Genomic DNA, 56,969 nt, shown 5'->3' with positions numbered 1-56,969 from the left:
GCTGTGGCGGCGGGCGTGGCCGGTGGACAGCAGCACTTCGTCGTACGGTTCCCGTACCTCGGGCTCGGCGTGGACCTGCCAGCCCTCGGCAGCGCGGCACAGCCGGCGCACCCGCGCAGGCACGACGGTGACGGTCATCGACTCGGGCAGCTCGGCGATGACGGTCTCGAATGCCCACGCGAGGTAGGCGCCGATGGCTGCGCGCGGCGGGAACGGGTCGAGGCGATGCTCGGGGGCATGAACCTCAGCCCATGCGGAGAAGGACTTGCGGGCCTTGCTGGCGGCGGCGCGGGAAGCCGGCCAGGCGCTGACGATCGCTGAGGTGACGTTGAGGACGAAGCAGCTGGGCTGGTCGGTGCGCCAGATGCGCCCGGCGCCTGGGGTGTCCTGTTCGTAGATGTCGACATGGAGGTGCCGCTGGCCGGCAGCCGGGTGGTCGCGCACAGCTGCCGACAGGCTTTCCAGGGCGTAGAGGCCCCTGGGGCCTCCCCCGACGATCGCGACTCTCAGTGCTGTGGAGTTCACGGGTCTCTCGCAATCTGCGTGGCGTCGCCGCGGCCGGCGCCGACCGGGCGCTCAAGTGTCAGCTGGTGAACGAGCTGCTGCACTCCTCAGGCTACAGGCGTCGGCTGACAAAGACATGAGCGTGAGACGAACGGGCGGCGACGAGGGCGATGCTCCACAGCGGAAGTATGCGGGGCCCGTCGCACCTGCACAACGGCATGGTCGTCGCGATAGCGCAGCGGCGCCTTTGCCACTGCTTCGCGCCTTTTGCCGAGGCGCAGGAAGAAGGTGCGGACACCCGCAGTGTGATCGAATATCCGGGGCTCGGTGCAGCCATGGGGGTCCTCTCCACAAGGTTCGGGTTTTCGTATGTCGATCAACGGGTTTCCGCATGCCGATCAATTCCTTCTGCTATTCGAAAAATCGACCAGCCGATAGACTCATCTCACAATCTGTTTCACAGGCACGCTGAGCCCCGCCCCGCCGTGCAGCTCACCGGGACCTCGGCCCACTTCTCCCCAGGAGGGACCTCGCACCATGTCGCGCAACGCAGACGAAACATCACCCAGCCGCCCCGCCAGGGGCGGCGTCCAGTCCGTCGAGCGCGCCTTTGACCTGCTGAACCTCATCGCAGACGCCGGTGGCCACACCACGCTCAGCGGACTGGGCGCGGCCGTCGACCTGCCCATGCCCACGATCCATCGCCTACTCAAGACCCTCGTGGGTCTCGGTGCCGTCCGCCAGCTCCCGGACCGGGGCTACGCCCTGGGCCCTGGCCTCATCCGCCTCGGGAACCTGGCCGGCGAGCAGCTGGGCGCTATCGCCCGCCCCTACCTGCGCACCCTCGTCCAGAACCTGAGAGAAAGCGCGAATGTCGCGGTGCTCGATGGCGACATGGTCGTCTATGCAGACCAGGTGCCCTCGCAGCAGCAGATGCGGATGTTCACCGAAGTCGGGCGCCGGACGCACACCCACGACACCGGAGTGGGCAAGGCGATCCTCGCCGGACTTCCCGCCGAGCAGGTCCGCCGCATCGTCGCGACCGCCGGCATGCCGACGCCGACGTCGCACAGCATCGGCACGGTCGAGGCGCTCGAAGCCGAGCTGGAGCGGATTCGCCAGCAGGGTTATGCCGTCGATGAGCAGGAGCAGGAGCTCGGGGTGCGCTGCTTCGCGGTCGCCGTACCCGAGGCGCCGACGCCGATGGCGATCTCGGTCTCCGGGCCGACGAGCAGGGTGGATCAGAAGTTCGCTGACAGGGCGGTTCCGCTACTGCAGGCCGCTGCCGCCAAGATCGCTGAGGAACTTCGCGCCGGTTGACCCCTTGACTCGCCTCCGGTGACTGGTAACCACGAAGAGGAATCTTATTTTCACTGACCTCATCCGGTTCTGTGCGTCAGGACTCGAGCACTGCAGCGGTGCTGGCAGCCGGTGAGAGGTCGAGACGGCGCAGCAGCTGCGCGTTGAGCGCCACCACGACTGTGGAGGCGGACATGAGAATCGCGCCGATGCTCATCGGCAGCACGAAGCCGACCGGGGCCAGTGCGCCGGCGGCAAGCGGAACCGCGATGAGGTTGTAGCCAGCAGCCCACCACAGGTTCTGCTTCATCTTCCGGTACGTCGCACGGGACAGCTCGAATACCGAGAGCACCGAACGCGGATCAGACGAGGCGAGGATGACACCAGCGGAGCCGATCGCCACATCGGTGCCCGCACCGATCGCGACGCCGACGTCTGCCTGGGCGAGCGCGGGAGCATCGTTGACGCCGTCCCCGACCATCGCCACCCGCCTGCCCTCACGCTGGAGCTCCTTCACTGTGGCGGCTTTGTCCTCGGGCCGGACGCCGGCGAACACCCGGTCTATGCCGAGCTCTGCTGCGACGGAGTCGGCAACCGCCTGTGCGTCACCGGTGATCATCACGACCTGCACCCCGGCTGCATGCAGAGCAGCGACGGCATCGTGGGATTCCGCGCGGATCTCATCGGCCAGCCGCAGCGCACCGATGACGGCGCCGTCGGCCAGCACGTGGAGGATGATGGCGCCTTCGCCACGCCACTGCTGGGCGACCGGAAGTTCCTGCTGGCCGCTCTGCTCCAGCAGATAAGGGCCGCCGACTTCGATGACTGCCTCGCCGACGCGTGCACGTACGCCGACTGCCGGGGAGGACGTGAACTCCCGGGCGGCGGGAACGTCCAGGCCGCGAGCAGCGGCGGCTGCCGTGATGGCCCGCGCCAAGGGGTGCTCGCTGTCGGCCTCGGCGGCGGCAGCCAGCGCGAGCACCTCGTCGCCGGTGCGGTTGCCGACGGGCGCGCTGCCGGTGACGGTGGGTTCGCCCCTGGTCAAGGTCCCGGTCTTGTCGAACAGCACGGCGTCGACGCTGCGCATGGACTCCAGGGCGAGCCGATCCTTGATGAGGACACCGCCGCGGGCGGCGCGCTCAGTGGCAATGGACACGACAAGCGGGATCGCCAGGCCCAAGGCGTGCGGGCAGGCGATGACGAGGACGGTGATGGCGCGCACCACAGCTGCGCTGGGCATCCCGAACAGCGACCACACCACCGCAGTGATGACAGCGGCGCCGAGGGCGAACCAGAACAGCCAGGCGGCAGCGACATCGGCGATCCGCTGCGCGCGTGAGGACGAGGACTGCGCGTCGGTCACGAGTTTCCGGATCCCGGCCAGCGCGGTGTCATCTCCGGTTGCGGTCACTTCGACCCGGAGTCCGGAATCTGTGGCGACCGTGCCGGCGACAACGGGGTCTCCTGTCTGCCTGCGGACGGTGGCTGACTCACCGGTGACCATTGACTCGTCCATGGAGGCTGAGCCGTCGATGATCGTGCCGTCAGCAGGCACGGCAGATCCCGGGCGCACAATCGTCACATCTCCGACGACCAGGTCAGCCGGTGCAACAGCGACGACCTCGTCACCGACGAGCTTCTCCGCCTCATCGGGCAGCAGCGCTGCCAGCGAATCCAGCGCCGAGGTGGTCTGGGCCAGTGAGCGCATCTCGATCCAGTGGCCGAGCAGCATGATGACGACCAGCAGCGCCAGCTCCCACCAGAAGTTCAGCTCATGATCGAGCAGGCGCAGGCTGGCACCCCAGGACGAGAGGAAGGCAACGGTGATGGCCAGCGCAATCAGCAGCATCATGCCGGGGGCGCGCGACCGGATCTCGGAGACAGCCCCGGTGAGGAAGGGCCAGCCGCCCCAGACGTACATGACGGTACCCAGCACCGGCGACACCCACGGCACCCAGGCGGCGTCAGGCAGCTGGTAGCCGAGCAGATGAGCGAACATTGCGTTGAAGCCGACGACCGGGACGGCGAGGACGAGCATGGTCCAGAACAGCCGCCGGAACTGCCGCACATGGTCTCCGTGACCTGCGTGCTCGCCATGCCCACTGTGACCGCCGTGACCATGCCCACCGTGACCGCCGTGCTCGCCGTGCCCACTGTGACCGCCGTGGTTGTGCCCGCCGTGCTGGGAGTGGCTCTCGGCGTCGGCGTGCTTACGGCCGGCGACGTGGTCGGCTTGGCTGCCGTCTGTGCGGTCGCCTGAATGGGCGAGGTGTTCGTTCATTCTTCCCTCCGGTGGGTCGGGACCGTCGCGAACGTGGCGGTGAGGCTGCTGCGTCGTCATTGCGAACGACTCGAACACCGTGATCATATACCCTATAGGGGTATTATGGGAAGGCACTCCCACCCCACCGCATCATGTGCTTCGTCGAGTTGCGCTGACCGCCGCACATGCACCCGAAGCCTGGCCGACAGCCACTGCTGTGGGACATGATTTGACGATCGTCACCCGCAACATCAGGGACTTTCAGCTCCCGGGGGCGAATCTGGCCGACACCCCGGCGCTGTGAACCCAGCCCCGGGCCCGCCATCAGCCCGACGCGCTGGCCTCACAGATTGCGGCCGCCGGAGATCTCCAGCACGGTGCCGGTCATGTAGCTCGACATGTCCGAGGCGAGGAACAGCGCGACCTGCGCGACCTCGGCCGGTTCGCCGAAGCGGCCGAGCGGGATCTCGGTCAATCGCTGGGCCAGCACATCGTCCCGCATCGCCTCGATCATCGGGGTGCGGATGAGGCCGGGCTGGATCGCGTTGACGCGCACGCCGGCGAAGCCGACCTCCTTGCATGCGGCCTTCGTCATCCCGACGACCCCGGCTTTGGCCGCCGAGTAGTTCGTCTGCCCCGGATTGCCGACCTTGCCGGAGATCGAGGAGACGTTGACGATCGAGCCGCCTGACTCCTGCCCGCGCATGAGACCTGCGGCGGTTCTGAGCCCGTTCCACGTCCCGCGCAGGTGCACGGAGATGACCTGGTCGAACTGCTCCTCAGTCATCTTGCGCATCGTCGCATCGCGGGTGATGCCGGCATTGTTGACCATGACATCGAGCGCACCGAAGGCATCGACGGCCTTCTGGCACAGGGCTTCGACATCGGCCAGGGCGACGACATCGCAGCCGAGACCGATAGCACGCTCACCGATGTCCAGACGCTCCGCCGCCGCGGCGACGGCCGACCCGTTGAGGTCTCCCAGCACGAGGTTCGCACCTGCGGCGGCATACGCATCGGCGATGGCGAACCCGAGCCCCTGGGCGGCACCGGTGATGACGGCGGTGCGCCCAGCGAGCAGCCCGGAGCTCACTGTTCGACCATGAGCGACACACTTTCGGCGATGCAGGCCGGGCGCTCAGCGCCGTCGATCTCGATGACGTGGGTCATGATGACCATGACGCCGGCGTCCTTGCGCTCGACGCTGTCAAGGGTGATGGTGTCGCGGATGCGGGCGCCGGAGGGCACCGGCTGCGGGAAGCGGACCTTGTTGAGTCCGTAGTTGATCTTCATCTTCATGCCGGTGACGTCGACGGTGCGCTGCGAGAGCATCGGCAGCAGCGACAGGGTGAGGAAGCCGTGGGCGATCGTACCGCCGAACGGGCCGGCCTTGGCCTTCTCCTCATCGAGGTGGATCCACTGGTGGTCGTCGGTCGCATCGGCGAACAGCTGAATCCGATCCTGGTCGATCGTCACCCAGTCGCTTGACCCGACCTCGTGTCCCACGAGCTTCTCCAGCTCGGCGATCCCGTTGATCTCACGCACCATTGCTACTCCTTCATCGCCGCAGGCGGCACTTGCGCAGCCCGCTCGATTGGCACCGTGGCAGGCCGCAGTCGTCTTGCATCAGGCCGCGGCCGGCACCTGTGGCCCGCCGCGTCCCTGGTCAGTCTAATGGGTTAGGGTGACAGACGACACATCTGGTGACCGCTGACTGGAGGCATGATGGTCCGCAATCTCGGCCCGGAGGGAACCGACCGCTCCGACGTCGTCGACATCACCGATGCGACCGTCATGCCCGCCGACCCGCACGCCGTGCCCGTCCGCCCGGCCGTCAGTGTGCTGCTCATCCGCGACGGTGATGAGGGCCTGGAGGTCTTCGTCCAGCACCGGGTGGCGACGATGGACTTCGCCGCAGGCGTCGTCGTCTACCCCGGTGGCCGGGTCGATCCGGTCGATGAGACGACCGGGGCGAGCCTGGCGACCGCGCCCGAGGTGGTGGACACCCATGAGCAGGCGTGGCACTTGAGTGCGTGTGCCGAACTGCCCGGAGGCGCCCGGACGCTCATGGCGTGTGCGATGCGCGAGGTCGCCGAGGAGGCCGGCGTTGTGCTGGCGGCTGAGGATCTCAAGCCGTGGGCGAACTGGGTGACCCCGCCGGGGCGGTCCCGCCGCTTCGACACCTACTTCTTCGTGACGGCCCCGGAAGATGCCGATGCTGCGGTGCATCAGACGACCGAGGCCGAGAACTCCGAGTGGATGAATGTCCGGCACATCATCGCCGAGGAGGAGGCGCAGCGGCTCAAGCTCATGCGCCCGACGCTGGCGCTGCTCGGGGAGATCGAAGCGCTCGGTTCGGTCGAGGCGGTCATGGGCAGTGATCACGAGATCGTGCCGGTCAAGCCGCGCGAACCCGGCAAGCACAGCTGAGGATCTGCTCGCCGAGAGTCTGACCGCCGGACGACCGCAACGGCGAGCACGAGACCGGAGACGCTCGCAGTGATGCGCAGCGCCAGCGGAGCGCGGGGCTTCCGGCCGCTGGGAGCGGGGCCGCCCTGAGCGCGGTGACCTGGGGCGATGTCGGGGGATGTCGGGGAGCTGTTCATCTCGTCAGCCCAGTCCCGCCATCTCCACCGCGACCTTCACGAGCCCCACCTGCGGCAGGTCAGCCAGCTCATCGAGTGGGATCCAGGCCGCCCGGTCGCTCGAGCCGCCGACCTCGTGGCGCAGCTGCCCGCCGGTGACTCTGGCGGTGTAGATGATGCGCAGTGCGTGCAAAGTCTTCCCGGGTTTGAGCCGGCGCTCACCGGGCACCACGAGCGAATCGATGCCGAGCAGCTCACCCAAGGCGACCTCATAGCCGGTCTCCTCATACACCTCGCGCACGGCGGCATCGGCCGGATCCTCACCCTCCTCGAGTCCGCCGCCGGGCATCGACCACAGCGGCACGGGTCCTTCGATCCAGCGGGACATGAGCCGGCGACGCTCGTCATCGACGATGACGCAGTAGGCTCCCACACGCAGACGCATGATGCCAGATTACGGCACCCCGGTTCGCTGTGAGCGAGAACACCCATGCGGCTATAGGCATCTGGCGGCCACCGGAGTAGTGTGGTGCTCTCGTCGGTCGGCCGCCGGCATTGTGCATCGGCCCGCAGACTCACGACTGCCCCGTCGCTGCGTCCACCTGCCAGCACCCCCGCCGCAGGCGTGCCACGATCTGCCTTCCGTCACTGCCGACAGGAGGTCCGCTCGCCGCCTACGGCCACCGCCTCGGCGGCGTCAACCACGCGCATCAGGGGAGACATGCTGCTCACGCTGCTCAAACGGTACCTGCGCCCCTACACCGGAGCGCTCGCCATCGTGCTCATCTTCGAATTCGTCCAGTCCCTGGCCGCGCTCTACCTGCCGACCCTCAACGCCCACATCGTCGACCGTGGTGTCGCGCAGGCCGATGTGCCGCTCATCTGGCGCCTCGGCGGCCTCATGCTGCTGGTGAGCTTCGTGCAGCTGGTCGCGATGATCATCGCGGTGTACTTCGGTGCGCGCACCGCGATGCGCGCTGGCCGCGACCTGCGCCGCGACGTCTTCCATACCGGCCAGTCCTTCTCCCAGCACGAGGTCGCTCGCTTCGGCGCGGCCACCCTCATCACCCGCAACACCAACGACGTCCAGCAGGTGCAGATGCTCATCCTCATGAGCTGCACGATGCTTGTCATGGCCCCGATGATGGCCCTGGGCGGGATCATCATGGCGCTGAGTCAGGACCTGCGGCTGTCATGGCTCATCCTCGTGGCCGTGCCGCTGCTGCTCGTGGCGCTCGGCATCCTCATCGCCCGGATGATCCCGCAGTTCAAGGTCATGCAGACCCGCATCGACACGATCAACGCCGTCGCCCGCGAACAGCTCACCGGCATCCGCGTCATCCGCGCCTTCGCCCGCGAGGCCACCGAACGCGGCCGCTTCGACATCGCCAACCGTCAGCTGACGGAGACGAACTTCCGGGTGGGCATGCTGTTCGCGCTCATGTTCCCGCTCGTCATGGGCATCCTCAACGTCTCCTCCGTCGCCGTCGTCTGGTTCGGCGGCCTGCAGGTCGAGGCCGGCATCACCGAGGTCGGCACGATGATGGCGTTCATGCAGTACCTCATGCAGATCCTCATGGGTGTGATGATGGCGACGTTCATGACGATGATGATCCCGCGCGCGGCTGTCTCGGCCAAGCGGATCGGCGAAGTGCTGGCCACCGCCCCGACGGTCACCCCGCCTGCTGATCCCGTGCCCGAGGTGGAGGTCCCGGGTGCCGTTGCGCTCACCTCGGCGACGTTCGGGTTCCCCGGGGCCGAGGCGCCGGTGCTGCGCGGAGTCACTGCCGCCTTCCAGCCGGGGACGACAACGGCGATCATCGGTTCGACCGGGGCCGGGAAGTCGACCCTGCTCGGGCTCATCCCCCGGCTGTTCGACGTGCAGTCCGGAACGGTCGAAGTCGGCGGCGTCGACGTCCGCCGGCTCGACCCTGCGGTGCTGCACGCCCAGATCGGGCTCGTGCCGCAGAAGGCATTCCTGTTCTCCGGCACGGTGGCGAGCAATCTGCGCTACGGCAACCCGGAGGCCACCGATGATGAGCTGTGGCAGGCCCTCGAGGTCGCGCAGGCGGCCGGGTTCGTAGCCGAGATGCCCGGCGGACTGGAGGCGCGCATCGCCCAGGGCGGGCAGAACGTCTCCGGCGGGCAGCGCCAGCGGCTGGCGATCGCCCGCGCGCTCGTGGCGAACCCGCCGGTGCTGCTGTTCGACGACTCGTTCTCCGCCCTCGACACGGAGACCGATGCCCGGCTGCGTGCGGCTCTCGACGAGCACTACGGGCATGCCACCCGGATCATCGTCGCCCAGCGCATCGCCTCGATCACCGATGCCGACCAGATCATCGTCCTCGACGACGGTGCCATCGTGGGCACCGGCACCCATGACGAGCTCGCTAGCGGCAATGAGGTCTACCGCGAGATCGTCGAATCCCAGCGCAGCGTCGGGAGTGCACTGTGAGCCCCGTGAATCCAGAGAAGCCCACTGCGACGGAACCGACCGACCCGACCACTGATCCGGCCGCTGACCCGGCCGCGGCGGGCACCACCTCGGGCATGGCACCCACCGCCACGGGCGCGGTCGACGAGGCAGACGACAACCAGCCCCCGCCCTCAGCCGGCGACTGGGGGACAGCGCCGATGGGCAAGGCGAAGGCGTTCTGGCCGAACTTCAACCGGCTGGCCGGCTGGTTCCGCCCGCACGCGCTGCTGCTCATGCTCGCGCTGCTCTCCGGCGTGGCTGCGGTCGTGCTCACGGCGCTGGGGCCGAAGATCCTCGGCGAGGCGACGAACATCGTCTTCGAAGGCGCGATCGCCTCGCGCCTGCCGACCGGTGTCAGCCAGGACCAGCTCGTCGGCCAGCTGCGCGCCGAAGGCCGCACCACCGAGGCCGACATGCTCGCCGCCATGCACATCACCCCAGGCCAGAGCATGGATGTCCACGCGCTGGGTCAGACGCTGCTGCTGGCGCTCGGGGTGTTCCTTACCGGGTCGGTGATGCTGTGGGCGATGTCGGCGCTCGTCAACGTCGTCATTCAGCGGGTGATGCGGCTCATGCGCACCCGGATCGAGGACAAGATCCACCAGGTGCCGCTGTCGTACTACGACCGGATGCAGCGCGGAGATCTGCTCTCGCGACTGACGAACGACCTCGACAACCTCAGCCAGGTGCTCAACCAGTCGGTCGGGCAGATCGTCAACAGTGTGCTGACGATCATCGCGGTGCTCGTCATGATGCTGACGATCTCGCTCAAGCTCACGCTCGTCGCTCTCGTCGCGATCCCGCTCATCGCGGTGGTCGTCGGGATCATCGCGACGCGCTCGCAGAAGCAGTTCGTCGCCCAGTGGGCCGAGACCGGCAAGCTCAACGCCCGGGTCGAGGAATCCGTCACAGGGCATGCGCTCGTGCGCGTGTTCGGCCGCAGCGGCGACGTCCAGCGGGCCTTCGATGCCGAGAACGAGCAGGTCTACCAGGCCAGTTTCAAGGCGCAGTTCCTCTCGGGTGTGCTGATGCCGATGATGATGTTCCTCGGCAACCTCGTCTACGTCGCCATCGCCGTCGTCGGTGGGGTCATGGTGGCGACCGGGTCGCTGCGGCTGGGTGATGTGCAGGCGTTCATCCAGTACTCACGCCAGTTCATGCAGCCCCTCGGGCAGCTCGGCGGGATGGCCGCTCAGCTGCAGTCGGCCGTGGCGAGCGCCGAGCGGGTCTTCGAGTTCCTCGACGTCGAGGAGGAGGTGCTCAACCCGGATCCGGTTGAAGGTGCGCGCCCGGTGCGCGGGGCGATCGACTTCGAGCACGTGCGCTTCTCCTACTCGCCGGACAGCGAGCTCATCCGCGACATGAACCTGCATGTCGAACCGGGTCAGACGGTTGCGATCGTCGGGCCGACCGGGGCGGGGAAGACGACGCTGGTGAACCTGCTTATGCGCTTCTACGAGCTCGACGGCGGGCAGATCCTCTTCGACGGTGTCGACACCGCGCAGATGTCACGGGCCGCAGTGCGTCGCAGGATGGGCATGGTGCTGCAGGATACCTGGCTGTTCGGCGGCTCGATCGAGGAGAACATTGCCTACGGCAACCCGGATGCCGGGCCCGATGAGGTGCAGCGTGCCGCCGAGGCGACCTATGTCGACCGGTTCGTCCGCAGCCTTCCCGCCGGCTATGACACGGTGCTCGATGAGGACGGCACGAGCCTGTCGGCCGGTGAGAAGCAGCTCATCACGATCGCGCGCGCCTTCGTCGCCGACCCTCCGGTGCTCATCCTCGATGAGGCGACCTCCTCGGTCGACACCCGCACCGAGGTGCTCGTCCAAGAGGCGATGCATGCGCTGCGGGCCGGCCGGACGAGCTTCGTCATCGCCCACCGGCTCTCGACGATCCGCGATGCTGACGTCATCGTCGTCATGGAGCACGGCGACATCGTCGAGCAGGGCTCGCATGAGGAGCTCATCGCCGCCGGCGGCGCCTATGCCGGGCTGTACCGTGCGCAGTTCGCGCAGGCGGTGGCCAGCGGCGAAGAGGAGTAGCAGGCTGGCAGCGGCCGGCGGTGCGCACAGGGCTGCGCTGGGCCTCCCCGGAGGACGGCGGCAGCGCTCAGCGCTTGCGGGCTGCGAGCTCGGCCATCCGCTTCTCGACTGCCTGCTGCTGTTCGGGTCCGCCGATGAGCGAGCGGATCGCGTCCTGTTCGGCGGCGAATCCCGCTGTGAGATCGGCGGTGGCGGCCAGGTCGACGAGCTGCTTGGCTGCCTGCAGGGCCGGGCGGGACTTCTCGGCCAGCTCGCGGCCGAGGGCGAGCGCTGCGGCGTTGGCGTCATCGGCGAGTTCGTCGACCATGCCCCACGCGAGTGCGGTGTCGGCGTCGATGACGCGGCCGGTGAAGATCGCCAGCTTGGCCCGGCCGGGCCCGATGAGCCGGGTGAGCAGCTGGGTGCCGCACATATCGGGGATGATCCCCCAGTTGACCTCCATCATTGAGGCCTTGAGCTCGCGGCTGGCGATGCGCACGTCGGCGCCGAGGGCGATCTGCAGCCCGCCGCCGTAGGCGACCGACTGCACAGCGGCGATGACCGGGGCGGGCACCAGCGACCATACGTGCACGCACTGCTGGGCCAGGGCGCGGGCGGCGCCGAGGGGCTCCTCGGACTCCGGTGATCCCCCGCCACCGGAGACCATCCGGCCGAATTCGCTGACATCGAGGCCAGCGCAGAACGCCCGGCCGCGCCCGGAGAGCACGACGGCGCTGACATCATCGCGGTCGATGAGGCCTGTGCCGATCTCGACGAGGTCGGCCATCACCTCGCCGGTGAGCGAGTTGAGGGTCTCGGCCCGGTCGATTTCGACGTGGGCGAGGCCATCGGTGACGGTGAGGACGACGGTGCCGTGGGAGGCGCGGGTCTCGGTCATGGTGCTCCTTTGCAGGCCAGGGGCGGGCGGGACAGGTGCCGTCAGCCTATCGCGAGAACCGCCTCGGGAACCGATTCCGCCTTTGGGGCGGTCGCGGATCCGGAGAGTCGCCGGTGCTGGGCGCGGCGCCACCCTTTCGCTGATCGTCTCGTCGATGGTTCTGGCCAGCAGCTGCGTCGTCTCGAGGCGGTGCAGTGTCAGCCAGGTCTCATTTCAGTTCGCAATCATTCTTCTCGCAGACGCTTTCAGGCAATCGGACGGGCCGGTGCAAGTCAGAACACGCCCGACATGTGAGCGGTCCCACTTTCGTTCGTATCGATGACGACGCAGGTCAGAGGGCACGAGTCAGTCAAGGGCACTTGCATTCATGCACAGGGAGGAGGACAGTGGAAACCGGAGTGGACGCCATGCCCGCCGGAAAGGTCAGCGATGTGCAGGCTTGTCGGTCTCAGCGCTGGGCGGCAGCGCGTGGAAGCGACAGTCTGGCTGAACGCCGTCCCTGCCGCCGACGACGAGTCCTGCGCTCTGCGCTATCCCGGCACCCACGAACTCCATCTGCTCAGCCGCGAGATTCCGGCCCTCCCGCGCACCAGCCCGCCACCCGCATCACACGGCCTCCGCCTCGGCGACGGGACGCAGCCGCGCCCACAGCCACCCGCACCTGACCACACGGACGCACACGAGTAAGGAGCCCATGCCATGACGACGATCGCCGAGCACATCATCCGCACCCTCGCCGACCACGGGGTCGAGCAATCCTGGGGTGTCGTGGGCGATGCGCTCAATCCGCTGACCGACGCGATCCGCCGCGACGGGCGGATCCAGTGGATCGGGGTGCGGCACGAGGAGGCGGCCGCGTTCGCCGCTGGCGCCCAGGCTCAGCTGAGCAATCGCATCGGGCTGTGCATGGGCACCGTTGGGCCGGGTTCGGTCCACCTGCTCAACGGCCTGTACGACGCGAAGAAGTCCCACACCCCGGTGCTGGCGATCTGCGGGCAGGTGCCGAGCGCTGAGTCCGGCAGCGACTACTTCCAGGAGGTCAACAACGACCTGCTGTTCGCCGATGTCGCGGTGTACAACCAGACGATCACCTCAGCTGAGCAGGCGCCGCAGATGCTCGAGCAGGCGATCAACACCGCCTACGCCGAATCCGGGGTCGCGGTGCTCACGCTCCCCGGCGATCTCGGCACCCTCGAACTCGACGATCCGGTCGAGCCGGCCCTCGCCGGTCCGCTGCCGGCCGGAGCGCCGGCGGCAGCCCAGCTCGATGCCGCAGCTGCCGCGCTCAACGATGCCACGGCTGTCACGGTGCTCGCCGGCATCGGGGCGCGGGAATCCCGGGCTGAGGTGCTCGCGCTGTGCGAGACGCTCAACGCGCCGATGGTCGTGACCATCAAGGGCAAGGACGCCTTCGACGACGACAATCCCTTCAACGTCGGACAGTCCGGGCTCATCGGCAATCCGGCCGCAGCCGAGGCCTTCGACGGCTGCGATGTGCTGCTCATGCTCGGCACCGACTTCCCATACCGGGAGTGGTTCCCCGAAGGCAAGACCGTCATCCAGGTCGACGTGCGCCCAGCCCACATCGGCCGGCGCACGCAGGTGAACCTGCCACTGGTCGGCGATGTCGGTGAGACCCTGCGGGCCCTGCAGCCCCGGCTGCAGCCGAAGAAGGACGACAAGCTGCTGACCAAGGTCCAGAAGCGCTACGCCGACTGGCGCAGGCACCAGGGCATCCTGTCTGACCCCGAGGGCGGCACCGCCTCGTTGCTCGAGCGGATCCGCGGGCTGTTCGACAACCCTGATGACCGGGTCCGCCCGGAGATGGTCGGCGCACTGCTCGATGAGCTCGCCCCGGCCAACACGGTCTTCACCTCCGATACGGGCATGTCGACGGTGTGGATGTCGCGGTTCATCAGCATGCGCGATGAGCGCCGCCTGCTCGGTTCGTTCAATCTCGGGTCGATGGCCAATGCTCTCCCGCAGGCCCTCGGTGCGCAGGCGCTCGACCGGTCTCGGCCGGTGGTGGCGATGTGCGGTGACGGCGGGCTCATGATGCTGCTCGGCGATGTGCGCACCGCGGTCACCTATGATCTGCCGGTCGTTGCGGTCGTCTTCAACAACTCCCGGCTCGGCATGGTCAAGCTCGAACAAGAGCAGGGCGGGCTGCCGGAGTTCGGCATTGAGCTCGACAACCCGGACTTCGCCGCCGTCGCCACGGCCATGGGATGGACCGCCCGCCGGGTGGAAGAGCCGGAGGACCTGGAGGAGTCGCTGCGCTGGGCGTTTGCACAGAGGTCCCCGGTGCTCATCGATGTGCTGACGAACCCCGAAGAGATCTCCGTGCCGCCGAAGCCGACGGTCGAACAGGGCTGGGGCTTCGCGATCGCGAAGGTCAAGGAGACCCTCGAAAGCCGCCGCTGAGTTTTACGGTCACCGGCCTGATCCCCCGGACCGGTGCCCTGGCCTCGTCGAGGTCGGGGCCCCGCTGTGGGCGATGGCGGACGAATCGACGTTGACTGCGATCTCGAGAGCGCTCGAGTTTGGTACGGGTGCCCGCGACCGATGCGACGATCATCAAGCAGGTCCTCGATCTGGGAGCGCAGAACATCCTCGTGCCAACGGTCTCGACGCCGGGCATCGACGGGGTGTGCGTCGGACCCTCCGACCTCGCCGCCGCGATGGGGCACCTCGGCAAGCAGACCCACCCCGAGGTGGTTGCTGCGGTGCCCAGTTCATCCTCGTCGGCGCTGATGCCGCGATCGTCGCCCGCGGGGCGGAGAAACTCGACGCGGACTTCATCGGGAACTGAAGATGCACAGGCATTGCCCTGATGCTCACCGCCGCCCTACGATGAGGATTCTACCGCCGGGATCCGGGCAGGCCGCGCCTGCCGGGCTGAAAGGAGAGACGATGCAGATCACCGGAGCCGTCCTCGAACAGATCGGGGCCGACCGCCCCTACGCCGACACCCGGCCGCTGACGATCAGCCACCTCGACCTCGACGAACCCGGTCCTGAAGATGTGCTCGTGCGCATCCGCGCAGCTGGGCTGTGCCACTCGGATCTCTCCGTCGTCGACGGCAACCGGCCCCGCCCCACCCCGATGCTGCTCGGCCACGAGGCCTCCGGCATCGTCGAACAGGTCGGTGAGCAGGTCACCGACATCGAGCCCGGCCAGCAGGTGAGCACCGTGTTCCTACCCCGCTGCGGGCAGTGCGCCAACTGCGCGACCGAGGGCAAACTGCCGTGCACTCCCGGCACTGCGGTCAACAACGCCGGCACACTCGTCGGCGACCGGATCCTGCTGAGACGCGACGGGGCTGAGGTGCGCCACCACCTCGGCGTCTCCGGTTTCGCCACCCATGCGGTGCTGCACCGCTCCTCGGTGGTGCCGGTCGGAGCGGATGTGCCTGCCGACATTGCCGCGGTCCTCGGCTGCGCGGTGCTCACCGGCGGCGGCGCGGTCATCAACGCCGGCCGCCCAGCTGACGGCGATGACGTCATGGTCGTCGGGCTCGGCGGGGTGGGGATGGCTGCGCTCATCACCGCACTGTCGCTGAAGAAGCGCGCCCGGGCCGGCAGTGACGATGGTGGCGGCGACGATGGTGGCGGCGATGTCGGCAAGGTGATCGGCGTCGATGCGAATCCGGCGAAGCTGTCTCGGGCGATCGAGCTCGGCGCCGATGCCGGTTACACCCCAGCCGAGGTGGCCGAGAAGGGTGTACGCGCCGCTGTCGTCATCGAGGCCGCCGGACACCCGAAGGCCTTTGAGACCGCCGTTGCTGCGACCGGGATCGGCGGGACGACCGTGACCGTCGGCCTGCCCGCACCGGATGCGCGCTCGGAGATCACCCCGCTCGTGCTCACCGCTGAGGCGCGCACGATCATCGGCTCCTACCTCGGCTCGGCTGTGCCGGCACGCGACATCCCGGTCTATGAGCGACTCTGGCGTGAGGGTGCGCTGCCGGTCGGCGAACTCATCTCCGGGCACATCCGGCTGGAGGAGATCAACGACGCCCTCGACACCCTCGCCGACGGTCAGGCCGTCCGCCAGGTCGTCATGTTCGACGAGCCGGCGGAGGGCTGAGGGCCTCATGCAGAGCCCGCACTTCTCAGCGGCTCTGCGCCTGTGACACGGCTGAGCCATGAGTGATCCGAAGAAGAAACTCAGTCCTGCAGAGATCGCCGGGGCGAAACTGACCGGTTGGGAGCAGCGCGACGAGACGATCGTGGCGACGTTCCGCACCGGCGATTTCGCCGCGGGCCTGGAGTTCACCAACCGGATCGGCGCTGCCGCTGAGGACGCCGACCATCATCCCGACATACTGCTGTCCTACCCGCAGGTGCAGGTGACGCTGTGGAGCCATGATGTCGGAGGGCTGACGAGCCGTGACGTCCGCATGGCCCGGAAGATCAGCCAGCTGGCAGCCGAAGCGGGCATCGAAACCGTCTGAACCCGGCTGTGAGCGATGGTGTGCACGTCGTGTGGAATGGAGACTTCTCGGTTCCACACGAAACGCACGCTGATCCGGCGATGGTGCGCACGTCGTGCGGAATCGGCGTGCGTCGAGTCCACATGAACTGCACGCGGCCAGCCGGGCCAGCCCGGTTTCGGGACCTCAACAACGTTCACTGCAACATCAACGCTCGTCGATGTGGTAGTCAACGACTATGAATCCGGGTTCTGATGGTCGTTGAGTACCACATCCAGGCTCGTCGATGTGGTGGTCAACCAGGCTCGTCGATGTGGTAGTCAACGGCGATCGCGGCTCTGACGGGCTCAGCCCCGCCCTGTCAGCCGGTGCGTTCCGAGCATTTCATGCCGGGTCGGCCCGTGCCTGCGGTGAGAAGCGACAAGACTGATCTCCTCGACCCGCCACCGCAATACGGGGAAGGCGTCGAGGATCTGCAGCCATTTCGTCGCGTTGATCGCCTGCCTGCAGGTGCGGGCGATCGTCAGGTGCGGCACCGGGTCGGTCGAGTCGACACGGGTGCCGGCATTGTTGGCGACATTGCGCGCCCGATGCTGCAGGCGGATGACCTCATCCCGCCCAGCCCCGATCCCGAGGTAGAGCACCTTCGCCTCGGCCGCGTTCGGAAACGCTCCTCCCCCAGCCAACTCGATGTCGAAGGGCGCGATCGTCTGGGCGGTCTCGGCGAGCATCTCGTCGATCCGGTCCTCGCAGTCGGTAGTGACATCGGGCATGAACGCCAGCGTCACATGCCACAGCCGTTCAGCTGTGAAGCGCAGGTTCTCGTCGATCCCGCGCCGGGGCTCGACGAGCTCACCCAGCGTCTGCACGATCTCAGACGGCGGGTGGATGGCGGTGAACATCCGCTGTCCCATCAGTCCTCCCCAATCCCGAACCCTGACCGGCCCCTCAGCCCTCGCCGCGGTCCCGCTCGGCCTTCCGGACCATGTCCGGGTTGAGGTCCGCGAGAGTTGCGGCACCCATGAGTTGCATGGTCACCCGCATCTGCGCTTCGAGCAGTTCGAGGACCTTGCGCACGCCGGCCTCACCAGCGGCCATCAGGCCGTAGAGGTACGCCCGGCCGATGAGCGTGAAGTCGGCACCGTAGGCGAGCGCAGCGAGGATGTCGGCACCGTGCATGATTCCGGAGTCGAGGATGATCTCGACATCGTCTCCGGCGGCGGCACGCACCACCGGCAGGGCATCGAAGCTCGTCGGCGCGCGGTCGAGCTGGCGACCGCCGTGGTTCGATACGACGAGGCCGTCGGCGCCGTTGTCGAGTGAGCGCTGCGTGTCCTCGGCGGTGAGCACACCTTTGACGAAAAGCTTCCCGGGCCACTGCTCGCGGATCCAGGCGAGGTCCTCCATCGACAGGGTCGGGTCGAACATGCCGTTGACGAGCGCCGCCAGCGAGGACGTGTCATCCGACAGCGACGCAAAGGTCAGCGGGTCAGTGGTGAGGAAGTTGAACCACCATTCGGGTCGGTAGGACGCGTCGAGCACGGTGCCCAAAGTCAGCTTCGGGGGCACGGTCAGGCCGTTGCGCACGTCGCGCAGCCGCCGCCCGGCGATCGCGGTGTCGACGGTGACGAGCAGGTTGCGGTAGCCGGCAGCCCAGGCCCGCTGGATGAGGTCAAGAGACGCTTCCCGGTCGCGCCACAGGTACAGCTGGAACCACTTCGTCGCATTCGGTGCGGCTGCGGCGACGTCCTCGATCGACTGGGTGCCCATCGTCGACAGCGAAAACGGCACGCCGGCGCGTTCAGCCGCTCGCACCCCGGCGACCTCGCCCTCGGCCTGCATCATGCGGGTGAAACCGGTCGGCGCGATGCCCACCGGCAGCTCGAAGGTCTCGCCGGCGACCGTGGCGCGCAGATCGATGTCGTCATTGGCGGCCAGGATCGCGGGGATGAATGTCAGTTCGCCGAAGGCATCCCGGTTGCCATAGTGCGTGCTTTCGGATTCGGCTGCCCCATCGACGTAGTCGAACGGTCCGGTCGGGGTTCGCCGTTTGGCGATCCGCCGCAGATCCTCGACGCTGCTCACCCGGCTCAGCCGGGCCTGGCGGCGATTGCGCTGAAGGTCGAACTGCAGCAGCGGGCCCAGATCGGCCCAGCGGGGTATGCGTCGTCGTAGTGCCATGGCCACAGGCTACCGTCTTGCCCGCCGTCGCCGAGGCGGTGGTCGCCAGAGGAGATCCGGACCCAGACGGTCTGGGCACCACCGGGTGCGTGTGCCAGGATGAGGCCATGGCTGATCTTGTGCTCTTCCATTCCGCGCTCGGGCTGACCGAGGGCATGTCCCAGTTGGCAGCGCAGTTCTCCGACGCCGGCCACGCTGTTCACACCCCCGACTACTACGAGGGCAACGTCTTCGACACCGTCGACGCCGGCATCGCCTACCGCGATGAGGTCGGCTTCCCGGAGCTGGCGAAGAAGGCCGCCAGTCTCATCGAGGACCTCGAGGGCCCGCTCGTCTTCGCCGGCTGGTCACTCGGTGCCGCGATGGCGCAGTCGATGGGCAAGCGCGATCCCCGCGCGGCCGGCGCGCTGCTCTTCCACGCCGGAGGTGTGCCGAAGAAGACCTCGTGGCAGGCCGGAGTGCCGCTGCAGATCCACTATGCGATCGGCGATGAGTGGATCGATGCCGGTGCACCGGAGCTGCTCGTCGCCTCCGTCGCCGAGGCGGGGGCGAGCGCCGCGCAGTTCGTCTATTCCGGCAGCGCGCACCTGTTCACCGACCCGTCTGCCCCGGAGTACGACGCGGACCTGGCCCGGCTGCTCATGGCCCGGGTGCAGGCGTTCCTGGCAGTGGAGATCGACCGCAGCTGAGAGGCGCGGCGCCGCCCGGCGATGAATTCCTCCAGCGCTGCACCGGTCAGCAGTGTGCTGTCGTTGCGGCGGTCGTCGCACCCAGCCGATCGCCCACCGAACCGGAGGAACTGCCCACCGACGGCTCAGTCCATCACGAGGCCGTTGTCGACGATGAGGTTCTGGCCGGTCACCGCACGCGAGGCGGGTGAGGCGAAGAACGTCACCGCCGAGGCGAACTCCTCCGGCGTCGTGACATGCCCCAGCGGCGTGGTGGATGCGATTGCGTCGAACACCTCGTCCGGGGTGGCCGAGGACGCGTCGGTGGTGCGCAGCAGCCCGCCGGAGACCATGTTGACGCGCACGCCCAGCGGGCCGAGGTCCTTGGCGTAGGTGCGGGTGAGCGAGAGCAGCGCGGCTTTCGCGGCGGTGTAGTCGTGGTACGGCACGACGGGGTTCTGGAACAGGTTGGTGCCGATGTTGACGGCCCGGCCCGAACCGATCTCGCGGAATCCGTTCATCGCCGCCTGGATGACGTGCATCGCTCCGCCGACGGTGCCGCGGAACTGCTGCTCGAAGGCGGCGAAGGCGATCTCATCGGCGTCCGGGCGCTCATCGCCGTTGAAGGAGAAGTCGACAAGCGCGTTGTTGATGACGGTGGAGACCGGCTGGCCGAACTCCTCGCGGGCGGTCTCGAACATCGCCACCACCTGGCGGAAGTCGGTGACGTCGGCTTCGACGGCCAGCGCGCGACCGCCTCGGGCCCGGATCTGCTCGGCGAGCTCCTGGGCCTGGTCAGCCGAATAGCGGTAGTTGATGACGAGCGCCGCGCCCTCGCGGTAGAAGGCCTTGACGAGCGCGGCGCCGAGCCCGCGGCCGCCTCCGGTGACAAGGACGAGCTGTTCGTTCAGCGGCAGCGCCGCCGTCGTGTGAGCCTGCGCGTTCGACATCGAAACTCCCTAAGGCTGGGGCCGCACGCGGCCCGTGGACGTGAGGTGTCACCAGCCTATCCGGTTCTCACGTGTCTGAGCAGACGGCCCTCAGGCGGGCTCAGCCCCGTCCGGCGCGTTCGGCTGCGCGGCGCTGCCTGCGGGAGAGGAACTCTGCGTCGCCAGCGGCCTGATCCGCTCCCGAGGCGGTGGCGGCCGATTTCGAGCCGGTGGTGACCGGTTCAGAGGCGGTGGCGGCCGGTTTCGAGCCGGTGGTGACCGGTTTCGAGCCGGTGGTGACCGGTTTCGAGCCGGTGGCGGCCGGTTCCGAGGCAGAGGATCCCGCCTCGGCGACGTCACGCGCTGGGCCGGAAGCCTCACCCGGGCGGGTCGCAGCAGCGCCGTCGGCGGGACGGTCGCCGTCCTCACCACCGGGCAGTTCCGAACGGTCGAAGCCGAGCTTCCTGCCCTGGGCGGTGAGAGGGTAGAGGATGAGGAACCACAGAGCGATGAGGACGCCTGCGATGATGAGGATGTTGCCCCAGGCCGGGATCGCGCGGTCGAAGGTGAGAAGCGCCTCCTGCCGCGCTCCGGCGGTCGCGGTGGGGATGACCTCCGGGGCGCCGACGAGGCCGTTGGTGGCCATGAAGCGAGCAGAACGCACACCGCCGGGCCTCGGCGCAGCGGGGAACGGAGGGTGTTGGAACAGCCGTCTCCCTGCCTGGCCCCGGCGATCGCGGCGCGCCTCACGGCGCGCTGCGCGCCCACACCCCGGTGACCACAAGCCTCCTTGCCCTCAACGATCAGCCGCACACCGCCTCGGCCCCGGTGCCGTCACTCCTCGCCTCCAGATCCCTGCTCGGGGCCGAGACCGCCGCCTGACCGCACAAGGACGCCGTACGCCGGGCACCTGCCCGTTGCAGTGATTTGCCAGCTTGGGTATTAGGATGAGTCGGAGACTCTGCACCGTCAACCTCGCGAAACGGACCCTTCTTTGAACGGCAATTCGACTTTCCGGCATTCCAACGTCGCACTCCTCGGCCTGGCCGAGGTGACGGCACCCGTGGAGGTCACTTCGGCCTCCTTCGACGAGCGGCTCGGCGGAACCCTCGAACGCCTCAACCTGCCTCACGGTCTGCTCGAGCGCGTCGCCGGTGTGCGTGCCCGCCGCAACTGGGAGCACCCCTCGGACTTCTCCACCGGTGCCGCCGAGGCCGGGCGCACGGTGCTGCGCGAGACCGGCATCGACGCCGAACAGGTCGGGCTCATGATCAACGCCTCCGTCACCCGCGAGAAGCTCGAGCCCTCAGTCGCGGTGTCGGTCCACCACGGCATCGGCCTGCAGCCGCACGCCATGAACTTCGATCTCACCAATGCGTGCCTGGGGTTCGTCAACGGGATGACCCTGGCAGCGACGATGATCGACTCCGGCCAGCTCGACTACGCGCTCATCGTTGCCGGTGAGGACGCCTCCCGGGTGCAGGAGTCGACGATCCAGCGGCTCTCCCGCTCGGATATCACGCGCGCGGAGTACCTCAACGAGTTCGCCTCCCTGACCCTGGGCTCCGGGGCGTCGGCGGCCCTGCTCGGCCCAGCCGACAAGCACCCGGAGGGCCACCGGATCCTCGGTGGGGTGACCCGGGCGGCGACGTGGAACCACCAGCTGTGCGTCGGCGACCACGACGGTATGTTCACCGATGCCAAGGGCCTGCTGGAGAACGGCATGGAGCTCGTCACCACCGCCTGGCACACCGCCCACGGCGACGGCTGGGACTGGCGGAACATGGACGCCTACGTCATGCACCAGGTCTCTGACATCCACACGAACTCGATCGTCAAGGCCGTCGATCTCGACACGACCCGGATCCCGAAGACCTACCCGCAGCTCGGCAACGTCGGTCCGGCTTCCCTGCCGATCACGCTCACCCGCAAGGCCGCAGAGCTCACTGCCGGTGACCGCGTACTGTGCATGGGCGTGGGCTCGGGCCTGAACACGGCGATGACGGAGATCGAATGGTGAGACTGCCCGGTCTCAGCCCCCGCCTGCCGGCCCGCCCCGCCCAGACGCCCGGTGAACTGCCGGGCTGGGATGAGCAGTGGTCGCGGCTGGTGACCGTCGGCACGGTCGACGGCGAGCGCACCTTCCACGTCCTCGACACCCTCCCGGCGCTGCAGGCCGAAGGGCTCGCACCAGCCGGCACGATCCTCGCTCTGCACGGCAACCCCACCTGGTCCTACCTGTGGCGCCACCTGGCTGCCGCCTCCCTTGACCGTGCCCGAGGCGGGGGTCCCGTCTGGCGGGTCATCGCCCCAGACCAGCTGGAGATGGGTTTCTCCGAACGCCTCGCACACACCGGCCTGCCGACCACCCACGGTCCTGGCTTCCGGCGCATCGCCGAACGCGTCGCGGACTTCGACGCCGTTGCCACCGAGCTCCTCGCAGAGTCCCCGACCGAGCGCACCGTCACCCTCGGCCACGACTGGGGTGGGGTGCTGTCGCTGACGTGGGCGGCGCGCAATCAGGACCGCATCGACGCGGTCGTCTCCCTCAACACCGCCGTCGCCCAGCCGGAGGGAACACCGATCCCGGCACCCCTGCAGGCAGCTCTGGCCGGTCCGATGCTGCCGCTGTCGACGGTGCGCACCGACTGGTTCCTGCGCACTACCCTCGCCCTGGCCCAGGGCTCGCTGAGCGATGAGGAGAAGGACGCCTTCCGCGCCCCGTACCGCACGGCTGAGCTGCGCGGCGGGATCGGCGCCTTCGTCGCCGACGTCCCGGCGGTCGAAACCCACCCGTCGTATGCCGAGCTGCAGCGGCTCGGCGACGACATCGCCGGCATCGACCTGCCGGCCCTGCTCATCTGGGGGCCGAAGGACCCGGTGTTCTTGGAGCGGTTCCTGCGCGATCTGCGCCACCGCCTGCCCCAGGCGGATATCCACCGCTGTGAGAAGGCCTCCCACCTCGTCAGCGAAGACGCCGATGTCGCCGGCATCGTCCTCGACTGGCTCACCGCCCAGTTCGGCGCACCCAGCCAGGCGGCCGGTGCGGTTGACGCGACCGACGCCGTGGGAACAGCTGACGCGACCGGCGCCGCGGGGCCGGCTGACAACCAGCGGCCGGCGACCAGTCAGCAGACGGCGGCCGCTGCGCCGATGATCTTTGATGCGCTGGCCGAACGCGCAGACGATGAGGCGATCGCCTCGGTCGACATGTCCCAGCGGCCCCCGCAGTCGGTGAGCTGGCGGCAGCTCTCCAGCGTCGTCGACGGGATCGCAGCCGGGCTGCAGGCCCGCGGTCTGGCACCCGGTGACCGCGTGTCGCTGCTCGTGACCCCGGGCAACAACCTCACCGCCGCCGCATACGGCGTGCTCAAGGCAGGCGGCACCGTCGTCGTCGCCGACGCCGGCCTCGGGGTGGCCGGGATGACCCGGGCGATCCGGTCTGCCGACCCGCAGTGGATCATCGGCGAACTGCCCGGCCTCACCCTGGCCCGCACCGCCGGCTGGCCGGGCCGGCGGGTCTCCATCAGCCCCCTGCCGGGCCCCGAGCGGCTGACGCTGAACGTCGAGACCTCGCTGACCGAGCTCATCCGGGAAGGCCACGCCCACCTCGCCGCCGGCGAGCCGCTGCGAACCCCAGCACCTGCGGACCTCGCTGCGGTGCTCTTCACCTCCGGATCGACCGGCCCGGCCAAGGGCGTGCGCTACACCCACGCCCAGCTCTCTGCACTCATGGACGTGCTCACCCGGACCTTCGGCATGCGCCCGGGTGCCGGGCTCGTCGCCGGGTTCGCCCCCTTCGCACTCTTCGGCCCCGGCCTCGGGGCCACGAGCGTGACCCCGGACATGTCGGTGACCAAACCGCGCACGCTCACTGCCGCGGCCCTAGCCGATGCGATCGCCGCGGCGGACTGCACGATGGTCTTCGCCTCACCGGCGGCCTACACCAATGTCTGCGCGACTGCCGCTGCGCTCACCGAGGCGCAGCGGGCCGCCTGTGCTGGGGTCGAGCTTGCGCTCTCGGCCGGGGCGCCGGTGCCGCTGTCGCTCATGGACCAGGTGGCCGAGATCTTCCCGCACGCACAGATCCACTCCCCCTACGGGATGACCGAGGGCCTGCTGCTGGCCGATATCGACCGGCACGACGTGGCCGCGGCCGAGGCGGAGGGCACCGCTCGCACGGGTGCCACGAGCACCGACGGCTTTGCACGCACAGACGGCACCGCTGACGCAGGCCCGGGTGCACAGGCGGCGCGCGGCGTGTGCGTCGGCACCCCGATCGACGGGGTGCGCTTCGCCCTGGCCCCCATCGACGCCGACGGCCGGTCTGCCGATGAGCTGCTGACCGGCACGGACGCCCAGCAGGTGCTCGGAGAATTCGTCGTCTCCGCCGCCCACATCAGAGACGGCTACGACCGGCTGTGGTCGACCGACCAGCAGGCCGGCCGCGACACCCTCGACGGGCAGCGCTGGCACCGCACCAACGACATCGGCCACATCGACGCTGCCGGCCGCATCTGGCTCGAAGGCCGCCTCCAGCACATCATCACCACCCCGGCCGGCCCGCTCGGCCCCGGCGGGATCGAAGCACTGACCGACCGCGACCCGGCAGTCTTGCGCTCTGCGGCTGTCGGCGTCGGACCGACCGGCACACAGGCACTCGTCCTGGTGCTCGAACCCGCAGCCGGCAGCGACCCGGAATCCGGCGAACCCCTGGCCCCCGGCCTGGCACCGCTGCCGGTGGCCCAGCGGCTGCGCGCTCACGTGGCCGCCGCGACCGGCGCGGACGTCGCCGCCGTGCTCATCGCCCCGTCCTTCCCGACCGACATCCGCCACAACTCGAAGATCGACCGCTCCCGGCTGGCCGACTGGGCCGCTGCCGTGCTGGGCGGCGAGCCGATCCGCACACCCTGACCGCCGCCTCCGGCCCGCCAGCACGCGCGCCGCACCGGCCAGCATTCCAGGAGGAACAGTGAAGATTCTCGTCACCGGCGCATCCGGTCTGCTCGGCTCCTCAGTCGCTGCCGCGCTGGCCTCCGCCGGTCACACGATCACGACCCTGCAGCGCCGCCCTTCCGGGGTCGGTGGGGCCCGAGACATCGCCGCCTCGATCACTGATGCCGCCGCCGTCGCCGAGGCGGTGGCCGGCCAGCAGGCGGTCGTCCACCTGGCCGCGAAGGTCTCGATGACCGGGGATCCGGCCGACTTCGAGGCGATCAACATCGCAGGCACCCGCACACTGCTCTCAGCGGCCCAGGATGCAGGCGTGAGCCGGTTCGTGCACATCTCCTCCCCCTCGGTCGCCCACGCCGGTGACTCCCTCGTCGGTGAGGGCGCGGGCCCAGCTGATCCCGAACATGCCCGCGGCGAGTACGCCCGCACCAAAGCCCACGGGGAACTGCTCGCCCTGGCTGCTGACAGTGCAGACTTCCGGGTGCTTGTGCTGCGCCCGCACCTCATGTGGGGTCCCGGTGACACGCAGCTGACCGAGCGGGTCATCGACCGCGCCCGCGCCGGTCGGATGCCGGTGCTCGGCACCGGGGCCGCGCTCATCGACACGCTCTACATCGCCAATGCCGTCGACGCGATCGTCGCAGCTCTCACGGCAGTCGAGCACCACCACGGTGAGGCGCTCGTCGTCACCAATGGACAGCCGCGCCCGGTCGGTGAGCTCATGACCCAGATGGCACTGGCCGGAGGGGCTCGCCGCCCGAAGCTCAGCGTGCCCGTGCCCGCCGCCCTGGCCGCCGGCGCCGTCGTCGAGAAGGTCTGGGATCTCGTCGCCGAGGTTGAGGACACGCTGACCGACCGGCTGCCCGAATCGGCTGCCGCCCGCCTGCGCGAGACGCTGTCCGATGAGCCGCCGCTCACCCGGTTCCTCGCCGAGCAGCTCTCGACCGCTCACTGGTTCGACCAGCGCCGCACCCGCGAAGTCCTCGACTGGCAGCCAAGGGTGAGCATCGACGAGGGCCTGGCCGAACTCGCCGCCCACTACGGCGGCACCGCCCCCGAACCTGGGACCGCGCTGACGGCAGACCGCTGATGCTCACGACCGAGAGCCTCGTCGCCGGCTACCCGGCCGGCTTCGCTCTGCCGCCGCTCAACCTGCAGCTGACGCCAGGGTCGATCGTCCGGCTGGCCGGTGCGAACGGGGCCGGCAAGTCGACGCTGCTGCAGACGATCGCCGGCCGCCAGACCCCGCTGTCCGGCCGCGTCATGCTCGGCGGCGAACCGGCCGATCACACCGGGCCCGTGTGGAAGCGGCAGGTCGCAGCCCTCCTCGGCGACGACGCCTGGCTCACCGGGCTCACCGCCGGTGAGCACCTGACGCTGCTCGCCCGCGCCCACGACGTCACCGCTCTCGAGGCGGCCATCACCGAGATCTGTGCCGCCCTCAACCTGCCGGTCCGGTTCCTCGACGCATACCCGGAGGCGCTCTCCAGAGGGCAGCGGCGCAAGGTGCTGCTGGCCAGCGCCCTCATCCGGCCAGCCGGCATCCTGCTGCTCGACGAACCCGAGCAGAACCTCGACGCCGCCTCGGTCCAGGCGCTGCGCCGCCTGCTGATTGCCCGCGCGGAGAGCGGCACGGCGATTCTGCTCGCCACCCACGACGACGCCCTCATCGACCCCGAACGCACCACCACCGTGCAGATCTGCGAACACCCCGACGGGACGCTGGGCTATGACGCCGCCTGAACGGGCCCTGCCGCACCCCCTCACCCCTGCCGGCCTCGCCCGGCTCACCCGCAGCCGCCGCCCGCACACGCTGAGCGCCGGGGCGGTCTACACCTACGCGCTTGCCGCAGCCGTCTTCATCGCCGTCCTCGCCTCGGCCGCGCAGTCCCTGGCTGCGCCGCTGCTGGCAGCGCTCACCGCCCTGCCGGCCGGTACCGTCGCCGAGGCGGTGGTCGCCTCCCCGTTCCCCGTCCTGCAGTCGGTCCTCATCGCCGCTTGCGGGATGTCTGTGCTCACCTGGCTGCTCACCCGCCTCGGCCCGCTCGGGCTGCCCGAACCGGTACGCGTGTGGCTGTTCCAGCACCCGGGCTTCAGCCCAGCCTGGCTGCGCCGCCGTCTGAGTGCCGTCATCCTCGGCGGGGTGGCCGGCGGGATCATCATCGGGCTGCTGGCGGTCGTGCCGCACCTGTCCTGGCAGGCCGCCGGTGGCGCGGTGGTCTTCGACCTCGGCATCACCGCAGCTGCCGCGATCGCGCTTGTGGCCGTGCTGGCGGCCACCGGGGCGGCTGGTGCCCTCATCCTCATCGGCCTGCAAGCGGGCCTGTTCGGCATGACAGTCGACACCGAGCATTTCGGCGACAGGCTGCTGTGGGCAGCCGTCGCCGCACTGGCGCTGCTGGCCCTCACCGCACCGCTGGCCGACCTCGCCGGCACAGTCATGCATGCTGCAGCGAGCGGTCTGAGCGCACCGGTCGCGCTCGGGTTCGCCGCGGTCCTGGTATTGCTCATCATTGCCGCTGCCGCTTGGATGGTGCGGCGGCCTCCGGTGGTGTCGTGGCCGCAGCTCGAAGCCGGGTCGCGGTCCTCGCAGCTCATGCGCTTCGGGCTGGTGACCGCCGATGCCAATGCGATGGCCACCACCCTCTTCGCCCGCCTGCGGGCCCGCCGCGGAGGGCGGTCCGGCCAACTGGCGGCACGCCTGAAGCGACTGCCGTCTCTACTGGCCCTGCCGACCGGACTGCTCATCGGGCTGACCCGCACGGCAGGCGCACCGGCACTCCTCGCCATGGCGGTGCTGCTGCCGTGGGCAGCCAGCGCCCTGCCGCTCGGTCAGCTGCCGGTCGCCGGAGTCCTCATCGCCTGCCTGAGCCTGGGGATCGCCGGCTGGCTGGCCGTCATGAGCGTTCGCACCTCTGCTGCGAACCCGTCCTTCACCGAGGCGTTCCCGTTCAGCCTTGCCACCTGCCGGCTCCTCATCGCACTCGCCCCCGCGGCGGTGCTGCTGCCCGCCGGTCTGCTCGTCTTCCTGCCGGTGACCGTGCAGCTCGGCCAGCCGCTGCTGCTCGCCCTTGCCTACCTCTTCGCCCTCCTCTGCGCTGCGGCCGCGACACACGCTGCACTGCGCCCGCCGCCGAACTGGCTGGCACCTGCGGTCATGACCGAAGCCGGGGCGCTGCCCGTCGGCGTGATCGCGCAACTGACCGCCCCGATCCTCATGACGGCGCTCGGGGCACTGGGAATGCTGCTGGCCGCCACCACCGCAACACCGCCCTCAGCAGCAGCGGTGCTCCTCACCGGTGTGGCCGGCTGGGCGGTCTGCCGGCTGCGCTGCAGCGCACACCCGTGACCGGCTGACGAGAAGTCTCAGTCGGTGCCGTCGGGCCGCCGGGCGCCCGGTTCACCCGGCTCGGCCTGCTCGCCGCGGCGGCGGGCATTGCGGGCGGCTTCACGCTGGGCGCGGCGCAGCTCGCGCTGCTCGTCCTTGGCGGCCTCTTCGACGGCGATGCGCTTGTCGCGGTCGGCGTTCTCCTCACTCGGGCTGATGATCTCCCAGACGATGAGGGTGGCCACCAGCGTGACACCGGCGACGGTGCCGAGGCCGAGCGCGCCCCACGGGCGGGGCAGCGTGCCGAGCCCGATCGCCCAGTGGACGCCGAGCACCGCGAGCGCGGCCAAGGCCAGGGCAACGACGTAGCGCATGTTCTTCCAGCTCCTTCACCGGTGCTCCTGCGCACCGGCACGTGTCTGCAGACCCGACCACCGCCTCGGCGACGGCACCCATCCCTGCCTGAGGGTGAGCCGTGACGTTCGGGGACCCGCTGTTCAACTCTAGTGTGTCGTAGGCAACAATAGAGTATGAGCGATCACACCGACAGCGCCGCCTCGACGGCGCAGCAGCCGACAGACACTCCCTACGACCGCGCCTTCGCCCGGGCCGCCGCGGACCCTGAGGGCTTCTGGCTCGATGCCGCTGAGCTCATCGACTGGGTGAAGAAGCCGACCCGCGCCCTCGACACCTCGCGCGCCCCGATCTACCGCTGGTTCCCCGACGGTGAGCTCAACGTCTGCTACAACGCCCTCGACCGGCACGTCGACAGCGGCCGCGCCTCCGACACCGCGGTCATCTACGACTCCCCGGTCACCGACCAGGTCAAGCACTACAGCTACGCCGATCTGCTCGATGAGACCGCCCGGTTCGCCCAGGCGCTGGCCGAGCGCGGCATCAGCAAGGGGGACACCGTCGTCATCTACATGCCGATGATCCCCGAGGCGGTCATCGCGATGCTCGCCTGCGCCCGGCTCGGCGCAATCCACTCGGTCGTGTTCGGCGGGTTCTCCGCCAACGAGCTGGCCGTGCGGATGAACGATCTGCGCCCGAAGGCGATCATCTCGACGTCCTGCGGCATCGAACGCAACCGGACGATTGAGTACAAGCCGCTGCTCGACGCCGCGATCGAGAAGGCCGAGGAGGACCCGGAGTTCACCGTCATCGTCCAGCGTCCGCAGCATGAGTGCGAGCTGACCGACGGCCGCGACCTCGACTATGCCCAGCTGCTCGCCGCGACCACCGAGCACGCCCCGTGCACACCGGTCGCTTCCACCGATGAGCTCTATGTGCTCTACACCTCCGGCACCACCGGCAAGCCCAAGGGCATCGTGCGCGACGGCAGCTACGCGACCGCACTCGCCTGGTCGCTGCCGAACATCTTCGGCTTACATCCCGGCGACACGATGTTCACCGCCTCAGACGTCGGCTGGGTGGTCGGCCACTCCTACATCGTCTACGCTCCTCTCATCGGCGGGGTCACGACCGTGCTGTTCGAAGGCAAGCCGATCGGCACCCCGGATGCCTCGACGTTCTTCCGGATCGTCTCCGAACACGACGTCGACGTCTTCTTCGCCGCCCCGACTGCCATGCGCGTCATCCGCAAGGAGGACCCCGACGGCGAGATGATGAAGCGCTACGACATGGCCTCGCTCAGGGCCTGGTACATGGCCGGTGAGCGCCTCGACCCGGACACCTATGAATGGACGACCGAGAAGCTCGCCGAGGCCACCGGCCGGTCCATCCCGGTCATCGACAACTGGTGGCAGACCGAGACCGGTTGGCCGATCGCCGCCAACCCGATCGGCCTGCACACCTACCCGCTCAAGGCCGGCTCGCCGACCAAGCCGGTGCCCGGTTACCAGGTCGAGGTCCTCGACGCCGCCGGCAATCCGGCGCCGGCCGGCCAGGACGGACTCGTCGTCATCCGGCTGCCGATGCCGCCGGGCACGATGGCCACCGTGTGGGATGATGACGAACGCTACGTCTCCTCCTATCTCTCAGCCTTCGACGGCTATTACCTCACCGGCGACGGCGGGCTCATCGACGACGACGGCTACGTCTACGTCATGGGCCGCACCGACGACGTCATCAACGTCGCCGGTCACCGCCTGTCGACCGGCATCATGGAGGCCGCGATCGCCGCCCACCCGGCTGTGGCCGAATGTGCGGTCATCGGCGTCTACGACGCGACGAAAGGCCAGATCCCGCGGGCGTTCGTTGTGCTCAAGGACGGCCCGGAGACCGACGAGGAGGAGGTCAAGGCCGATCTCGTCTCGCTGGTCCGCTCGGATATCGGCCCGGTGGCGGCGATGAAGCGCGTCGACATCGTCTCCGCGCTGCCGAAGACCCGTTCGGGCAAGATCCTGCGCAAGACGATGCGCGAGATCGCCGACGGCCGCGAGGATGTCGTCGTGCCCTCGACGATCGAGGATCCCGACGTGCTGGAGAACATGCGCAGCGCACTGCGGGAGGCCTGAGCCGCATTGCGCTCACTGCGGGTTCTGGCTCGATAGCGGCCAGGGCCCGCAGTGCTGTCACCGCACGATGGTCGGAGACGCTCGGGACAGGGCGCGACACGTCTACGACGAAGGTGCATAGAGCCCCCGCGAAGGTCGTAAGCGATGAGGCCACCTCGGCTTCAACGTCGCTGAAGATCTCTCACAGTACGGACGCGTGGAGGTTTCTTTCATCTGCCCTGGTTGAAGCGCCCAGTCCAACGGTTGAGAGCTCAATGACCGCGCCGGTCCGCATGTGCATGCCGGATGCGGCAGGTGAGTGTTTGAGCTGCAAGCCGGAATTCCCACGCACAGTGCAGCCGATGATCAGGGTGCAGTCAGGTTCGAGGCCTTGAGAGATCACAAAACGGTTGCGATTGTTAAACACGTCGCCGAGACCGGGACGGGAGACGATCCCCAGACTTCCTGTCAGCCTCACCCGGGCAACTGGGCTCAGCAGACACAGCACAGAGTCAATCAACCCCTGAAAGAGCACCATCATGAAACTCTCCAAGACACTGCTGACCACCGCTGTCGCTGCCGGCATCCTCGGCGGCGGGATCATGGGGTCACCGGCGATGGCCGCCCCGAGCTTCGACCCGGCCGCGGCTCCGGTCGAACAGCGACAGGAGGCATTCACCACGGTGGCCGACCTCGACCAGACACAGATCGACAACGCCCGCACCATCATCGGTGTCGGACGCGGCGGCGCACTGCCCGACCAGGGCATCGTCATCGCCCTCATGACCGCAATGCAGGAATCCTCGATGTACAACCTCGACTACGGCGACCGTGATTCGCTCGGTCTGTTCCAACAGCGCCCGTCGATGGGTTGGGGCGCTCCGGAGCAGGTGACCGACCCGGTCTACGCCTCGAAGTCCTTCTACGGCATCAATCCCGAGGGCTCGAACCCCGGTCTCATCCAGATCGACGGCTGGGAGAGCATGGCCCCGACCCAGGCCGCGCAGGCAGTGCAGCGCTCGGCCTACCCTGATGCCTACGCCAAGTGGGAGCCGCTTGCCCGCGAACTGCTCGCCGCCCACGGCGACGCACCGGCGATCCCCTGACCCCGCCGGTCGTCCGCTGACCCCGCCTGTCATCCCCTCTGACCCGATGGCTTCCTGAGGGCAGCCCAGAACCCTCAGGAAGCCCGCTCCTCCCCTCGCCCGGACGCATTCCGGCACCGACCATCCCCACACCCTGTGACGAACGGAGCAAACCATGTCGATCACACTTCTGTCCGCCACCGCCCGCCGCATCGGCACCACCGCCGCTGCCCTGACCCTCGCCGCAACCGGCATCGCCGTCGCCCCGGCGACCGCCGCCTCGGGACCGGAAACCGCAGCCGCCCAGGAGCAGACCGCCGAACACGACCGGCGGACCGAGATCATCAACCGCGCCCAGTTCTGGGTCGACCAGGGCGTGCCGTACAGCATGTCCGCCTACTACCCGGACATCAACGGCAAGAACTACCGCACCGACTGCTCAGGATTCGTCTCCATGGCCTGGGGACTCGACGACAGCCTCAGCACTGTGACGCTCGTCGACGTCGCCCATCCGATCGCCAAGGAGGACCTGCAGCCAGGTGACGTACTCATGCGCGGTGGCCCAGGCACCGGCGGCGCCGCAGGCCATGTCGCCATCTTCAACGGCTGGGCCAACGACGAGCAGACCGCCTATCACGGCCTCGAACAGGCCGGCGACGCCGGAGCTGTGGCCCGGGAGATCGGCTACCCGTACAACGGACTGGAGGGCTTCGAGGCCTACCGCCTCAACGGCCTCTGATTCCAGAGCCATCCCACCGGCACCGACATGAGAGCGGGTCTCAGCGCAGCTGGGGCCCGCTCTCGGCGCGACTCTGCAACCGGGGCCCGCGACTGTGACGAAGCTTGCACCGCACAGCCAACCGAACCTGCTGTCGAAGTCCGCCGGGCACGGGCTAGCATGTCTGCCATGGCCAGCTCCACCCGCCGACTGCAGCTCATCGGCCCCGCCATCGGATTCAGCATCACCGCAGCGATCCTCGCCGCGGTGTTCGTCGTCGTCTGGGCCATCGGCGCGATGGGCGTGACCGGCCCGACGATCGTGCGCCAGTGGGAGCTCAGCCACGTCGACCGGCTCAACAGCAGCCAGCTCGAGAACGCCGAGACGATCATCGGCGTCGGCCGGGATGCGGACCTGCCCGATGACGCCATCATCATTGCGCTCATGACCGCGCTGCAGGAGTCCTCGCTTCGCAATCTCGACCACGGCGACCGCGACTCACTCGGCCTGTTCCAGCAGCGGCCGTCGCAGGGCTGGGGCACACCTGAGGAGGTGCAGGACCCGGTGTGGGCCGCGCGGTCCTTCTACGGCATCAATCCCGAGGGACGCAACCCGGGACTGGTGCACATCTCCGGCTGGGAGTCGATGACCCCGAACGAGGCCGCCCAAGCGGTCCAGCGCTCGGGCTTCCCGCACGCCTATGGCCGGTGGCAGTCACTGGCCGAGGAGATCCTCGAGTCCCACGACACCGTCACCGCGTCATCCTGACACCCACGAGGATTCAATGGCAGACCACACGATCGCTGAGCACACCGTCGCAGCATGGGCGAGCGATTCACAGCATGGTCGAGCGATTCACAGCATGGTGGAGCGATTCACAGCATGGTCGAGTCGGCTGCGACGACCCACACATGCTGAGCGCGACACATCCATGTATGCGGGATTCCCGCTAGATTTCTTTGAGCCTTTCAGAGGAAGCCCAGCATTTTCTGATAATTTGGCTATCCCGCAGTACAACAACCGCGATGCGACTGTCGTCGCTTGCGCCCCGTCGTCCAAAGGTACAGTCCTCCCATGCGTAACGAAGCCGACGTATATGCCCTCCGACGTACACACGACGACCATCCCCACGTCTCCGAAACACCGCTGACCGACGTCCCCACCAATGTGCCCGATGATCTGACGATCACCCGCACGGCAGAACTGTTCAAGGCCCTGGCGACCCCGTCTCGGCTGCGCATCCTGCTCGTGCTCTCACACGGTCCGACGACCGTCTCGAGCGTGGTAGAGCAGACGGCGCTGTCCCAGCCGCTCGTGTCCCAGCACCTCAAGCTGCTGCGCGGGCTGCACCTCGTCAGCGTCGACCGCGTTGGCCGCGAGGCGATCTACTCGCTCAAAGACGACCACGTCGCACACATCATCGTCGATGCCATGACCCACGCAACCGAACAGCACTTCTGATCCCCGGTTCGCTGCTGAACACCCTCACCCCTCAGTATCACCTTCGATACGACGCCTAAGCCCCGCTGCGGCCAGCCTCAGCGGGGCTTATTGCTGCTCAGGCTGCCTCTGGCACGTCGGGGGCGCAGCAGGCGCATGCCCCCGGAGACGAGCCACACCACTGCGATGACGACTGCAATGCCGGCCCACTGGCCGATCGCCAGCTGCTCTCCGGCGAGCAGCGTGCCGAGCAGAACCGCAGTGATCGGCTGAGCAAGCATGAGCGAGGCGGTCTCAGTGACCGGCAGGCGAGTGGAGAACACCGCCAGCAGGCCCCATGCGCCGGCCTGGCCGAGCACTGCCAGGCCGACCATCGCCGCCCAGCCGCCGATCCCCAGATCGAAGTCGAAGCCGCCGAGGATAAGCCCGCCGATGAGGGTGACGGCGCCGGCCGAGGTGGTGGCGACGAGCACCGGGGTGACGATGAGGCCCGGGTCGAGCACTCGGCAGCGGTGGGTGCCGTAGATGTAGACGCCGTAGAGCACACCAGAGAGCACCCCGAGGATCGCCCCGCGCAGGGGTGCGGCTGCACCGGGGTCGACGCCGAATGCGCCGCCGGTCAGCAGCATGCCCACGAGCATGATCGGCACGCACCACAGGAACAGCCGGCCGGGGTGCTGACGATGCAGCAGCCACACAAGGCCGGGGAAGACAACGACCTGGACGCTGATGAGCACCGTGGAGACGCCGACGCCGGCGTCATAGACGCTTTGGGCCCACATGATGTAGTCCAGACCGAGGAACGCTCCGGCACCTGCGGCGACTCCGACTGTCCGGCGACCGGGCAGACCACGTCGGGACACCTCGGCGACGGCGAAGGGGGCGAGCGCGATGATCGCCAGGGCGCAGCGCAGGAACGCCGCCGTCGAGGGGGTGGCCTGGGCGAGGATGAGCAGCAGCGCCGCCGAGCCGAGACCGACTGCGGCAGTCAGCACTCCGAGGCGGGCGAGTGCCGGCGAGTCGGTCAGGCTCACCGGCGCCTCGGGGCTGCGGAGGAGTCAGGCTGCATGGCGCAGCCGTTCGGTGAAGGCCCTGATGCGGGCCAGGGCTGCGAAGATCTGGTCGGGGCCGGCAGCCAGCGACAGGCGCACGCACTCGTCGCCGTGGACGTTGTCGAAGTCGAGGCCGGGTGAGAGTGCGACCCGCTCCTCCTCCAGAAGTGCCGCGCACCATTCGGTGGCTGTGGTGTAGGGGCCGAGGACGTCGGTGATGTCGGCGTACATGTAGAAGGCGCCGTCGCAGGGGGCGAGGTCCTTCCAGCCGAGTTCGTCGACGGCGTCGAGGACGTACTGGCGGGCGGCGGCGAAGCCGGCCACGGCAGCCTCACCCTCGGCATAGGCGGCTTCGGAGAAGGCGGCGACTCCGGCGTGCTGGGCCGGCACGGGGGCGCACAGGGTGATGTTGCCGGCTAAGCCGGCGGCGGCCTGCTGGATCTCCGGGGGCATGATCGCCCAGCCGAGCCGCCAGCCGGTCATGCCCCAGTACTTCGAGAACGAGGAGATGACGATGGCGTCGGGGTCGTAGGCGATGGCGGTCTCGCCGTTGGGGTTGCCTGATTCGGTGGCCTGCGTGCCGGGGAAGGTGATGCCGTGGTAGATCTCATCGGAGATCAGCTGCACACCGTTGTCACGGCACCACTGGCTCAGGGCGATGAGGCTGTCCTTGTCGAGCATCGTGCCGGTCGGGTTGGCTGGGGAGGCGACCATGAGGCCGCGCAGCGGAGCCTCGGCGTGGGCGGCTTCGAGCAGTTCGATGGTGGGCTGGAAGCGCTCGTCGACGCCGCAGTCGAGTTCGACGACCTCGCAGCCGAGGGCGGTGAGGATGTTCTTGTAGGCGGCATAGCCGGGCCGGGCGAGTGCGACGCGGTCGCCGGCGTCGAAGGCGGCGAGGAAGGCGAGCAGGAACCCGCCGGAGGAACCGGTGGTGATGAAGAACCGGTCGGCCGGCACATCGAGGTCGTACCAGCGGCGGTAGTGACCCGACAGCGCCTCGCGCAGCTCGCGGATGCCGGTGACCGGCACATAGCCCAAGTCGGTGCCGTCGCGCATGATCTCCTCAGCCCGCGCGCGCACGGCGGCCGGCGCGCCCTGGCCGGGTTCGCCGACGCACAGGGAGATGACGTCCTCACCGGCGGCTTTGAGTTCGGCGACCCGGGAGACGATGTCCATGACGGCGAACGGGCGGACGGTCTGGGCTCGCTCAGAGATGCGGATGCTGCGCTGTGTCATACCGCCAGCTTCTCATACCATGCCCGGCCGATCCCGGCCCGACAGGCGCGAGAGCCCGCCGGGGCGCAGCGCCTGTTGCCGGGTCCCAGCTCCTGTTGCCGCACCGTGTGGCATCGCCTGTGGCCGCACCGGGTGGCATCGCCTACCGCCGCAGCGGTCGCCTACTGGTCGCCGACCGGCCAGGTGTGGACCGGAGCTCCGGTGGACTGGTGGCGGATGTAGAGCTCGAGCAGTCGCCTGAGGGCGTCACGGCGCTCGGCGGTGTCCGGGTCGGTCAGCCGCGGTTTGAGCGCCATGAGCGTGCGCAGCTGCCACGTCGCGCCGTTCTGCCGGGTGCGGGCGCGGGCTTCGATGATGTCCATGTACTCGTCGATGATCGCTGCGTCGACGTCGAGCATCTGGAGGCCCTTGCGCGCCTGCGGCACGAGGGTGGTGCGGATCAGTTCGGCGACGTCGACGCGGCCGAGCTTAGGCCACAGGATCCGCGAGTACAGCCCGGAGCGGGCAGCGGCGAAGAAGTTCTTCTCCGCATCGGGAAACGACAGCCGCGACCACACCGGCCGGTTCTCCTCGCCCATGTACTTCACCACGCCGTAGTAGAAGGCGGCATCGGCGACGAGGTCGGTGACCGTGGGCCCGGCCGGCAACAGCCGGTTCTCCAGCCGCACATGGGCGAGATCGCCGTCAGGAGCGTAGATGGGCCGGTTCCAGCGCCACACAGTGCCGTTGTGCAGATTGAGGTAGTGCAGCGCCGGAGAGCTGCCGAGCATCACCGGGGTGCCGGACTCCTCGCGGCTTTCGGGCAGCATCGGCGGGAAGTAGCGCACATTCTCCTCGAAGAGGTCGAAGACGCTGGTGATCCACCGTTCGCCGAACCACACCCGCGGGCGCACTCCCTGGGTGACGAGCTCGGGGGTGCGGGTGTCGATCGATTGGGTGAAGACCGGGATGCGGTTCTCATGCCACAGCTTGTACCCGGCGAACAGCGGGGCGTTGGCGCTCAGCGCCACCTGAGCTGCGGCCATCGCCTGCGAGGCGTTCCAGGCGGTGGCGAACCGGTTGGGCGGGACCTGCAGGTGCAGCTGCATCGAGGTGCAGCTCGATTCGGGGGCGACATCGGCGAAGTCATGCCGGTAGTACTCGCGGTCGTGGATCTCGATGCGCACCAGCTCACCGCGCATGTCGATGACGGCATTGCTCAGCGCCCGGTAGCGGTTCTCGTCGGTCACCCAGCTGGGGTCTTCGAGGAACTCGGTCGTCAGCGTCGGCAGCGTACCGATCATCGCGACCTTCGCACCGTGCTCGGCTGCTGCGGCATGAGCCATGTCGAGGCGGGACTGCACCCCGCCCTGCAGCTGTGTGAGCCCATCGCCCTGGACGGTGAGGACGGGATGGTTGAGCTCGATGTTGTAGGCGCCGATCTCGGACTGGAAGTCCGGATGGTCGATCGACTCGAGCACCTTGTGGTTGACCTTCACCGGCTGCATGTCCGCGTCGACGAGGTTGAGCTCGAGTTCGAGGCCGATCGTGCCCTGACTGGAGAACTCCGCCTCCTGCAGATACGAATCGAAGGTCTCCAGATCCGCATTCAGCTGCTCACGGTACGTCGTCCGCTGCTCCGGCGAGTAGCGCTGCCTCGAAACGTCATCTCCCATGACCCAATGATACGTGCCGGATCCCCGCCTGGGCAGGCCTGCGGCATACAATGGTCCCGACTGATACGCCGCTGTGTGGAATTGAGGACCTGATGACTGACCGCTCCGTCGACTTTGCCGCTCTGCCCGATGCCGCCCAGGCGCGGCTGCCGCAGATGCTGACCGATCTGGAGCGGGTCATCACCCTGGAGACGCCCTCGCAGGACCACGCTGCGGTCGCCGCCGGCGCCCGTGACCTCGCCGCGCTCATCCAGGAGCGGGTGGGCACCGCGCCCGAGGTGCTGGAGATCGATGGGGTGACGCACCTGCGCCTGCGGTTCGGTTCCGGGCCGGTCAAGGTGGTGCTGCTGAATCACCAGGACACCGTGTGGCCGCGCGGCACTCTTGAGCGGCTGCCGTTCTCGGCCGCTGACGGGATCCTGCGCGGGCCGGGCAGCTTCGACATGCTCACCGGCACGATCATGAGCGTCCACGCCACCGCGATGCTGCTCGAGCAGGCCGGTGACAGTTCAGCCCTCGACGGGCTGACGATCCTCATCACCGGTGATGAGGAGCTCGGTTCGACGACGTCCTCTCAGCTCATCCGCGAGGAGGCCGCCGGCGCACGCGCCGTCTACGTCATGGAGGCCTCGGCTGCCGGTTCCCTGAAGCTTGCCCGCAAGGGCACCTCGGACTATCAAGTCACCGTCCACGGCCGCGCCGCCCACGCCGGCCTCGAACCGGAGAAGGGCGTCAACGCCGGTCTCGAACTCGCCCGACTCATGCCGCTCATCGCCGATATGGCCGATGTTGAGAAGGGCACCACGGTGGTGCCGACGACGATCACCGCCGGCACCACCCCGAACACCGTGCCGGCCACCGCAGCGGTTCACGTCGATGTGCGCGCGAGGCTCATCTCCGAGCAGGAGCGCATTGACGAGGAGATGAGGGCACTGAGAGCTGAGATGCCCGGTGCCGAGGTGGAGGTCACCGGCGGGATCAACCGGCCGCCGTTCGAACGCGATGCCGCAGCTCACCTCTTCGACCGGGCCGTGGCCCTGGCCAGTGAGATCGGCATCGCCGAGCCGACCGGCACTGCCGTAGGCGGGGCCTCGGACGGCAACTTCACCGCCGGTGACGGCATCCCCACCCTCGACGGGCTCGGGGCTGTCGGCGATGGCGCGCATGCCGAACACGAGCACGCGATCATCTCCGAGATCCCACCGCGCACGGCGATGCTGGCCGCCCTCATCGCCGACCAGCTCGCCGACTGAACCACCGCCTCGCGACCGGCGTCACACTCCATTGCTATGGTGGCGGTACCATCTGCCGCCGCACCGCACAGGAGCCTGCCCCATGAAACTGACCTCGCTGACCCTCCACCAGATCCGGCTGCCGCTCGTCAGCCCCTTCACCACTTCGTTCATGAAGGAGACGGAGAAGGACTGCTACCTCGTCGAGGCGCACTTCGACACCGGCAGCGGCGAGGTCATCGGCTGGGGTGAGTCGGTGGCGATGGTCGGTCCGCTGTACTCAGATGAGTACACCGCAGGCGGCATCGCCGTCACCCGCGACTGGCTGGCACCGGCGCTGTTCCGTGTCGAGCACCTGACCGCCGAGACCGTCGGCTGGCACCTGCGCCACGTCGTCGGCCACCCGATGGCCAAGTCGGCGTTGGAGATGGCCGTCATCGAAGCGCAGCTGAAGGTGCAGAACCTGTCGTTCAAGGACTACCTCGGTGGGGTCGTCGACCAGATCCCCTCCGGTGTCTCGGTCGGCATCCAGGATTCGATCCCCGAACTGCTCGCCGCGATCGGCGGCTACCTCGAGGAGGGATATGCGCGCATCAAGCTCAAGATCAAGCCCGGCGCCGATATCGAACCGGTGGCAGCCGTGCGCCGCGAGTTCGGTGATGACTTCCTCTTCCAGGTCGATGCCAACGCCGCCTACACGCTCGTCGACGCCAACCACCTGAAGAAGCTCGACGACTACGGCCTGCTGCTCATCGAGCAGCCGCTGGGCGAGGCCGACATCCGGCAGCATGCGCAGCTGGCGAAGCTCATGGACACCCCGATGTGCCTTGATGAGTCGATCGTCTCCGCGGAAGCAGCTGCAGATGCGATCAGCCTGGGCGCCACCTCGGTCATCAACATCAAGCCGGGTCGGGTGGGCGGTTATGTCGAGGCCAAGCGCATCCACGACCTGTGCCGCGCCCACGGTGTGGCCGTCTGGCACGGCGGCATGGTCGAAACCGGACTGGGGCGTGCGGCCAACGCCGCAATGGCCTCGCTGCCGGGCTTCACGCTGCCCGGTGACGTGTCCGGTTCGAAGCGGTTCTTCCACGAGGACATCACCGAGGAGATCGTCATGCACGACGGCGTGGTCGATGTGCCGAAAGGCCCCGGCTTCGGTGTGACGATCGACCCGACGCAGCTGGAGAAGTTCCGCGTCGCCGAATACACCATCACGCCCGACTGAACTGCCATAAAGCCTCGCTGACATGCTATGAATCCCGGCTGGCATGCCACGCGGCCGGCTACTGGGATGTTCCCGGTGGCCGGCCGCAGTCGTGTGCAGTGTGAGGCGCTCAGCCCTTGGGGATCGGCGGGCCGAGGAACAGCAGCACACCGAAGAGGCAGGCAACACCGACGAACCCGACGACGAGTGCGGCGAACGGGCGGCGGATCGCCCAGTCGCACCATCCTTCGAAGAAGTTCCGCGGCGCGCGCTGGCCTGAACCGAGCTCCCAGGATCCGTCGAGCAGGCCGACCCGCCGGGCGTGGATCTCGAAGGGGATCGTGGCATACGGGACGATCGCCGAAAGCAGGCCGGCGGCGATCTGCCCGGCCTTCCACCGCTGCGAGGTGCCGATGAGCACCGTGACGACGCAGTAGGTGAGGAATACGAAACCGTGGATGCCTCCGCCGATGCGCACACCGAGTTCGGTGGTGTGGGTGACGTATTTGAGGATCATGCCGACGATGAGCAGGGTCCAGGTGATGGCCTCGGCGATCGCGAACGTGGTGAAGAGCTTCTTGGGAGTCACCCGACCATTGTGCCGAAGCAGTCTGAGTGAATACGCAACAGGGCCGGGGGCGTGTGCCACCGGCCCTGTGATCTCAGCTGAGGGATCTCAGCTGATCATCAGGTGTCCGATCAGAGGCTGGACTTCCGGCGCAGGGTTGCGGCGGTGATGCCGACGCCTGCGATCAGCAGTGCAGCAGCACCCCAGACGAGCGGTCCGGCTTCGCTGCCGGTGCGCGGCAGCTTGCCCTTGTCGTCCTTGCCCTTGTCGTCTTCGCCGCCCTTGCCGTCGTCGTCCTTGACGTCGCCGACGGTGAAGGTGCCGGTGAGGTCGTCGCCGCCGTCGCAGGCAACGCGGACATCGTAGGTGCCGACGTAGCTGTTCGGGCGATCGGCGTTGACGCCGTGGACGGCGAAGGTGACGTTGCCGTCCTCATCCACGGTGGCGGTGTCCTCGTGCTTGAGGACGTCGATGCCGCGGGCCTCAACGGTCAGCTTGGCTTCGGTGCCCGGGGTGCAGCCGGCCGCCGTGATGGTGACGCCCTTGTCCTCGTTGACGAAGTCAGCCGGGGAGATCTGCTCGGGCTTGACAGCCAGGCCGCGCTCCGTCGGAGCCTCATCGTCCTTGCCGCCATCGTCATCGCCGTTGTCGTCTTCCTCTTCGAGGTTGTAGGCGAGCGTGTGGGCGGCGAAGGCCATCGCCGGAGCGAAGATGTCGAGCGACTCCTGGCTGACGTTCTCCAGGTTGTCATCCGGCTTGTGGTAGTTGCGGTCGCGCGGGACGCCGGCGGTGCCGTCGAACTTCTCGACGTCTTCCTCGGTCTTGATGCCGTCGGCACCGGAGAACAGACCGGAGACCGGGACACCGTTGTCGATGAAGGCCTGGTAATCCGAACGGCCCGAGAACTCGGTGCCGATGTGCGGCTGACCCTTGTCATCGAAGAAGTCGGTGAAGATCTTCTCGAGCTCAGCCGAGCCCTCCGGAACGGTGACGCCGTCCGGGATCGGGACATCCGAACCATCGGAGTCGAGGGTGCCGACGACGTAGTTCTCCGAGCCGATCATGTCGTAGTTGAGGTACGCCTTGATCTTCTTGAGCTCTTCAGGGTTGGTCTGCGCGAGGTCGTTGACGTAGTGGGTCGAGCCGACGAGGCCGACTTCCTCTGCGCCCCAGAATCCGAAGCGGACCTTGTTATCGACCTCGTAGTCGAGCCCGGCCATGCCCTCGGCAACAGCGAGGAGTCCGGCCACGCCGGAGGCGTTGTCGTTGACGCCCGGGCCCTCGGGGACACCGTCGAGGTGAGCGCCCATCATCTGCACGTTGTCCGGGTCACCGGCCTTGGTCTCGGCCATGACGTTCCAGGTCTTGACAGTCTCGAAGGTCGTCTCGACCGTCATGTCAGCGGTGACCGCGGTCTCCTGGTCCTCCGGGTCGACGGCCTTGATCTTCTCGACCAGGGCGTCGCCCTCGGCCTTGCTCAGCGCACCAGCGGGGGCATTGCCCTCGACGCGATCGCCGGCGGTGAAGTTGCTGGCGCCATCCTGGTTGTTGTAGATGATGACGCCGGCCGCTTCGGCCTTGCTCGCGTTGGTGATCTTGTCGCCGAAGGCGCATTCGCCGCGCTGGATGAGGACGATGGTGTCCTTATTGTCCTCGGTGAAGGCCTCACCGGAGCAGCCCAGCCCGGCGTTGTCAGCTGCACCAGCTGGCAGCGTCATCGGAACGTCTGTGAGCGGCTCCTCGGTGCCTTCGGCGTTCGAGATCGTGCCGAAGTCCTTCTGCTCCACGCCGTTGACGCTCAGGCTGACCTCGTCGAAGGTCTGCCGCGGGAGATCGAACTCCTGACGCTCAACCTCGAAGCCGGCTTCCTTCATGACGCCTTCGACGTACTCGGAGGCCTCTTCATAGCCCTTGGTGCCGAGCGCGCGGTATCCATCCTCCTTGTTGGCCTCGGAGATCTCGCTGAGCTCGGTGAGGTGCTTGAACACCTGGTCACCGGTCACACCCATATCGATGTGCTCTGTCACTGGAGCGGCCATTGCCGGGGAGGTCATCCCCAGACCGAGCGCCGCTGCGGCCGTAACCGCTACTGCGGCGCGTGCCAATCGATTCGACATAACAACCTTTCGGTCCATCTGACGGTGCTGCACCTCGGTGTGCATTACCCCGTGATAGTCATCACACAATGCAACACAGTATTACAGTTCTCTGCATGTTTGGTAACGGAATGATAACGACGGCATCGGCACGGTAACGAAACCCACCCGGATCCGCGGATGCACGCGGAATCCGGGCGTTCAGAAAGCACACAGAAATATTCTTTTGCTCATCTGCGCAAGTGTTGTACATACAAACGTTTGCGCCTATCATTGAACGTATGCCCGAGACCCGCGCCGCCGTGCCCGCTGAGCCGAGCCCTGCCCTCATCCGACGATGGCAGCGGCACCTGGCCAATGAGCGCCTCGAAGAGCGCGTCTACCGCAAGCTCGCCGCCCGCAAGCAGGGTGAGGAGCGCGAGATCCTGCTCGCCATCGCCGATGCCGAGCGCCGTCACCAACAGCACTGGATCGACCTCCTCGGCCCCCATGCCGAACAGCGCCGCGCCCCGGATCTGGGCACCCGCATCCTCTCGCTGCTCGGCAGCATCTTCGGCTCAGTCTTCATCCTCGCCCTCATCCAGCAGCAGGAGACCTCCAGCCCCTACGACACCGACCAGTTCGCCAGCGACCAGATGGCCGCCGATGAGAAGGTCCACGCCGAGGTCGTCCGCGCCCTGGCAGCGAAATCCCGCGCACGACTGTCGGGCAACTTCCGCGCCGCAGTCTTCGGCACCAATGACGGGCTCGTCTCCAACCTCGCCCTCGTCCTCGGCGTCGGCGCAGCCGGCATGTCGAATCCCGTCATCCTGCTCACCGGCATCTCCGGACTGCTCGCCGGGGCCCTGTCGATGGGAGCCGGAGAGTACATCTCGGTGCGCAGTCAGCGCGAGCTGCTCGAGGCCTCCCAGCCGGTGCGCCAGCCCGCCGAGGCACTGGCCTCACTCGACTTCGACGCCAACGAGCTCGCGCTCGTCTACCGCGCCCGCGGCTACGCCGAGGACGAGGCACTGGCCAAGGCACGGCGCACCCTGGCCCGCGCCCACGGCGGCACCCTGCCCTCCCATACCGCACCGGCCGGCAAGAAGAACGAACACGAGGAGCTCGGCACCGGCCTGGGGGCTGCCGCCTCCTCATTCTGCTTCTTCGCCTCCGGGGCGATCGTGCCGATCCTGCCCTACATCTTCGGCATGCACGGGATGCCGGCGATCCTCACCGCCGCCGGCCTCGTCGGCGTTGCGCTGCTGGGCACCGGCGGCACCGTCGGTGTGCTCTCCGGCCGCCCGCCGCTGCCGCGCGCGCTGCGCCAGCTGGCGGTCGGCTTCGGCGCGGCCGCTGCGACCTATCTGCTCGGCCTGGCCTTCGGCACGACGCTGAGCTGACCCCTCGGGAGCGGACGTCAGCAGCCAAGCGACAGGCCGGACAGCAGGGCCCAAGTGCTTTAATTGAGGGCATGACCCTCACCCATTCCCTGGCCCTCATCCACGTCAGCGCCGGCACACACGAGCTGGCCGACCTCGCAGCGGCCCACCTGCCGGTCGATGACCTCTCGGCCCACCGCGGTGACGGGATCTTCGAGACCGTACTCGTCACCGTCGCCGGCGGCACACACTCAGTCAAAGCCCGGCGACTGCACTTCGACCGGTTCCGCGGCTCAGCGCGCGCCCTCGAACTGCCGGTGCCCGTGCCCGAGGTGTGGGACGCCGCTGTCGACGACGTCGCCCGGGCCGTCATCGCCGGCAACCCCGGGGTCACCGAATTCAGCGTGCGCTACACGCTCTCGCGCGGACTCGATGCTCCGCGCGGCTGGGTCATGTCGATCTCGCTGCCGGAGGCGTATCCCGCCCAGCGCCGGGAGGGGGCTGACTTCATCAGCCTCGACCGCGGCTTCGAGGCCTACGCCGGGCAGTCCGCGCCCTGGCTGCTGCTCGGTGCTAAAACCCTGTCCTATGCCGTGAATATGGCAGCGACCCGCTGGGCGCAGGAGCACGGCGCCGATGACGGGCTGTTCATCAGCCGCGACGGCCTCGTCCTCGAAGGCCCGACCTCGAATGTCATCATCCGCCGCGGCCACGAGCTGCTCACCCCGGACCCGAAAGCCGGGCTGCTGCACGGCACCACCCAGCAGACGATCTTCGCCGCCGCTGCCGAGCACGGCTACCTGTGCTCATATGCCGACCTCACGCGCGATGACCTGCTCACCGCCGACGGGGCGTGGATGGTCTCCTCGGCCCGGGTTGCGGTGCCGTTCCGCAGCCTCGATGGGGAGGCGGTGACGATGGATCCCGAACTCACCGGGCAGATGTACGACTGGGTGACCGGCGCCCCTGATGACAGGACTGCAGGTGATGCCACGGCTGGGACCGACACCACGGCTGGGACCGACACGACGGTTGGGACCACTGCCGCAGACGGTCCGCCGCAGGCAGAGGCGCCGTGACGATCGGTGCGATTCTCTTCGGGCTGCTGACCGGTTCGGTCATCGGGGTCACGGGCGGCGGTGGGGCGATCGTCGCCGTGCCGGCACTCGTCTACGGCCTCGGCATGCCGATGGCCAAAGCAGTGCCGACTTCGCTCATCGTCGTCGCCTCCTCCTCGATCGTCGGCATCCTGCCGCGGCTGCACTCGAAGATGGTCGACTGGACGACCGCCGGCACGTTCGGCGTCACCGGCATGTTCACCGCGATCGTCGGGGCCCGGGTGCACGACATGTTCCCCGAGAAGGGGCTCATGATCGCCTTCGGCGTCCTCATGCTCATCGCAGGGATCCGCATGTTCATGCCGATGCCCTATACAGACCCGGACACCAGGGCGTTCACCGGCCGGCGGTTCGCCAAGGGCATCGCCGTCGGTGCGGTCGTCGGATTCCTCACCGGCCTGCTCGGCGTCGGCGGGGGATTCCTCATCGTCCCAGCACTCACGATCCTCATGCACGTGCCGATGCACATCGCCGTCGGCACCTCCCTGACCGTCGTCGCGCTCAACTCGATCGCCGGAGCCATCGGTTACTTCGACCGGCTGCCCGCGATCGACTGGCCGATGGCCATCACCTACACCGTGTGCGCAATGACCGCGGCGCTGGTGGCCGGTCAGCTCGGCCGGAAGCTGCCGAACACCGTCGTCCGCTACGGCTTCGCCACCCTCGTCGTCCTGCTCGCCGGGTTCGTGTTCTTCGAGACCTTCGTCCTGCAAAGCTAGGGACACGTGACCCGGACACGGACTGTGGCGGTAGGCTAGGACACAGCAGTCCCGTAACAGACCTCAGATCCGCAAGGGAGATGGAGACATGGGCAAGATCGCTTGGCAGATCCTCGGTGTCGGCGGCACCGCACTGGCAACGCTGGCCGCACGCAAGGCACTGGGCATCGTGTGGGAGAAGACCACCTCGAAGCCGGTGCCGATCAACACCGAAGACGACGAGGTCGGCCTGAGCGAGGCGCTGGCATGGACGATCATCTCCGGTGTCGGCATCGCCGTCGCCCAGCTCGTCGTACAGCGCTATGCTGCATCAGCCGTGCGCAACCGCTTCGGTGAGACCGCACTGCCCAAGAAGCTGCAGAAGGGCGCCGACGTCGACTGAGAACCCGGCAGCAGAGAGGATCCGCAGCCCCGGCACGTGACGCCGGAGCTGCGGGTTCTTCCATGTACCAGGCGCGGCTCTGTTGACACACTCGCCCAGCACGGCTCAGACTGTGAGCCATGACACAGCCGCGTGCTCCCCATCCGGGCCTGCACCCGCCGGGGGTCACCACCTCGGGCACGGGCCCGGCCACCGCCTCGGGCACGGACCCGGCCGCCGCCTCGGGATCAGGTGACATCCACAGCATGCGCCCCGGCGGCTTCGGAGCCGAGCGCCGGCCAGAACCGCGGCCGGGAGACGCCGGCACACCGGGGGCTGGCGGACTGCTGTTCTCCGCTGAGGAATACGAGCAGCGCCTGGCCGCCGTCCGCCGCCGGATGCGCGATCAGGGCCTGTCCGGGCTCATCGTCACCGACCCGGCGAACATGTTCTACCTCACCGGTTACAACGCCTGGTCCTTCTACACCCCGCAGCTGCTCTACGTCCCGTCATCGGGCCCGATGACGCTGTTCGCCCGGGAGATGGACGCCCACGGTGCGCAGCGCACCTGCTGGCTGCCGGAAGAGGACATCGTCGGCTACCCCGAGCGCTACGTCCACCGCCCGCACATCCACCCCTTCGACTGGATCGCGTTCGCCCTGCGGCAGCGCTGGGAGGTCGCCCCGGCCGCCCACGGCTGCATCGGCGTGGAGATGGACAGCCACTACTACTCCCCGCGCGCCCACCGCGCACTCGTCCACGGCATCCCGGAGTGGACTCTCGTCGACTCCTTCGAGCTCGTCAACTGGATCCGGGCGATCAAATCCCCGGCCGAAATCGCAATCATGCGACAGGCCGCTCAGGTCACGACCGCGGCGATGAACGCCGCACTCGACGCTGTTGCGGCAGGCGCCCGGCAGAACGACGTCGCCGCCGCGATCGCCCATGCGCAGGCGGCTGGCACCGCCGAGGTGTGGGGCGACTTCCCGGCGATCGTGCCGATGCTGCCGACCGGTGAGGGCGCCGACACCCCGCACCTGACGTGGACCGACCGCAGGCTCAGGTCCGGGGAGCCGGTCGTCATCGAACTCGCCGGCGCCCATCACCGCTACCACGTGCCGCTGGCCCGTACCGTCATGCTCGGCGACCCGCCGGCTCAGCTGCAGCACACCGCGGATGTCGTCGCCGAAGCGCTGAATGAAGTGCTGGAGACGATGCGCCCGGATGTGCCGGTCGCCGATCTCGCCCGGGTGTGGAATGCTGTGCTCGCCCGCTACGAGATGGTCAAGGAGTCCCGGCTGGGCTATTCGATCGGGATCGGCTATCCGCCGGACTGGGGTGAGCGGACGATCTCGCTGCGCAGCGAAGATGAACAGGTGCTCGCCGCCGGCATGACCTTCCATGTGATCGCCGGCATGTGGCTTGATGGCATCGGCTATGAAGTGAGCGAACCAGTCGCCGTCACCGCCACCGGCGTTGAGCGCTTCACCGACTTCCCGCAGAATCTCATCCGGAAGTGACAGCGATGACGGGCGGGGCTGCGGGCGAGCTGGCCGCCCGGCTGGCGGAGCTGACCGGGGACCTCATCCGCGCCCGAGGTGAGAATCCCGGTGGCACCGAAGAGGCGAGCGTGGGTGTCATCGCCGGGTTCGCGCGCGCTCATGGGCTTCACGTGCACATCGCCGAGGTGGCCAGCGGCCGGCCGAACATCGTCGTCACCGCACCAGCCGCGGCGAGCACTGCGCCGGACGAGCCGGCAGAGGGCCTGCTGTTCCTCGGCCACTCCGATGTCGTGCCCGCCGGAGACGGCTGGTCAGGCGATCCGTTCGAACCCCGGCTGGCCGCGGGCTGGCTCACCGGGCGCGGGGCAGCAGACATGAAGGGCGGGCTTGCCGCGGTCTTGTGCGCGCTCGCCGACGCGCATGCCGCCGGTTGTCTCGCGGCTGCCGTGAGTCTGGCGGTCACCGTCGACGAGGAGGACCTGGGCACCGGCATCCGGCAGCTGGTGGCAGACGGGCTCGGCCCGCACGCCGGGCAGCACTTCGCCGCGTGCATCGTCGCCGAGCCGACGGATCTGGACATCGTCACCGCCTGCCGCGGAGACGCCTATCTGGAGGTGCAGCTGAGCGGCGTCTCGGCCCATTCGGGCAGGCCAGCCGATGGCCGCTCGGCGATCATCGCCGCAGCGAGGCTCATCACCGTGCTCGTGGAGAACCAGGAACATCTCGACGCGCATGCGCATCCGCTGCTCGGGGCCGGGTCGTGGAGTCCGGGCATCATCACCGGCGGGCAGGGCACCTCGATGGTCGCCGATGCCTGCCGAATCTCACTCGACCGCCGGCTGCTGCCCGGCGAAAGCGCCGAGCGCATCGCCGGCTGGCTCATGGCTGCCGCTGCCGAGGCCGGCATCACCGGTGATGGGATCGGCCTTGATGTCGAGGTGACGATGGAGATGCCGGGCTTCATCACCGACCACGACTCCCCTGCCGTCACGACGCTTGAGGCCGCAGCCGAGGCAGTGACCGGGCAGGTGCCCGAATGCACGGTGTGGACGGCAGCCTGCGACGGCGGCTACATCGCCCGGGACTTCGGGGTCCCGACCATCGTGTACGGCCCAGGCAGCATCAGCGAACAGGCCCACCATGTCGATGAGGCGATCGAGGTCGCCGAGCTCGTACGCGCCTGCCGGGTCTACCGGCAGCTCATCGGCACGACCTGCCGGTGAGCCGTCTCAGTCCTCACCGGCGAGGATCTGCAGGGTCTGACGCACCTCGGGCACGGACACCTGACCGGGGGCCGAACCTTCGCCGACGGTCGCGAAGGTGGCGACAGAGCCGAACTCGCCGCCGATGAGCCGGGTGAGCCTGCCGCGCCGGCCCATCGCGATGACGATGATCGGGATCCGCAGGCGGGCCCGGCCGCGGTCGGCGGCTCTGAGCGCCTCGAGCACATCGGAACGGTCATGCGGCATCACCGCGATCTTCGCGACATCAGCCCCGAGGTCAGCCATGCCCTTGAGGGTGCGCAGCAGCTGCTTCGACGGCGGGGTGTCGGTGAAGTCGTGCGCCGAGGCAACCGAGGCGACCCCCGCCTCGGCGGCGGCGGTGATGAGCTCACCGGCATCCCGGCGGGCGAACTCGATGTCGACGGCAGCCGGGCCGGCAGCGATCGCCTGCCCGATGAGCGCGGTGTAGGCGTCCTCGTCGAGGTCCGCGGCCCCGCCCTCGGAATCGGTGCGGATGGTGAGCAGCACGGGCAGGTCCGTGTGCGCACGGACCGCCGCCAGCCCCGCGGAGAACACCCCACCTGCCGCCGCGCTCAGCCCGGCGGCCAGGGCATCGACGCGCCATTCGCGCGCGTCGATCCCGGCAGTCTGTGCGCAGTCGGCGGCGAGCCGGCCGAGTGCGTCGAGGTCCTCGGCGACGAGCGGGACGATGACGGCAGGCGGCTGATCTGACGCCACGAACGGCAGCGATGTCATGGCACTACCCTAGAGCACTCACGACTCGAAGAGCGCCTGGCCGATGTACTCGCCCTCAGCCGCGCCCGGCGGGATCGCCCACACGGTCGAGCCGATCGGCGCGGTCCACTGATTCAGCAGGTCGACCTCGTCGAGGCGTTGCTGGATCGGCAGGAACTGCCTCTCGACCGAGGCCTGGTAGGAGGCGAACATGAGCCCGGCCGTTCCGACGATCGCACTGCCGGTCGGCCCGGTGGCAGCATCGGCGGCGTCGGGCACCGAATGGTAGTTGTACACGCGCCTGAAGATCTGCTGCTCCGGGGCTGCGTTGTTGCGGCTGCGCGCGACATGGCTGGCCGGGGAGATGATCGTGAAGCCCTTGTCGTCGGTGGCCTCCAGATCCGGGATATCGTGCTCCTCGGTGCCGGTCATCGGAGCGCCCTTCTTCAGGTCGCGGCCGATCGAGAACTCGCGGGCCGGCCGGTCGGCCTCATCCCAGGTGGCGAGGTTCATCTCGATGTCGCGCAGCACCAGCGACGTCCCGCCCTTCAGCCACTCCGGGTAGTCGGCTGCCAGATCGAGCGGGGGTTCGCCGCGGGCGGAGAACACCGGGCTGGCCTGCCCGAGGCTCGTGCCCCACACCAGCCGGGCGAAGTCCTCCGAACCTGGTCCCGGGTTGGCGGTCCCGTCGACCTGGCCGAAGAGGTTGCGGGTCGTTGTGCCCTGCGGATCGGAGCCGTAGGAGCGGCGGAAGCTCGACCGCGCCCAGGCGACGTCCATGAAGGCGCGGGCGTCCTTGAGCAGCATCCGCACCGCATGCGCGATGGTGAACGGATCATCGCCGCACACCTGCAGCAGCAGGTCGCCGCGGCACAGCCGGTCCTCAAGCCGGTCGATGCCGAATGCCGGCAGCGGGCCCAGCCAGCCGGGGACGTGCTGGCTGCCTGCGAGCTCGACGAGCCCGCGGGCGAACCCGAAGGTCACCGTCAGCCGGGCCGGGCGCTCGTTGAGCTCGGGTTCGGTGTCGGCCAGGGGCGCGGCACCCTGGGTCATGAGCGCGGCATCGTCGGTCAGCAGCTTGAGCATCCGGATGAGCCGCGTGGCATCGGTGTCATCCTTGCGTGTCAGTGAGACGAACATGGCGTGCGCCTGCGGGATCGTCTCGACCCCGGACTGGTGCTCGCCGTAGAACGGCTCGATCTGGACGCCGTTGAGGCCCGAGGTGTCGGGCTGGGGCTGGGCCGTGGCGGCTGGCTGCTGACGGCCGGTCAGGAACCCGAGTCCGGCACCGGCGGCTCCTGCCCCGACGCCGAGCGCGGAGGCGCCGAGCAGACGCCGGCGATCGATCTCCACAGAAATCATCTCCTCAGAGGTAGGCGGCTGCCCGGACCGGCCGGTCGGCACCGGCCGGCTCCAGGCAGCAGGTCAGGGCCGATCAGTGATCGTGTCCGTCTTCCTCATCGCCGTGGTCGTGGGCCTCGTGGTCGTGGGCCTCGTGGTCGCCGTGGTCCTCGTGGTCGCCATGGTCCTCGTGGTCGGCATGGTCCATGTCCGAGCCGTCGCCCTGGTCGTATTCCTCCTGGGCGCCGGCGAACTCCTTGGCCGGGACGGTGACGTCGAAGTCACCGGCGTCGGTCTTGAGCGTCGTGGTGACCTCGGCACCGGGCTCGATGCTCTCCTTGAGCTTCATGAGCATGATGTGGTCGCCGCCCGGCTCCAGCTTCAGCTCACCGCCGGCGGGGATGACGAAGCCGCCTTCCTTCTCCTGCATCTTCGTCGAGCCCGAGTTGTCTTCGACGGTCTCGTGCAGCTCGGCCATTCCGGCGACCGAGGACTCGGCGGCGGTGAGATGGATGTCCTGCTCGGAGCTGCTCTTCAGGGTGCCGAACACGGCGATCATGCCGTGGTCCTTGTCGACGGCCTTGACCCAGCCGTCTTCGAGGGTCAGGGCCGATTCGGCGGTGGCCGCCTCGTCCTCCTGGGCGTCGGTGCCGTCGGCCCCGGTGGAGGCGTCGCTGCCGTCGGTGCCGCCGCAGGCGGTCAGGGTCAGTGCTAGGCCGAGGGCGGAGGCGGCAGCGGCGGTGCGGAATGCGATGGTCTTCTTCACTGTGGTGAGTCCTTTGCTCTTGCGTGCCGTGCACGCTGGTGCACGCAGGGCAGCACCGCAATCGGGGTGCTGTGAGGGCCCTGCCGGGGCACAGGGTTCAGATGGGTGAGGACCTGCGCCGCTCCCGAGGCGGGAGACCGGTGGTGCAGATCAGGCAGGCGTGGGTGCCTGCAGGCGGGTGAAGAGGACCGACGGCGGGCCGCGTCTGAACCGGGAGTCGAGCACAGCGGGCGTGACCGCGGCCAGCGCCGGAGCGACCTGCAATGGCAGCCGCGGGGGCATGACGAGCGGGACGAAGCGGGTGAAGGCAGTGGCGATCGGGCCGACGGCTGCCTGGATGAGGGCGAAGACGAACTCTTCACCGCATTTGAGGATCGCGATCGTGACGACAGCTGAGAGCAGGTGGGCGATGAGCATCGAGGCGCCCGCGCCGGTTTGTGCGGCAGCCTGCCCGGCGGTTGCGGCGGCCTGCCCGGCGGTTGCGGCGGTGTCGGCGACGGCGGCCGAGACCTCGGCGTCGGTCAAGTGGTGGGCGTGCGCACCGCTGCCGGCACCGGTGCCCAGCTGCAGGTAGACCCGGCCGCTGTGGCCGCTGATGATGAGCGGGACGTGGCTGAACAGCGTCATGAGGTGATGCAGCGCCAGCTGCGCGAACGCCACGATCGCGCTGAGCGAAAGGATCCCGAGCCGCCGACCGGCCAGCAGCACGCCGATCCACAGGGTGAGCACGAAGCACACGATGCCGGCCAGCAGTGAGGCGCTGCCGTGGGCGCCGAGATGGAAGAGCGTCGCGATTGCGGTGGCGATGAATGCCGCACCAACCGACCGCCAGATGCGCAGCTGCCTGCTCATGCCACCTCCCCAGCTCATTCCTGCCGGCCCACACCCGCGGTGCGAGCTCGTTTGATTCTACAACTTGTCGTGCAAACCCCGGGCCGCGGGTGTGGCTGTCGAGAGCTGACGGAGCCGCGCCTACGGCAGATGTGCTCCCAGTGCGCCGCACGCCGCTGTGCAGCAGTCGTCAACCGTGGGCGGCGTAACGATGGGGTAACGTTCTGATTTTCAGTGTTTGCCCAGGTCATCTCGTCTTTTCTGAGCAGTTCGCGAGAGCGAATCGTGAGGCAGCCCTGCGTCGTCAGGGTGTCTGCGGTGTGCGGCTCCATAGACTGGTGGTCGTGGCCTGGCAGCGCTCTGACCTGCTTGTCGGTCGCCAGCCCGGGATCGACCACAGCCTTGCGCGCTCTCCTGTTCTCTTGCTGCGCTGGGTCACGCACCTGTGTTGCCGAAAGAAAGGTATCCGACCGCAGTGGCAGTCGTCGAAGCCTCACACGTCTACAAGGTCTTCGGAAAGCGCGGGCGCGACGTCGTCAAACGCCTCGAAGCCGGCGCCGACCGCGAAGAGCTCTCCCACCTCGGTACCGCTGCCGTCATCGACGCCAGCTTCACCGTCGAACGCGGTGAGAGCTTCGTCGTCATGGGCCTCTCCGGCTCCGGCAAGTCCACCCTCATCCGGATGATCAACGGACTGTGGTCGCCCACCTCGGGAACGGTGCGCGTGGCCGGCGAGGATATCTCCCAGATGTCGGCAGCCCAGCTGAGGCGCGTGCGCCGGGACAACATCGCCATGGTCTTCCAGCACTTCGCGCTCATGCCGCACCGCACGGTGCGTGAGAACGCCGCCTACGCCCTTGAGATCAAAGAGGTCGCCAAGACCGAACGCCTTGAACGCGCCGATCACTGGCTCGAGGTCGTCGGTCTCGACGGGTGGGGCGACAAGTATCCCAGCCAGCTCTCCGGCGGCATGCAGCAGCGCGTCGGGTTGGCCCGCGCGCTCGCCTCGGAATCAGACATCCTCCTCATGGACGAAGCGTTCTCGGCACTCGACCCGCTGATCCGGCGCGAGATGCAGGAGCAGCTCGTCGAGCTGCAGTCGTCGCTGAACAAGACGATCATCTTCATCACCCACGACCTCAACGAGGCGATGTACCTCGGCGACCGGATCGCGGTCATGCGCGCTGGCCGGATCGTGCAGATCGGCACCGCCGAGGAGATCCTCACCTCCCCAGCCGATGACTATGTCGCGTCCTTCATCCAGGATGTCGACCGCACCCGCGTGCTCACGGCCGGTTCGGTCATGAAGACCACCGATGCGGTCGTGCCGGTGAGCGCCGGCCCGCGGGTGGCCGCCCGCACGATGGAGGAGCACAACGTCTCAGCCCTGTTCGTCACCGACCGCTCCCGCCAGCTGCTCGGTATCGTCACCGATGACGATGTCGTCGCCGCCGCCCGCGCAGGAACCAGCGACCTCAGCGGGCTGCTGCGCACTGAGGGCCTGCTCAGAGTCTCAGTGGACACGCCGCTGTCCGACCTGTTCGCCCCCAGCGCCGAGGCGCTCGCGCCGCTGGCGGTGACCGATGACAAGAACCGGCTGGTCGGCATCATCCCGCGCATCCAGCTGCTCAATGCGATGGCCTCCGCCACGAGCGACACCTCGACGGCGTCCCCGCCGGAGGCTCTGACAGAAGCCGGCGCGGCCGCCGCCGGCGGGTCATCCCCGGCGAGCGGCTCGACTGCCGCTGCAGTCGACGACGAGCAGAATCAGGAGGACTGAGCATGGACTTTCTCAAACCGCGCATCCCGCTGGGCGACTGGGCGGAGGCGTTCCTCGACTGGTTCGAAGACGCGTTCGGCTGGCTCATCAACGGCGTCACCTGGCTGCTCGACGCTCTGTACGACAACATCGAGTCAGCGCTGACGTATCCGCACTTCCTCATCATGATCCTCATCTTCACCGCAGTCGCCTGGGTGGCGGCGTCGTGGAAGCTGGCGACCTTCACCCTGCTCGGCTTCTACCTGCTGGCCGCACTCGATCAGTGGGAAACGGCCATGTCGACGATCTCCCTCGTCATCGTCGCCGTCATCTTCGCGCTGCTGCTGGCCCTTCCGATCGGCATCCTCGCAGCTAAGTCGCAGGTCGTCTCCACCGTCGTGCGGCCGGTCCTCGACTTCATGCAGTCGATGCCGGCGCTGGCTTATCTGGTCCCTGCCATCGTCATGTTCGGCGTCGGCCAGGTTCCCGGGGCCATCGCCACGATCATCTTCGCGATGCCGCCGGGCGTGCGCCTGACCGAACTGGCCATCCGCCAGGTCGACCGGGAGGTCGTCGAGGCCGGTCACGCCTTCGGCGCCTCCGAGGGGCACATCCTCGGCCGCGTCCAGCTTCCGCTGGCGATGCCGACGATCATGGCCGGTGTCAACCAGGTCATCATGCTCGCCCTGTCGATGGTGGTGCTGGCCGGTATGGCCGGTGCCGGCGGGCTGGGCGGCCAGGTCATGCGCTCGATCAGCTCACTCGATGTGCCGCTCGGCGTCGAAGCTGGACTCGCCGTTGTCATCATCGCCATCTATCTCGACCGCGTCACCGCCGCCCTCGGCGCCCGCAGCCCAGCCACCCGGGCTGCGGCGGCCTCCACCGGCTGACCGTCCACCGCTCTCATACATCCGCAGAAGAACACAGGAAAGAGGTATCGTCCAATGAAACTCTCGACTCTGACCAAGACCGGCGGCATCCTGGCCGCATCGGTTCTCGCGCTCACCGCATGCGGCGGCGGATCCGAATCCAACGGCGGATCAGGCAACGGCGACGGCCCTCAGGCCGAGATGGCTGACCCGGATCGCGACTGGGAGAACTGCACCCCCGGCGCCACCGCCCAGGACATCACTGAAACCGAGGCAGACGACAACACCGACATCACCCTCGGTGCATTCGACGGCTGGGACGAGTCCTTCGCCGCAGCCCACCTGACGAAGGCTGTCCTCGAAGAGGACGGCTACTCCGTCGACATCGAGAGCTTCCAGGCCGGGCCCGGCTTCACCGGTGTCGCCAACGGCGACATCGACGTCGTCCTCGACGGCTGGATGCCGCTGACGCACAAGGACTACATCGAGGAATTCGGCGACAAGATGGAGGTTCACGGCTGCTGGTACAACAACGCCAAGCTCACCATCGCCGTCAACGAGGACTCTCCAGCCCAGTCCATCGCCGACCTCAAGGACATGGGCGACGAATACGGCAACGCCCTCTACGGCATCGAGCCCGGCGCCGGTCTGACATCGACGACGGAGAATGAGGCCATCCCGACCTATGGTCTGGACAACCTCGACTTCAAGATCTCCTCGACCCCGGCGATGCTCGCACAGCTGAAGAAGGCCACCGACTCCGGTGACAACGTCGCTGTGACTCTGTGGCGCCCGCACTGGGCCTACGACGCCTTCCCGGTCCGCGACCTCGAAGACCCCGAGGGCGCCATGGGCGGAGCTGAAGTGATCTACAACTTCGCCCGTGACGGCTTCGCCGAGGACAACCCGAAGGCCGCGCAGCTGCTGCAGAACCTCGTCCTCGATGACGAGAACCTCGCCAGCCTGGAGAACGTCATGTTCTCCGATGAGAACTACGGCGGCGAGAACCTCGAAGAGGCCGTGGCCGAATGGCTCGAGGACAACCCAGATTTCGCCGAGGACTGGAAGGCCGGCAAGCTGAGCTGAGTTCCCG

Annotated in this window: 52 protein-coding genes (1 of these 52 running past the window's edge); 31 read left to right on the top strand and 21 right to left on the bottom strand. The window is 68.3% G+C overall.

Annotation, left to right across the window (positions count from 1 at the left end):
• Window positions 1–525 carry the start of an FAD/NAD(P)-binding protein gene (locus M3B11_RS06260; RefSeq protein ID WP_259875878.1) on the bottom strand. 1,113 nt of this gene lie to the left of the window's left edge, so 525 of the gene's 1,638 nt are visible here — the first part of the coding sequence; its start codon is at window positions 523–525; the stop codon falls past the left edge of the window.
• Between the two features lie 516 nt (window positions 526–1,041).
• Between M3B11_RS06260 and M3B11_RS06255 the strand changes: the two genes are divergently transcribed.
• Window positions 1,042–1,824 carry an IclR family transcriptional regulator gene (locus M3B11_RS06255; protein ID WP_259875877.1) on the top strand — a complete coding sequence of 261 codons (783 nt, stop codon included), beginning with the start codon at window positions 1,042–1,044 and terminating at the stop codon, window positions 1,822–1,824.
• Between the two features lie 76 nt (window positions 1,825–1,900).
• Here M3B11_RS06255 and M3B11_RS06250 read toward each other — a convergent pair whose 3' ends face one another.
• On the bottom strand, window positions 1,901–3,871 hold the full coding sequence (locus M3B11_RS06250) for a heavy metal translocating P-type ATPase (protein ID WP_396121541.1): 1,971 nt from the start codon (window positions 3,869–3,871) through the stop codon (window positions 1,901–1,903).
• Here M3B11_RS06250 and M3B11_RS13385 point away from each other — a divergent pair, their 5' ends adjacent.
• Window positions 3,872–4,063, top strand: a complete 192-nt coding sequence (locus tag M3B11_RS13385) for a hypothetical protein (protein ID WP_396121540.1) — start codon at window positions 3,872–3,874, stop codon at window positions 4,061–4,063.
• Window positions 4,064–4,409: 346 nt separating this feature from the next.
• On the opposite strand, the gene fabG is transcribed toward M3B11_RS13385, so the two are convergent.
• Together fabG and M3B11_RS06240 are read right to left on the bottom strand one after the other, a co-directional pair.
• On the bottom strand, window positions 4,410–5,159 hold the full coding sequence (fabG, locus tag M3B11_RS06245) for a 3-oxoacyl-ACP reductase FabG (RefSeq protein ID WP_259875874.1): 750 nt from the start codon (window positions 5,157–5,159) through the stop codon (window positions 4,410–4,412).
• Window positions 5,156–5,614: a MaoC family dehydratase gene (locus M3B11_RS06240; protein WP_259875873.1), complete on the bottom strand. Its 459-nt coding sequence runs from the start codon at window positions 5,612–5,614 to the stop codon at window positions 5,156–5,158. The genes fabG and M3B11_RS06240 overlap by 4 nt, the downstream gene beginning before the upstream one ends.
• Before the next feature lie 174 nt (window positions 5,615–5,788).
• On the opposite strand from M3B11_RS06240, the gene M3B11_RS06235 reads away from it, so the two are divergent.
• Window positions 5,789–6,496, top strand: a complete 708-nt coding sequence (locus M3B11_RS06235; protein ID WP_259875872.1) for an NUDIX hydrolase — start codon at window positions 5,789–5,791, stop codon at window positions 6,494–6,496.
• Window positions 6,497–6,676: 180 nt separating this feature from the next.
• Here the strand turns inward: M3B11_RS06235 and M3B11_RS06230 are convergent, their stop codons facing one another.
• The gene (locus tag M3B11_RS06230) at window positions 6,677–7,096 is read right to left on the bottom strand and encodes an NUDIX hydrolase (RefSeq protein WP_259875871.1); all 420 of its coding nucleotides are present in this window, start codon (window positions 7,094–7,096) and stop codon (window positions 6,677–6,679) included.
• A 276-nt stretch (window positions 7,097–7,372) separates the two neighbouring features.
• Between M3B11_RS06230 and M3B11_RS06225 the strand changes: the two genes are divergently transcribed.
• Together M3B11_RS06225 and M3B11_RS06220 are read left to right on the top strand one after the other, a co-directional pair.
• A complete protein-coding gene (locus M3B11_RS06225) occupies window positions 7,373–9,106 on the top strand; it encodes an ABC transporter ATP-binding protein (protein ID WP_259875869.1) in 1,734 nt (577 codons plus the stop codon).
• A gap of 95 nt (window positions 9,107–9,201) precedes the next feature.
• Entirely contained in the window at window positions 9,202–11,175 is a 1,974-nt protein-coding gene (locus M3B11_RS06220) for an ABC transporter ATP-binding protein (RefSeq protein WP_259875881.1), read from the top strand.
• Between the two features lie 67 nt (window positions 11,176–11,242).
• On the opposite strand, the gene M3B11_RS06215 is transcribed toward M3B11_RS06220, so the two are convergent.
• On the bottom strand, window positions 11,243–12,052 hold the full coding sequence (locus M3B11_RS06215) for an enoyl-CoA hydratase-related protein (RefSeq protein WP_259875868.1): 810 nt from the start codon (window positions 12,050–12,052) through the stop codon (window positions 11,243–11,245).
• Window positions 12,053–12,751: 699 nt separating this feature from the next.
• On the opposite strand from M3B11_RS06215, the gene M3B11_RS06210 reads away from it, so the two are divergent.
• From M3B11_RS06210 to M3B11_RS06195, 4 genes are all read left to right on the top strand, one after another.
• On the top strand, window positions 12,752–14,476 hold the full coding sequence (locus M3B11_RS06210; RefSeq protein WP_259875867.1) for a thiamine pyrophosphate-dependent enzyme: 1,725 nt from the start codon (window positions 12,752–12,754) through the stop codon (window positions 14,474–14,476).
• Window positions 14,477–14,604: 128 nt separating this feature from the next.
• Window positions 14,605–14,886 carry an aldolase/citrate lyase family protein gene (locus M3B11_RS06205; RefSeq protein ID WP_259875866.1) on the top strand — a complete coding sequence of 94 codons (282 nt, stop codon included), beginning with the start codon at window positions 14,605–14,607 and terminating at the stop codon, window positions 14,884–14,886.
• Window positions 14,887–14,965: 79 nt separating this feature from the next.
• Window positions 14,966–16,141: an alcohol dehydrogenase catalytic domain-containing protein gene (locus M3B11_RS06200; RefSeq protein ID WP_259875865.1), complete on the top strand. Its 1,176-nt coding sequence runs from the start codon at window positions 14,966–14,968 to the stop codon at window positions 16,139–16,141.
• Between the two features lie 58 nt (window positions 16,142–16,199).
• Entirely contained in the window at window positions 16,200–16,508 is a 309-nt protein-coding gene (locus M3B11_RS06195; protein WP_259875864.1) for a 4a-hydroxytetrahydrobiopterin dehydratase, read from the top strand.
• Between the two features lie 326 nt (window positions 16,509–16,834).
• On the opposite strand, the gene thpR is transcribed toward M3B11_RS06195, so the two are convergent.
• Together thpR and M3B11_RS06185 are read right to left on the bottom strand one after the other, a co-directional pair.
• Complete coding sequence (gene thpR, locus M3B11_RS06190; protein ID WP_259875863.1) at window positions 16,835–17,401, bottom strand: RNA 2',3'-cyclic phosphodiesterase; 567 nt, start codon at window positions 17,399–17,401, stop codon at window positions 16,835–16,837.
• A gap of 34 nt (window positions 17,402–17,435) precedes the next feature.
• A complete protein-coding gene (locus tag M3B11_RS06185; protein WP_259875862.1) occupies window positions 17,436–18,668 on the bottom strand; it encodes an alpha-hydroxy acid oxidase in 1,233 nt (410 codons plus the stop codon).
• A gap of 107 nt (window positions 18,669–18,775) precedes the next feature.
• On the opposite strand from M3B11_RS06185, the gene M3B11_RS06180 reads away from it, so the two are divergent.
• Window positions 18,776–19,357, top strand: a complete 582-nt coding sequence (locus M3B11_RS06180) for a dienelactone hydrolase family protein (protein ID WP_259875861.1) — start codon at window positions 18,776–18,778, stop codon at window positions 19,355–19,357.
• 125 nt (window positions 19,358–19,482) lie between these two features.
• Here M3B11_RS06180 and M3B11_RS06175 read toward each other — a convergent pair whose 3' ends face one another.
• Both M3B11_RS06175 and M3B11_RS06170 read right to left on the bottom strand, forming a co-directional pair.
• Window positions 19,483–20,286, bottom strand: a complete 804-nt coding sequence (locus M3B11_RS06175) for a 3-oxoacyl-ACP reductase (RefSeq protein ID WP_259875860.1) — start codon at window positions 20,284–20,286, stop codon at window positions 19,483–19,485.
• Window positions 20,287–20,386: 100 nt separating this feature from the next.
• Window positions 20,387–20,911: a hypothetical protein gene (locus tag M3B11_RS06170; RefSeq protein WP_259875859.1), complete on the bottom strand. Its 525-nt coding sequence runs from the start codon at window positions 20,909–20,911 to the stop codon at window positions 20,387–20,389.
• Window positions 20,912–21,259: 348 nt separating this feature from the next.
• Between M3B11_RS06170 and M3B11_RS06165 the strand changes: the two genes are divergently transcribed.
• From M3B11_RS06165 to M3B11_RS06145, 5 genes are read left to right on the top strand one after another with little or no spacing between them, the layout of a single operon-like run.
• Entirely contained in the window at window positions 21,260–22,285 is a 1,026-nt protein-coding gene (locus M3B11_RS06165) for a 3-oxoacyl-ACP synthase III (RefSeq protein ID WP_259875858.1), read from the top strand.
• The gene (locus M3B11_RS06160; RefSeq protein WP_259875857.1) at window positions 22,279–25,179 is read left to right on the top strand and encodes an alpha/beta fold hydrolase; all 2,901 of its coding nucleotides are present in this window, start codon (window positions 22,279–22,281) and stop codon (window positions 25,177–25,179) included. Before M3B11_RS06165 ends, M3B11_RS06160 begins: the two co-directional genes overlap by 7 nt.
• A 58-nt stretch (window positions 25,180–25,237) precedes the next feature.
• The gene (locus M3B11_RS06155) at window positions 25,238–26,308 is read left to right on the top strand and encodes an NAD(P)-dependent oxidoreductase (RefSeq protein ID WP_259875856.1); all 1,071 of its coding nucleotides are present in this window, start codon (window positions 25,238–25,240) and stop codon (window positions 26,306–26,308) included.
• Window positions 26,308–26,961: an ABC transporter ATP-binding protein gene (locus M3B11_RS06150; protein WP_259875855.1), complete on the top strand. Its 654-nt coding sequence runs from the start codon at window positions 26,308–26,310 to the stop codon at window positions 26,959–26,961. Before M3B11_RS06155 ends, M3B11_RS06150 begins: the two co-directional genes overlap by 1 nt.
• Entirely contained in the window at window positions 26,948–28,567 is a 1,620-nt protein-coding gene (locus M3B11_RS06145) for a hypothetical protein (RefSeq protein WP_259875854.1), read from the top strand. Before M3B11_RS06150 ends, M3B11_RS06145 begins: the two co-directional genes overlap by 14 nt.
• A gap of 17 nt (window positions 28,568–28,584) precedes the next feature.
• Here the strand turns inward: M3B11_RS06145 and M3B11_RS06140 are convergent, their stop codons facing one another.
• The gene (locus M3B11_RS06140) at window positions 28,585–28,920 is read right to left on the bottom strand and encodes a hypothetical protein (RefSeq protein WP_259875853.1); all 336 of its coding nucleotides are present in this window, start codon (window positions 28,918–28,920) and stop codon (window positions 28,585–28,587) included.
• 156 nt (window positions 28,921–29,076) lie between these two features.
• Between M3B11_RS06140 and M3B11_RS06135 the strand changes: the two genes are divergently transcribed.
• On the top strand, window positions 29,077–31,026 hold the full coding sequence (locus M3B11_RS06135; protein ID WP_259875852.1) for an acetate--CoA ligase: 1,950 nt from the start codon (window positions 29,077–29,079) through the stop codon (window positions 31,024–31,026).
• A gap of 181 nt (window positions 31,027–31,207) precedes the next feature.
• On the opposite strand, the gene M3B11_RS06130 is transcribed toward M3B11_RS06135, so the two are convergent.
• Window positions 31,208–31,546 (bottom strand): hypothetical protein, encoded by a 339-nt coding sequence (locus M3B11_RS06130; protein WP_259875851.1) that lies wholly within the window; start codon window positions 31,544–31,546, stop codon window positions 31,208–31,210.
• On the opposite strand from M3B11_RS06130, the gene M3B11_RS06125 reads away from it, so the two are divergent.
• From M3B11_RS06125 to M3B11_RS06110, 4 genes are all read left to right on the top strand, one after another.
• Window positions 31,545–32,111 (top strand): peptidoglycan-binding protein, encoded by a 567-nt coding sequence (locus M3B11_RS06125; RefSeq protein ID WP_259875850.1) that lies wholly within the window; start codon window positions 31,545–31,547, stop codon window positions 32,109–32,111. The genes M3B11_RS06130 and M3B11_RS06125 overlap by 2 nt on opposite strands.
• Before the next feature lie 154 nt (window positions 32,112–32,265).
• Complete coding sequence (locus M3B11_RS06120; protein ID WP_259875849.1) at window positions 32,266–32,829, top strand: cell wall-associated hydrolase; 564 nt, start codon at window positions 32,266–32,268, stop codon at window positions 32,827–32,829.
• A gap of 168 nt (window positions 32,830–32,997) precedes the next feature.
• Complete coding sequence (locus M3B11_RS06115; protein WP_259875848.1) at window positions 32,998–33,576, top strand: peptidoglycan-binding protein; 579 nt, start codon at window positions 32,998–33,000, stop codon at window positions 33,574–33,576.
• A gap of 306 nt (window positions 33,577–33,882) precedes the next feature.
• Window positions 33,883–34,269 (top strand): metalloregulator ArsR/SmtB family transcription factor, encoded by a 387-nt coding sequence (locus tag M3B11_RS06110; protein ID WP_311197721.1) that lies wholly within the window; start codon window positions 33,883–33,885, stop codon window positions 34,267–34,269.
• Between the two features lie 77 nt (window positions 34,270–34,346).
• On the opposite strand, the gene M3B11_RS06105 is transcribed toward M3B11_RS06110, so the two are convergent.
• From M3B11_RS06105 to M3B11_RS06095, 3 genes are all read right to left on the bottom strand, one after another.
• The gene (locus M3B11_RS06105; protein WP_259875847.1) at window positions 34,347–35,282 is read right to left on the bottom strand and encodes a DMT family transporter; all 936 of its coding nucleotides are present in this window, start codon (window positions 35,280–35,282) and stop codon (window positions 34,347–34,349) included.
• Between the two features lie 24 nt (window positions 35,283–35,306).
• Window positions 35,307–36,536, bottom strand: coding sequence for a pyridoxal phosphate-dependent aminotransferase (locus M3B11_RS06100; RefSeq protein ID WP_259875846.1), 1,230 nt, complete (start codon window positions 36,534–36,536; stop codon window positions 35,307–35,309).
• A gap of 161 nt (window positions 36,537–36,697) precedes the next feature.
• Window positions 36,698–38,191 carry a glutamate--cysteine ligase gene (locus M3B11_RS06095; RefSeq protein WP_259875845.1) on the bottom strand — a complete coding sequence of 498 codons (1,494 nt, stop codon included), beginning with the start codon at window positions 38,189–38,191 and terminating at the stop codon, window positions 36,698–36,700.
• A 92-nt stretch (window positions 38,192–38,283) separates the two neighbouring features.
• Here M3B11_RS06095 and M3B11_RS06090 point away from each other — a divergent pair, with 92 nt between their 5' ends.
• Together M3B11_RS06090 and menC are read left to right on the top strand one after the other, a co-directional pair.
• Entirely contained in the window at window positions 38,284–39,444 is a 1,161-nt protein-coding gene (locus tag M3B11_RS06090; protein WP_259875844.1) for a M20 family metallopeptidase, read from the top strand.
• A gap of 82 nt (window positions 39,445–39,526) precedes the next feature.
• On the top strand, window positions 39,527–40,648 hold the full coding sequence (menC, locus tag M3B11_RS06085; protein WP_259875843.1) for an o-succinylbenzoate synthase: 1,122 nt from the start codon (window positions 39,527–39,529) through the stop codon (window positions 40,646–40,648).
• A gap of 109 nt (window positions 40,649–40,757) precedes the next feature.
• Here menC and M3B11_RS06080 read toward each other — a convergent pair whose 3' ends face one another.
• Both M3B11_RS06080 and M3B11_RS06075 read right to left on the bottom strand, forming a co-directional pair.
• Entirely contained in the window at window positions 40,758–41,216 is a 459-nt protein-coding gene (locus tag M3B11_RS06080; RefSeq protein WP_259875842.1) for a DUF3817 domain-containing protein, read from the bottom strand.
• Between the two features lie 110 nt (window positions 41,217–41,326).
• A complete protein-coding gene (locus M3B11_RS06075) occupies window positions 41,327–43,222 on the bottom strand; it encodes a M20/M25/M40 family metallo-hydrolase (protein ID WP_259875841.1) in 1,896 nt (631 codons plus the stop codon).
• Window positions 43,223–43,572: 350 nt separating this feature from the next.
• On the opposite strand from M3B11_RS06075, the gene M3B11_RS06070 reads away from it, so the two are divergent.
• The 6 genes from M3B11_RS06070 to M3B11_RS06045 all read left to right on the top strand — a co-directional run bounded on the left by M3B11_RS06070 (window position 43,573) and on the right by M3B11_RS06045 (window position 49,575).
• Window positions 43,573–44,673 (top strand): VIT1/CCC1 transporter family protein, encoded by a 1,101-nt coding sequence (locus tag M3B11_RS06070; RefSeq protein WP_259875840.1) that lies wholly within the window; start codon window positions 43,573–43,575, stop codon window positions 44,671–44,673.
• A 71-nt stretch (window positions 44,674–44,744) separates the two neighbouring features.
• Window positions 44,745–45,731, top strand: coding sequence for an aminotransferase class IV (locus M3B11_RS06065; protein ID WP_259875838.1), 987 nt, complete (start codon window positions 44,745–44,747; stop codon window positions 45,729–45,731).
• Complete coding sequence (locus tag M3B11_RS06060; RefSeq protein ID WP_259875837.1) at window positions 45,728–46,489, top strand: sulfite exporter TauE/SafE family protein; 762 nt, start codon at window positions 45,728–45,730, stop codon at window positions 46,487–46,489. The genes M3B11_RS06065 and M3B11_RS06060 overlap by 4 nt, the downstream gene beginning before the upstream one ends.
• Before the next feature lie 88 nt (window positions 46,490–46,577).
• Entirely contained in the window at window positions 46,578–46,871 is a 294-nt protein-coding gene (locus M3B11_RS06055) for a DUF4235 domain-containing protein (protein ID WP_217005889.1), read from the top strand.
• A gap of 323 nt (window positions 46,872–47,194) precedes the next feature.
• A complete protein-coding gene (locus tag M3B11_RS06050) occupies window positions 47,195–48,370 on the top strand; it encodes a M24 family metallopeptidase (RefSeq protein WP_396121542.1) in 1,176 nt (391 codons plus the stop codon).
• A 5-nt stretch (window positions 48,371–48,375) separates the two neighbouring features.
• A complete protein-coding gene (locus tag M3B11_RS06045; RefSeq protein ID WP_311197722.1) occupies window positions 48,376–49,575 on the top strand; it encodes a M20 family metallopeptidase in 1,200 nt (399 codons plus the stop codon).
• Between the two features lie 6 nt (window positions 49,576–49,581).
• Here M3B11_RS06045 and aroD read toward each other — a convergent pair whose 3' ends face one another.
• The 4 genes from aroD to M3B11_RS06025 all read right to left on the bottom strand — a co-directional run bounded on the left by aroD (window position 49,582) and on the right by M3B11_RS06025 (window position 53,269).
• A complete protein-coding gene (gene aroD / locus M3B11_RS06040; protein WP_259875835.1) occupies window positions 49,582–50,331 on the bottom strand; it encodes a type I 3-dehydroquinate dehydratase in 750 nt (249 codons plus the stop codon).
• An 18-nt stretch (window positions 50,332–50,349) separates the two neighbouring features.
• A complete protein-coding gene (locus M3B11_RS06035; protein ID WP_396121539.1) occupies window positions 50,350–51,672 on the bottom strand; it encodes a Dyp-type peroxidase in 1,323 nt (440 codons plus the stop codon).
• A 73-nt stretch (window positions 51,673–51,745) separates the two neighbouring features.
• Window positions 51,746–52,417 (bottom strand): copper chaperone PCu(A)C, encoded by a 672-nt coding sequence (locus tag M3B11_RS06030; RefSeq protein ID WP_259875833.1) that lies wholly within the window; start codon window positions 52,415–52,417, stop codon window positions 51,746–51,748.
• A 150-nt stretch (window positions 52,418–52,567) separates the two neighbouring features.
• Window positions 52,568–53,269 carry a hypothetical protein gene (locus M3B11_RS06025; RefSeq protein ID WP_259875832.1) on the bottom strand — a complete coding sequence of 234 codons (702 nt, stop codon included), beginning with the start codon at window positions 53,267–53,269 and terminating at the stop codon, window positions 52,568–52,570.
• A 454-nt stretch (window positions 53,270–53,723) separates the two neighbouring features.
• Here M3B11_RS06025 and M3B11_RS06020 point away from each other — a divergent pair, with 454 nt between their 5' ends.
• Genes M3B11_RS06020 through M3B11_RS06010 form a run of 3 tightly spaced genes read left to right on the top strand, consistent with a single transcriptional unit; the run spans window position 53,724 to window position 56,962 of the window.
• On the top strand, window positions 53,724–55,028 hold the full coding sequence (locus M3B11_RS06020; RefSeq protein ID WP_259875831.1) for a glycine betaine/L-proline ABC transporter ATP-binding protein: 1,305 nt from the start codon (window positions 53,724–53,726) through the stop codon (window positions 55,026–55,028).
• 2 nt (window positions 55,029–55,030) lie between these two features.
• The gene (locus tag M3B11_RS06015) at window positions 55,031–55,897 is read left to right on the top strand and encodes a proline/glycine betaine ABC transporter permease (RefSeq protein ID WP_259875830.1); all 867 of its coding nucleotides are present in this window, start codon (window positions 55,031–55,033) and stop codon (window positions 55,895–55,897) included.
• A gap of 54 nt (window positions 55,898–55,951) precedes the next feature.
• Window positions 55,952–56,962, top strand: coding sequence for a glycine betaine ABC transporter substrate-binding protein (locus M3B11_RS06010; protein ID WP_259875829.1), 1,011 nt, complete (start codon window positions 55,952–55,954; stop codon window positions 56,960–56,962).
• Window positions 56,963–56,969 lie beyond the last annotated feature (7 nt).

It is taken from the genome of Brevibacterium sp. p3-SID960 (assembly GCF_025144725.1).
Classification (GTDB): domain Bacteria; phylum Actinomycetota; class Actinomycetes; order Actinomycetales; family Brevibacteriaceae; genus Brevibacterium.
The sequence above is the reverse complement of the archived record's forward strand: the minus strand, read 5'-3'. Positions and strand labels throughout refer to the sequence as shown.

Coding starts and splice junctions, on each gene's coding strand:
- M3B11_RS06095 (WP_259875845.1), bottom strand. CDS start 38,191: ATGGGAGATGACGTTTCGAGGCAGCGCTACTCGCCGGAGCAGCGGACG.
- M3B11_RS06180 (WP_259875861.1), top strand. CDS start 18,776: ATGGCTGATCTTGTGCTCTTCCATTCCGCGCTCGGGCTGACCGAGGGC.
- M3B11_RS06055 (WP_217005889.1), top strand. CDS start 46,578: ATGGGCAAGATCGCTTGGCAGATCCTCGGTGTCGGCGGCACCGCACTG.
- M3B11_RS06225 (WP_259875869.1), top strand. CDS start 7,373: ATGCTGCTCACGCTGCTCAAACGGTACCTGCGCCCCTACACCGGAGCG.
- M3B11_RS06090 (WP_259875844.1), top strand. CDS start 38,284: ATGACTGACCGCTCCGTCGACTTTGCCGCTCTGCCCGATGCCGCCCAG.
- M3B11_RS06185 (WP_259875862.1), bottom strand. CDS start 18,668: ATGGCACTACGACGACGCATACCCCGCTGGGCCGATCTGGGCCCGCTG.
- M3B11_RS06070 (WP_259875840.1), top strand. CDS start 43,573: ATGCCCGAGACCCGCGCCGCCGTGCCCGCTGAGCCGAGCCCTGCCCTC.
- M3B11_RS06140 (WP_259875853.1), bottom strand. CDS start 28,920: ATGCGCTACGTCGTTGCCCTGGCCTTGGCCGCGCTCGCGGTGCTCGGC.
- M3B11_RS06125 (WP_259875850.1), top strand. CDS start 31,545: ATGAAACTCTCCAAGACACTGCTGACCACCGCTGTCGCTGCCGGCATC.
- M3B11_RS06170 (WP_259875859.1), bottom strand. CDS start 20,911: ATGGCCACCAACGGCCTCGTCGGCGCCCCGGAGGTCATCCCCACCGCG.
- M3B11_RS06035 (WP_396121539.1), bottom strand. CDS start 51,672: ATGATTTCTGTGGAGATCGATCGCCGGCGTCTGCTCGGCGCCTCCGCG.
- M3B11_RS06100 (WP_259875846.1), bottom strand. CDS start 36,536: ATGACACAGCGCAGCATCCGCATCTCTGAGCGAGCCCAGACCGTCCGC.
- M3B11_RS13385 (WP_396121540.1), top strand. CDS start 3,872: ATGGTCTCCGTGACCTGCGTGCTCGCCATGCCCACTGTGACCGCCGTG.
- M3B11_RS06010 (WP_259875829.1), top strand. CDS start 55,952: ATGAAACTCTCGACTCTGACCAAGACCGGCGGCATCCTGGCCGCATCG.
- M3B11_RS06120 (WP_259875849.1), top strand. CDS start 32,266: ATGTCGATCACACTTCTGTCCGCCACCGCCCGCCGCATCGGCACCACC.
- M3B11_RS06150 (WP_259875855.1), top strand. CDS start 26,308: ATGCTCACGACCGAGAGCCTCGTCGCCGGCTACCCGGCCGGCTTCGCT.
- M3B11_RS06210 (WP_259875867.1), top strand. CDS start 12,752: ATGACGACGATCGCCGAGCACATCATCCGCACCCTCGCCGACCACGGG.
- M3B11_RS06160 (WP_259875857.1), top strand. CDS start 22,279: ATGGTGAGACTGCCCGGTCTCAGCCCCCGCCTGCCGGCCCGCCCCGCC.
- M3B11_RS06025 (WP_259875832.1), bottom strand. CDS start 53,269: ATGAGCAGGCAGCTGCGCATCTGGCGGTCGGTTGGTGCGGCATTCATC.
- M3B11_RS06115 (WP_259875848.1), top strand. CDS start 32,998: ATGGCCAGCTCCACCCGCCGACTGCAGCTCATCGGCCCCGCCATCGGA.
- M3B11_RS06065 (WP_259875838.1), top strand. CDS start 44,745: ATGACCCTCACCCATTCCCTGGCCCTCATCCACGTCAGCGCCGGCACA.
- M3B11_RS06175 (WP_259875860.1), bottom strand. CDS start 20,286: ATGTCGAACGCGCAGGCTCACACGACGGCGGCGCTGCCGCTGAACGAA.
- M3B11_RS06255 (WP_259875877.1), top strand. CDS start 1,042: ATGTCGCGCAACGCAGACGAAACATCACCCAGCCGCCCCGCCAGGGGC.
- M3B11_RS06110 (WP_311197721.1), top strand. CDS start 33,883: ATGCGTAACGAAGCCGACGTATATGCCCTCCGACGTACACACGACGAC.
- aroD (WP_259875835.1), bottom strand. CDS start 50,331: ATGACATCGCTGCCGTTCGTGGCGTCAGATCAGCCGCCTGCCGTCATC.
- M3B11_RS06215 (WP_259875868.1), bottom strand. CDS start 12,052: ATGACCGAGACCCGCGCCTCCCACGGCACCGTCGTCCTCACCGTCACC.
- M3B11_RS06130 (WP_259875851.1), bottom strand. CDS start 31,546: ATGATGGTGCTCTTTCAGGGGTTGATTGACTCTGTGCTGTGTCTGCTG.
- M3B11_RS06235 (WP_259875872.1), top strand. CDS start 5,789: ATGATGGTCCGCAATCTCGGCCCGGAGGGAACCGACCGCTCCGACGTC.
- M3B11_RS06230 (WP_259875871.1), bottom strand. CDS start 7,096: ATGCGTCTGCGTGTGGGAGCCTACTGCGTCATCGTCGATGACGAGCGT.
- M3B11_RS06145 (WP_259875854.1), top strand. CDS start 26,948: ATGACGCCGCCTGAACGGGCCCTGCCGCACCCCCTCACCCCTGCCGGC.
- menC (WP_259875843.1), top strand. CDS start 39,527: ATGAAACTGACCTCGCTGACCCTCCACCAGATCCGGCTGCCGCTCGTC.
- M3B11_RS06135 (WP_259875852.1), top strand. CDS start 29,077: ATGAGCGATCACACCGACAGCGCCGCCTCGACGGCGCAGCAGCCGACA.
- M3B11_RS06220 (WP_259875881.1), top strand. CDS start 9,202: ATGGCACCCACCGCCACGGGCGCGGTCGACGAGGCAGACGACAACCAG.
- M3B11_RS06015 (WP_259875830.1), top strand. CDS start 55,031: ATGGACTTTCTCAAACCGCGCATCCCGCTGGGCGACTGGGCGGAGGCG.
- thpR (WP_259875863.1), bottom strand. CDS start 17,401: ATGGGACAGCGGATGTTCACCGCCATCCACCCGCCGTCTGAGATCGTG.
- M3B11_RS06200 (WP_259875865.1), top strand. CDS start 14,966: ATGCAGATCACCGGAGCCGTCCTCGAACAGATCGGGGCCGACCGCCCC.
- M3B11_RS06240 (WP_259875873.1), bottom strand. CDS start 5,614: ATGGTGCGTGAGATCAACGGGATCGCCGAGCTGGAGAAGCTCGTGGGA.
- M3B11_RS06045 (WP_311197722.1), top strand. CDS start 48,376: ATGACGGGCGGGGCTGCGGGCGAGCTGGCCGCCCGGCTGGCGGAGCTG.
- M3B11_RS06195 (WP_259875864.1), top strand. CDS start 16,200: ATGAGTGATCCGAAGAAGAAACTCAGTCCTGCAGAGATCGCCGGGGCG.